This window comes from Nocardia sp. NBC_01009 (genome assembly GCF_045208035.1).
Classification (GTDB): domain Bacteria; phylum Actinomycetota; class Actinomycetes; order Mycobacteriales; family Mycobacteriaceae; genus Nocardia.
In genome coordinates this window covers 5,919,203-5,976,873 of the sequence record NZ_CP108695.1, presented here as the reverse complement: position 1 = coordinate 5,976,873, position 57,671 = coordinate 5,919,203, and the positions used below count along the sequence as shown (strand labels likewise).

Genomic DNA, 57,671 nt, shown 5'->3' with positions numbered 1-57,671 from the left:
TGTGACATGGCGCTTGCCGGTGCTGTGTCGATTCGGATACCGCATCACGTCGGATACTTCTATGAGCCGGGATCCATGATGTCGGCGAGCGGGCATTGCCGGCCGTTCGACGCCAAGGCCGACGGTACCGTATTCGGCAGTGGCGCCGGCATCGTTGTTTTGAAGCGGCTGGACGACGCCCTAGCGGCGAAGGATATTGTCCGGGGCGTGATTGTCGGGTCCACCATCAATAACGACGGGTCTCGGAAGATAGCGTTCTCCGCACCCAATGTCGCGGCCCAGGCGGACGTTATCGCCGAAGCACACGCTGTTGCCGGTGTCGACTCGGCCGATATCAGCTATATCGAAGCTCATGGCACCGGTACACCGCTGGGTGACCCCATCGAGTTGGAGGCACTGAAACGGGCTTTCGAGATATCGAGAAGGCAGCGTTCAGCGCCGTGCGCTATCGGCTCCGTCAAATCCAATATAGGACATCTCGAGGTGGCGTCGGGCGTAGTGGGCCTGATCAAGACGGTGTTGAGCCTCCAGCACCGCGAGATTCCGCCGACGCTGCATTACGAAAAGCCGAATCCCGAGCTGAACCTCGATCGCAGTCCTTTCAGGCCGCAGACCCAGTGTCTGCCCTGGGAATGGGATGGTCCGCGATACGCCGGCGTGAGTTCGTTCGGGGTCGGCGGCACCAACGCGCACATCGTGGTGAAAGAGGCGCCGGTTGTCACATCCCGGTCGACCAGGACAGGGCCGCAGGTACTGCTGTTGTCGGGTCAAACCCGTGACGCGGTCACGGAATCGAAGGGACGTCTGGCCGCGCATCTGAAGTCGAATCCGACACTCGACCTCGTCGATGTCGCGTACACGCTCGAGCAGGGGCGAAAGCCACACGGGGTACGAGTGGCCACCGTGGTGAACGACCGGGGCCGGGCTGCGCAGACCGTGGTCGGTCGTGGAAATGAACCCAAGGCCATGCTGACCCCGGAGCCGAAGGTCGCCTTCCTGTTCCCGGGGCAGGGTACGCAATATGTCGGGATGGCCCGCGAACTGCTTGCCGCGGAACCGGTATTCGCGGAGAACTTCGACCACTGTGTCGACAAATTTAAGAAGTTGTCCGATCGCGACATCCGCTCCGTTGTGTACGGATCGGACGCGACGCTGTTGAACCGGACCGATTACGTTCAGCCCGCCCTCTTCAGTGTCGAATATGCCCTGGCCAAGCTCCTGGAGTCGTACGGTGTGGTGCCTGCGGCCGTGGCCGGGCACAGCATCGGTGAGTATGTGGCGGCTACGATCGCCAGCGTCTTCGATCTCGACACCGCGATCCGCGCGGTGATCGCGCGGGCTGATCTGATGCACGCGGCGCCGACGGGCGCGATGCTCGCTGTTGCCGCCGCTGTCGGTGATATCGAGGATAGGCTCGGGTCCGGGTTGGATCTGGCCGCGATCAACGACTCTCAGCAGTGTGTGATTTCGGGTGACGTGCGGCGCATCGAGGAATTCGAACGCTGGTCGGCTGATCGAGGAATTCTCGTCCGCCGATTGGATGTATCGCATGCATTTCATTCGGCCCTTATGGATCCGGTCGTTCCGATGTTCCGGGATGTACTCCGGGACCTGCCGCTCGCCGCGCCGAAAATCCCGTTGCTGTCGAATAAATCCGGTGCGTGGATGTCCGATGCGGAGGCTACGGATCCGGCGATGTGGGCGGCGAGTGTTCGCGCCACGGTCCGGTTCAAGGACAATGTCGAGAATCTGCTGGATTCGGCCGGTTACGCGTTCGTCGAAGTCGGACCCGGCGGATCGCTGAGCGCGTCGGTGAAGCGGCACCAGAGCTGGGCCGACCACAGTCGCGCGGTACGTCTCATGCGTCGATCGTCCGAGACCCAGGACGATCATGAGATTTTCCTCGGCGGACTCGGTCAGCTCTGGGCGGCCGGAGTGTCCATCGATTGGTCGCCGCGCTATGCGGGAAGTTCGCCGCGGTGGACTCGCCTGCCGACCTACCCGTTCGCCCACGACCGCTATTGGATCGACGCGGTCCCCGCTGTCCCGCACGAGGCGGACGAGGCGGACGAGGCGGACGTGCCGGAGTCGAACCGGGCGCGGCCCTCCGGCCCGAGCGTGAATGTCGAAGGCGGACGCGGTCTCCGGGAGATCGAGCTCATGCTGAGCGAGATCGCGAACGAGGTACTCGGCGTGGAAGACCTCGACTTCGACACGAATTTCTTCGATCTCGGCGTCGATTCGCTGATGGCGGTCGGATTCGTCCGTCGAGCGTTGGAGGCCGGGGCGGACATCGAACCACAGGATCTGTTGGAGAATCAGACGATTCGATTGCTAGCGCGCGCGGTGCATGAGCGGTCGTTGTCGAGCTCGGAGGGTGAGAGCGCACCTGCCGATGCCGAGTATGAGGTGCGCACAGCGGTTACCAATACGGGAATCCTTTCGGAGATCACCGCCGACCAATTGACCGAAATCGCCGATCAGTTGAGCGAGCTGCCGCCTGGAATTCCCTCGGCCGATGCCGAGATAGAAGATATCTATCGGCTGTCCCCGGTGCAGCAGGATGTACTGCGGCACGTCCTCGCGGACGGCGGCGCCGGAATGTTCCTGGAACAGCTGGTGGCGACATTGGTCGGTCCACTCGAGGTCGAACTGTTCCGCCGTGCCACACAATTGGTGGTTGATCGGCACCCGGCGCTGAGAACATCCATAGTGTGGAGCGGGTCCGAGCCCTTGCAGGTGGTTCGCCGCCGCGCGACGATACCTTTCGTTGTCGAAGACGCGACCGCGCTGGACAGTGGCGCCGCGGCCGAGCGCGAGGCCGAGTTCATTGCGCAGGATCGCTGGCGGGGCTTCGACCTTTCCTCGGCTCCGCTCACCCGGATGACGGTCGTCAAAGTGGCCGAAGACAGACACCGGGTTGTGTGGACCCATCATCGAATGATCCTGGACGGCACCTCTTTCGCGATGGTCGTGGCGGAAACAGCCGCCCTGTACGAGGGCCTGAAATCGGGCAGGCAGCGTGTGCTGAAGCCCGCCCGGTCGTTCCGGGAATACATTTCCTGGGTTCACGAACTCGACCGTGGTCCTGCCGAAGCATTCTGGCGCGTCGAGCTGAACAGCGCGGTGCCCAATGGTTTGCACGCGATTCGCCCTGGGCAGCCGCCGGTGGCCGCCGAGGAGGATCACGGCCAGCCCGTCGTTGCCGTCGAGCTCACGGACGAGCAGACCACTGCCGTGATCGACAGTTTGCGCGCCGAGCGCGTCACCCTTGCGACGGTGGCGTACGGGGCGTGGGCTGGTGTCGTCGGCCGACACAGCGGGGAATCAGACGTCATGATCGGCGCGGCGCTGTCCGGGCGGTTCGGTCCCACTGCCGGTATGGAGCAGATCGCGGGCGCGTTCTCGAATGTGCTCCCGGTGCGCGTTCACCTCGATCCGTCGCTCTCCGCCGGAGAATGGCTGAGGCAACTCCAAGCAGGTGTCACCTCGATCCGGAGGTTCGAACACGTCGCGCCGATCGATCTGGCGGAGTGGTCGGACGTGGGCGGCGGGCGTCCGTTGTTCGAGTCCGCGGTGGCGGTGGCGGTCCATACTTTCGGCGGGATGGATATGGGTTTCGCCGACGTCTCGTTCGAGGATGTCGATGTTCACCTACGGTCGAATCTCCCGATCTGGGCGATGGTCATTCCAGGCGCCAAGCTCGCTTTCCGGCTGATCTATCAGCCCGCCCGAGTCGATGCGGCGGCCGCGGAAGCGCTGCTCGCGGATTGGGTGTCGCTTTTCCTGAAGTTGGCGCAGGCCCCGGATCGCCCGCTCTCCGCCTTCGAGACGTCGGGTCGGCACGGGCTCGATGACGCCGCGGACCGAAGCCGGGTTGCGGCGGCTGCCGATGCGGGCACCTCACGCTGACAATAGTTCTCGGGTGGGTCTTTCACGCTGGATGTAACCGGTTGTCGTGCCGCGCATCTGGACAGTATTAGTAGGAGAAGTTGTCGATGGCGAATACAGACGAGCTCGAGCAGATCTCTTCCGGGTTGCCTGGTGGGGCGTCGGCGGACGGCATTGTCGATGGTGCGGCGGGTTCGGTTGTGCCGTGGGTGATTTCGGCTAAGAGTGCGGGGGCGTTGGCTGGTCAGGCTGCGAAGCTGCTCGATCATCTGGTTCGGTGTCCTGGGTTGGATCCGGTTGATGTCGGTTTCTCGTTGGTGACGACGCGGTCGATGTTCGAGCATCGGGCGGTGGTGCTGGGCCGGGATATGGATGAGCTGGTCGCGGGGTTGACGGCGTTGGCGCGGGGTGCCGTGGCGTCGGGGTTGGTGACCGGTCGTGTCGCCGTCAGCGGGAAGACAGCGTTTCTGTTTCCGGGGCAGGGTAGTCAGTCGGCGGGTATGGGGTGGGGGCTGTATCGGGAGTATCCGGTGTACGCCGGGGTGTTCGACAGTATTTGCGCCGAGTTCGACGGGGTGTTCGAATTTCCGTTGCGGGAGGTGATTTTCGCTGGTCCCGGTTCCGGTGCTGCGGAGTTGTTGGACCAGACGATGTACACGCAGGCGGGGTTGTTCGCTGTCGAGGTGGCGTTGTTCCGGTTGCTCGAATCCTGGAGTGTGCGGCCGGATTATGTGCTGGGTCATTCGCTGGGCGAGATCACCGCGGCTCATATCGCCGGTGTTCTGTCGTTGACAGATGCCTGCGCACTCGTCGCCGCCCGCGGCCGGCTCATGCAATCCCTGCCGGCGGGCGGTTCCATGATGGCGGTATCGGCGACGGAGGATATCGTCGCCACCGCGCTGGCCGACTACGGTGACAGACTCGGCATTGCGGCGGTGAATGCGCCTGCCGCCGTGGTGGTCTCCGGCGACGAGGACGCAGTCGGAGAATTCGAGCAGGCACTGGCGACCGCCGGAACCAAGACTAGGCGGCTGCGGACCAGCCATGCTTTTCATTCCCGGCGGATGGACCCGATCCTGGCCGACTTCGCCGAGGTCTGCCGCGGTCTCGCCTATCGTGCGCCGGAGATCGAAGTCGTCTCCAATCTGACCGGAAGGCCCGCGGAATCCACCCGGCTCGGTTCACACGACTACTGGGTCCAGCAGCTACGCGACCCCGTTCGATTCCTGTCGGGTGTCGAGTACCTGGGGCAACCCGGAAACGCCGAATATTTCCTCGAAATCGGCCCCGGCGCTGCGCTTTCCGCGATGGTACGCGACAGCCTCGGGTCGCAGGCCGCGCCGCCGCAGGTGGTCGCGCCGCTGCTGCGGCTGAACCGTGACGCGGATATGGCCTTCGTCACCGGGGTTGCGGAGGCGTATGTGGTTGGCGCCGAGGTCGATTGGTCGGCTGCTTTCGCGGGGTCCGGCGCCCGGCGGGTGGGCTTGCCGACCTATGCGTTTCAGCGGAAGTCTTTCTGGCTGAATGAAAGTCCGACCACAAATGTCGGTGCGGCCGGTTTGACTGCGGCGGGGCATCCGTTCCTGGGCGCCGTGGTGAGTTTGGCCCAGGGCGGTGGGGTGTTGCTGTCGGGCCGGCTGTCGTTGCAGGTGCATCCATGGCTGGCCGGGCATCGGGTGGGCGGCGCGATTCTGTTGCCGGGAACGGCATTTGTGGAGTTGGCCTGGTACGCGGGTGGCATGGCTGCGGTTCCGGTGTTGCAGGAGCTGATCCTGCAAGCGCCGTTGGTGGTGCCGGACTCGAGCGCGGTGGAGTTGCAGGTCGTTGTCGACGATGTCGCGGGGTCAGGGCCACGGCCGGTATCGGTGTTCTCGCGGCCTCAGGTTTCCGGTGACGGCCCCGCTGAGGCGTGGGTGTGTCACGCGGTGGGGGTATTGCGCGCCGAGGATGCGGGTGCCGGCGTATCGGCCGCCGCGACGGTGTGGCCGCCGGTGGGTTCGATCGCGGTGCAGCTCGGTGATGTGTACGGCGACTTGGCCGAGGCCGGCTACGAGTACGGGTCGGTTTTCCGGGGGCTCGAATCGGTGTGGCGCCGCAGGGACGAGACGTTCGCCGAGGTGAGTTTGCCCGAGCATGACCAGATGGCGGTGGCAGGGTTCGGGATTCATCCGGCACTGCTCGACGCCGCGCTGCACGCGTTGGTGGTGACAGGCGCTCTCGATGCCGCGAGTGCCGCCGGCGCGATTCGCCTGCCCTTCTGCTGGGAGGATGTCTCGCTGACGGCGATCGGCGCAACCAGTGTGCGGGTGTGCCTGCGGCCCAAGGGTTCCGATCGTTTCGAGATCGAGCTGTCCGATCCGGCGGGGGGACCGGTCGCGCGAGTCGGTGCGCTGACGGTGCGAGAGGTTTCACCGGAGGTATTCGCAGGCGCGGCGCAGCGCTCCTCGGGCGACGAGGCACTCTTCACGACGAACTGGCTCGCGGTTCCGCATGCCGAAGATATTGTGCCGCAGGGTGAATGGACCGCCGCGGCCGACGATGCCCGGCTGCCGCTGGAACGGTGTGTGGTCGAGGGTCGGGAATTCCTGGTTGTGCGATGCTTCTTCGCTGATATCGGCGAGGACGGTGGCCGGCGGGTGCGGGCCGGCATCACCGATGTTCTCGGTCGGTTGCAGGGTCTCCTGCGGGAGCAGCCGGTATCGGTCGTGGTGGTGACCTCCGGGGCGGTCGCGACGCACGGCGTCGAGGATGTCGCGGATTTGGTGGGCGCCGCTGTGTGGGGTTTGGCGCGCAGCGCCCAGAGTGAATATCCCGGACAGATCCGGTTGGTCGATGTCGCGGATCGCGCGGACTATCGCAGCGGGGTCGTCGCCGCGATTACGCAGCGCGGCGAACATCAGGTCGCTATTCGGGGCAGGGTTGTGCTCGTGCCGCGCTTGGCGCAGGCCGGAGCGGATGTCCTGGGTGCTGCGGAATTGGTGACCACCGGCGGTGATTGGCAGCTGATCACGCGCGGGCGCGGGACGTTGCACGGCGACAATATGGTGGTCGCACCCCATGTTTCGGCGGACGGCCCGCTGGAGCCGGGGCAGGTCCGGGTCGGACTGCGTGCGGCGGGCCTGAACTTCCGCGATGTGCTGATCGTGCTGGAGATGTATCCGGTTCCGAATACCCCGGTCGGCAGCGAGGGCGCCGGCGTGGTGCTCGACGTGGCCGACGACGTGGTGGGCCTGATGCCCGGCGATCGGGTGATGGGAATCTTCACGGGCGTCGGTGCGACGGTGGTGGCGGATCAGCGGATGATGGTTCGCATTCCCGAGGGGTTGTCGTTCGACCAGGCGGCCGGGATACCCGTCGTGTTCGCGACGGCGGTCTACGCGCTGCGGGATCTGGCGGCGGTGTCCGCGGGTGAGTCGGTGCTGGTGCATTCGGCGACCGGCGGTGTCGGTATGGCCGCGGTGCAGTTGGCGCGACATTGGGGACTGGATCTGTATGTGACGGCGAGCGTCCCGAAATGGGATGCGCTGCGCGGCCTGGGTTTTGCCGACGACCGCATCGGTGACACCCGGAGTTCGGATTTCGCCGGCAAGTTCCTTCGGAACACCGGTGGCGCGGGAGTCGACGTCGTTCTCAATTCGCTGGCCGGCGACAAGATCGACGCTTCGCTCGAATTGTTGCCACGCGGTGGGCGATTCATCGAAATGGGTGTCACCGATATTCGGGACGCGGATCGGATCGCGGCTCGGCACCCGGGTGTCGAATACCGCCAATTCATGCTGACCGAGGCAGGACTCGACCGTATTCACGAGATCCTGGTCGAGTTGGCGGCACTGTTCGAGATCGGTGCGCTGCGTCCGGTGCCGGTAACGGCGTGGGACGTGCGCCAGGCGCCGGAGGCATTCCGGTATCTGAGTCAGGCGCGGCATATCGGGAAGAATGTGCTGTCGATGCCACGGGGTTTACACCCGGAGGGCACGGTGCTGGTGTCCGGTGGCACCGGCGGTCTGGGGGGCATTCTGGCCCGGCACCTGGTGGCCGAACATGGTGTGCGGCATATGGTGCTGACCTCACGCCGAGGGTCCGCTGCAGCGGGAGCCGTCGAATTGGCGTCGCGGTTGTCGGCGCTGGGAGCGCGGGTGGACGTGGTCGCCTGCGATATGGCGGATCGGTCCGCGGTGAATTCCCTGGTAGCGGGTATCGATCGGGCGCATCCGCTGACGGCGGTCGTTCATGTGGCGGGCGTTGTCGACGATGCGGTCTTCTCGTCGCAGACGCCGGACCATATCGATCGGGCTCTGCTGCCCAAGGTGGACGCGGCGTGGAATCTGCACGAGGCGACTCGCGATATGCCGCTGGACGCGTTCGTCATGTTCTCGTCGATAGCGGGTTTGCTCGGCAGTCCCGGCCAGGCGAATTACGCGGCGGCGAACGCCTTTCTGGATGGTCTGGCCCAACACCGGCAGCGACTGGGTCTCCCGGGGACGTCCATGGCGTGGGGCTTCTGGGAACGGGCCACCGGCATGACCGCGCATCTGAACGATGTGGACCGCGAGCGAATGCGGCGTAGTGGTTTCACTCCGATATCGGATGCCCGGGGTATGGCACTGTTCGACGCCGCGATGGCCGCAGGTTTGCCATCGACGGTGCCGACCCGCCTGGACCTGGCGGCGATCCGTCGGCAGGTCGTCGACGCGGACGACCTACCTCCGCTGTTGCGCGGATTGGTGCGAGTGACCAGACGCGCCTCCGACGGTGATTCGGGTCAGACCTCGAAACTGCAGGCCGGTTTGATCGGGCTCGACCGAGCTGGCCGGGAACAGCTGCTGCTCGACGTGATTCGAGCACACGCGGCCACAGTGCTCGGGCACAAATCCCCCGACGATATTCCCGCTGACTCCGCATTCGCCGATCTGGGATTCGACTCCCTGGGCGCCGTCGAGTTCCGCAACCGAGTACAGGCCGCTACCGGTGTGAAGCTGCCGGTGACAGTCGTCTTCGACTATCCGACACCCGCAGCGCTGGCGCGCTACCTCCGCGAAGTCATCATCCCCGATGAAAACCCGGCGACCCGGATCCTCAGCCAGCTCGACACACTTGCCGCCACCTCGTTGACCGAGGAGCTCGAGGATCGAGACCTCGCGAGTCTCGCGGACCGCATAGAGGAGATGGCCCGGAGAATTCGAGCGAAAATGCCGGACAATTCCATTGCGAGTCATGAGAGCTATCTGGATGAAGACCTGGATTTCGATGAAGACGACTCCCTGTTCGACTATCTGGACCGCTCCGATCCGGTGCTCGACTAGTTCTCTCGTGTCGGCCGAAACAATCAATATGCGTTCAAGAATGTCGATTGAAGTTGAGAGGTCTCACGGTGAAAGAGAATGAGCTCCGCGACTATCTGAAGAAGGCTGTCAAGGATCTGCAGAAGACTCGTCAGCGCCTGCGGGAGCTCGAGGCGAGGGTGCGCGAGCCGATCGCGATCATCGGCATGTCCTGCCGCTACCCGGGTGGCATCGACTCACCGCAGGATCTCGGGGACGCGGTGCTGAACGGCAGCGATCTCATCACCGACTGGCCGACCGACCGAGGATGGGATCAGCTGGTCCGAGAGGGTTTCGGCCCCATCGATTTCGACAATATCGGGAGCCGATCGGGCGGGTTTCTCAGTGCGCCCGGCGAGTTCGACGCGGACTTCTTCGGGATCGGTCCACACGAAGCGCTGGCCATGGACCCCCTGCACCGCCTCGCACTGGAAGTCGCATGGGAGGCAATCGAACGCGCCAGGATCGACCCACGGTCGCTGCACGGCAGCGATACCGGCGTCTACCTGGGCGCAGGCAACGATCAAGGGTATGGATCGCTGGACGCGTGGGGAGATTTCGCTGCCGACGCCGATTCGAAGTCCCACTATCTGACCGGAAATGTCTCGGCGCTGGCCTCGGGCCGCATCTCCTACCTCCTCGGCCTGAAAGGGCCTGCGATAAGCCTGGATACGGCGTGTTCGTCAGCCTTGGTGGCCGTGCATCTGGCAGTGCAGGCGCTGCGTTTGGGTGAGTGCTCGCTGGCCCTGGCCGGGGGCGGGTCGGTGATCGCGACTCCGAGCATCTTCGCATTGCTCGAAGGCGATGTCGGGCTGGCCGGTGACGGGCGGGTGAAGTCGTTCGCGGCCGGCGCCGACGGCACGACCTTCGCCGAGGGTGTGGGCATGTTGATGTTGGCGCGGTTGTCGGATGCGCGTCGTCTGGGCTACGAGGTGCTGGCGGTGGTGCGTGGTTCGGCGGTCAATCAGGATGGTGCGTCGAACGGGTTGATGGCGCCGAGCGGTCTGTCGCAGCAGCAGGTGATCCGCGCGGCGCTGGCCAACGCCGGGGTGCCGGCCGACGAGGTCGACGTGGTCGAGGGGCACGGGACCGGCACTGCGCTGGGGGACATGATCGAGGCGCAAGCGCTGTTGGCGACCTATGGGCAGCATCGGCGGCCAGAGCGGCCGCTCTTGCTGGGTTCGATCAAATCGAACATGGGCCACACACAGCTGGCTTCAGGGGTGGCGGGGGTGATCAAAATGGTGGAGGCGATGCGCTGTGGAACGGTGCCCGCGACCCTGCATATCGATGAACCCAGCTCCGAGGTGGATTGGTCGGCCGGGGATGTGCGGTTGGTGACCGAGGCGCTGCCCTGGCCGGCCGAGGATCGGCCGCGGCGTGCCGCGGTGTCGTCCTTCGGTATCAGTGGCACCAATGCACACGTGATCCTCGAGCAGTTCTCTTCCGAGCTGCCTGTGCAGGTGCCGGAGGCAAGCACCGTCGATGGTGCGGCGGGTTCGGTTGTGCCGTGGGTGATTTCGGCTAAGAGTGCGGGGGCGTTGGCTGGTCAGGCTGCGAAGCTGCTCGATCATCTGGTTCGGTGTCCTGGGTTGGATCCGGTTGATGTCGGTTTCTCGTTGGTGACGACGCGGTCGATGTTCGAGCATCGGGCGGTGGTGCTGGGCCGGGATATGGATGAGCTGGTCGCGGGGTTGACGGCGTTGGCGCGGGGTCGTTCGTCGGGTGAGGTCACTGCCGCTCATGTCGCGGGTGTTCTGTCGTTGAAGGATGCGTGCGCGCTCGTCGCCGAACGCGGCCGCCGAATGCACTCGGACTCGAGCCGGGGAAATGGACACGTCATTGTGTTCGACTCGTCGGAAATCGATGCCGCGAATGTATTTCTTCAAGTCGTCGCGAACGGCTGGATTCGAGGAACCCCGCTCGAAGGAGCGGAAAGGAGGCACGCGGTGGAATTGCCCACCTATGCCTTCCAGAGGAAGCGTTACTGGCTCGGCTCCGGTGACTCCGGCGAGTTGGTTGGTCAGGCTCTGGGAAATGACATTCATGAAGCTGTCGCAGAGGAGGAATCCAATTGAACAGCCATGTCTCGGGCGCCGGCTCCGGCTCACGGCCGGCAGATTCTCCTGGAGAGCAGGAGATCCGTTCGTGGTTCATCGAGACGGTCGCGGAGATGCTGGCGGTACCACGAGCGGAGGTCGACACCACTGTGCCGTTCGCGGAGCTGGGGCTGACCTCCCTGCAGGGAGTGCGGATGTCGGCCGATCTCGGCGAATGGCTGGGCATGCGAATTCGGAATGGAATGGTCTTCGACTATCCCACCATCGATTCGATGGCGCACTACCTTTCGAGCGAGGTCAGCCCGGTGGAGGAAGTTCCGTCGGAGGTGGACGAAGAGATGGATCTGCACGATCAGGATTTCGACGACAGCATGGAAGAGTTGCTCCGCCTGCTCGATGAGGATGTGCGGCGAAGCGCGGTCGATAACGATGGCTCCGATGTTCTGGAAGGCACAGGGGAGTCCGGGTAACCGCTGGTTCTTCGGCTTTCTCCGGTCAGGTCCGGTCAATTCTTCCGCGAGGTATTCCTCGCGGCGTGATGTGGATGGGTTCGCACATGTTCGGTTCATTTTTGGATCTTTTGGCGCTTCGGCAGGCGGAACAAGGGTCTGGTATCGCCTATCGATTCCTGGAAACAGGTGATGTCGGCGGTGCTGTCGATGAACTGACCTACGGTGAACTGGGATATCGGGCGACCGCGATCGGGGCGGTGTTGCAGGCCGAGGGGTTCGCGCAGCGGCGAGCGTTGTTGCTGTATCCGCCCGGGCTGGAGTTCGTTTCGGGGTTCTTCGGCTGCCTTGCCGGTGCCGTGGTGGCGGTGCCCGCACCGCTTCCGCAACTGCACGAAGTCGATCGCGCACTGCGCCGGTTGCGTCAGGTCATCGCGGACGCCGACATTCAGGTGGTGTTGACGACCCGATGGGTCATCGACGCCCTCGTCGCGGTGGTCGAGCAGGTGCCGGAGCTGGCGGCATTGCGGTGGATCGCGACCGACGAGATACCCGGCGATGCCGCGTCGAGCTGGGTCGACCCGGGGGTGGGCCCGGATACGGTCGCCTTTCTGCAGTACACGTCGGGCTCCACGAGCGCACCGAGGGGCGTCGTGGTCACGCACCGCAATCTGCTGCACAATCAGCGGGCGATCGCCGAAGCCATGGACCACAACCCCGAGCGGGTGGCGGCGTCGGACGGTTCGATGTTCGTCAGCTGGCTGCCGATGTATCACGATATGGGTCTGATCGGGCCGGTACTGCAGACGGTGTATGTCGGGACCGGCTCGGTTCTCTTCTCGCCGTTGCATTTTCTGCAGAAGCCGGAGCGATGGCTCCTCGCGGTATCGCACTTTCGGGCGCACAGCAGTGGCGGTCCCAACTTCGGCTACGAATTGTGCGCACGCCGGGTCACTGCGGAGCTGTCCGGGCAGCTGGATCTGAGCCGGTGGCGCGTAGCGTTCAACGGAGCGGAGCCGGTGCGCGCCGGCACACTGCGCCGATTCGCGGATGCGTTCGCGCCGTCGGGTTTTCGCCCGGAGGCATTCCAGCCGGTCTACGGCTTGGCCGAGGCGACATTGCTGGTGACGGGTACTCCGGTCCATCGGGCGCCGACGGTGCTGAATCGTCCCACCGATGCCGACCCGGCCGTTTCTCGTGAGGTGGTGGGGGTCGGGATCCCGCCCAGCGGTGTCACCTTCGCGATCGTCGACCCGGAGCGCCGCGTGGAACGCGGTGACGGTGAGGTCGGCGAAATCTGGGTGGCAGGCGACAGCGTGGCAGCAGGGTATCTGAACGACGAACGCAAGACAGCCGAGGTGTTCGGCGGTGTGCTCCGCGACGGCCGGGGTGGCTTCCTCCGGACCGGCGATCTCGGATTCGTCTCGCAGGGCGAACTATTCGTGGCGGGCCGGAGCCGGGATCTACTGATCATCGACGGCAAGAACCATTACCCGCAGGATATCGAGTTGACGGCCGAAGGTGCGCACGGCTCGGTGCGGCGGGGCTGTATCGCCGCGTTCTCGGTGGAGGTGAGCGATTTCGGCGAACGGCTGGTACTCCTGGCCGAAGTGACCGCGACCGAGTCGGACGAGCTGGACGAGATCCGGACTGCCATCCGGCATGCCGTCAGCGCCGAACACGCCATCGCCATTCACGACATCGTGCTGATTCGACCGCGGACCATCTTCAAGACGAGTAGTGGCAAGATTCAACGCCAGGCCTGTCGTACGGCGTATCTCGACGGGGAGCTGGATGCGCTCGGACTGCCGTCGGATGCGGTGGCCGTGGAGAGCCGGTCCGTTGCCGCGGCAGCGTCGGCGTCGGCGTCGGCGTCGGCGTCGGAGATTCAGGCATGGCTGGTGGCGACGGTGGCCGATGCGACCGGCCTGCACCCGGATCGGATAGCTGTCGACCGCCCGCTGGCCGAATTCGGTATGGGCTCCAGTGGTTTGGTCGGGCTGACGGCCAGGTTGGCTGAAATGATCGGCAGGGACGTCGATCCGAGTCTGATCTTCGAGCATCCGACGATCGCGGCGATCAGCGCCGAGCTCGGCGACAGGAGTCCGTTGCAGGCCGGCGAGCGGCCGAGCGTCAGCAGCGGCGACGCCGTGGCGATCGTGGGAATGGCATGCCGATTGCCCGGCGGTGCGGACGATCCGGAAGCGCTGTGGCAACTGCTGGCCGATGGCCGCGATGTCATCGGCGAGGTGCCGGCGGGCCGTTGGCACCTCGACGGGCTGTACCACCCGGACCCGGACGTGGCCGGTACGACATACACGCTGCGCGGCGGATTTCTCGACCAGATCGACGAATTCGATGCCGCCTTCTTCGGCATCACGCCGCGGGAAGCGGCGGCGATGGACCCCCAGCAGCGGCTGCTGCTGCAGACCAGCTGGGAGGCGATCGAACGTGCCGGACGTGATCCGCGCACCTTGAGTGGCACGTCTACCGGTGTATATCTCGGGTTGTACGGCAGCACCTACCTCGCCGGTGCGGAGCTGGCCCAGCTCGATGGCTATGTGGGCACCGGTTCGGCGACCAGTGTAGCGGCCGGTCGGATCGCCTATCAGCTGGGTTTGCACGGTCCGGCGGTGACCGTCGACACGGCCTGTTCGTCATCGCTGGTGGCGCTGCATCTCGCGGCGCAGGCATTGCGTGCGGGTGAATGCGATCAGGCCCTCGCGGGCGGGGCCACGGTGCTGGTGGGCCCACAGACACATGTGGAGTTCAGCAGGCTGCGGGTGATGTCGCCGTCCGGAGTGTGCAGACCGTTCTCCGCGGACGCCGATGGCATGGTGTGGGCCGAAGGTTGCGGCGTCGTCATGCTCAAGCGTCTCGATGATGCTGTGCGCGATGGTGATCCGGTGCTGGCGGTGCTGCGGGGCTCGGCCGTCAACTCCGATGGCCGCAGCCAGGGCCTTACCGCACCCAACGGCACAGCGCAGGAACGGGTGATTCGCGCGGCGCTGGCGGCGGCGGGGCTGGACCCGGCCGATATCGACTATGTCGAGGCGCACGGCACCGGAACGGCGCTCGGCGATCCGATCGAAATGCGAGCGCTGGCAAGGGTGTTCGGACCTGGTCGCGAGCCTGGACACACAGTCGGCGTGGGTTCGGTGAAGTCCAATCTCGGGCATGCACAGGCCGCGGCGGGGATCGTCGGTGTGATCAAGACGGTGCTCGCTTTGCGACATGAGACATTGCCGGCATCGCTGTATGCCGACCGCCCGATGAGGCGGATCGATTGGACGAGCAGTGGTGTCGCGCTGCAGAACCGGCCGGCGCGGTGGCTGCGCGGTGCTCGGCCTCGGCGAGCCGGCGTGAGCTCGTTCGGAATCAGCGGCACCAATGCGCATGTCGTCCTCGAGGAAGCGCCATCGGCTTTCGTCGAACCGCACAGCGCGGGCGCCGCGGCGTTGTTCCCGGTCTCGGCCCGCAGCGATGCCTCGCTCCGGGGTCAGCTCGCACGCCTGATCGGCCTGCTGGAGTCGGATCCGGACCTCGACCTGCCCGCGGTGGCGCGGTCACTTGCCCTGCACCGCACGCACTTCGAGCGCCGGACAGTAGTGATAGCCGCCGATCGTGCGGAATTGCTCGAGGGGCTTCGGATGGCCTCGCTCGGTGAGCAGACGCCGGACTCGGTGGGTCCCGAGGACACGGTGGTCTCGGGCAAGGTGGCGTTCGTATTCCCGGGGCAGGGATCGCAATGGATCCATATGGGTCGGGACCTGTGGTCGGAATCCCCGGTGTTCCGAGCCGAATTCACCCGGTGTGACGCGGCATTGCACCCGAGAACCGGCTGGTCAGCCGTGGGTGTGCTGTGTGGTGATGCGGCCGCGCCTCCGCTGCAGGGCGACGATGTCGTGCAGCCGATGCTGTTCGCGGTGATGGTGTCGTTGGCTGCGATGTGGCGGGCGGCCGGCGTGCTGCCGGACGCTGTCATCGGCCACAGCCAGGGTGAGATCGCCGCGGCGTATGTCGGTGGCGCCATCGGACTGGAGGCGGCGGCAGCCGTTGTCGCCCAACGCAGCTGCGCGCTCGCGACCGTCAGTGGCGGTGCGATGGCGGCGGTCGGTTTGCCCGTCGCGGCGCTGCAGCCCAGGCTGGGTAGCGGGGTGTCGGTGGCTGCGGTGAACAGTTCCGCGTCCACCGTGTTGACCGGTGACCGCGAGGCCTTGACGACCCTGCTGGCCGAACTGGAACAGGAGAATGTCTTCGGCCGTCTGCTGGCCGTGGATTACGCATCACACGGCCCTGACATGGATCCGCTGCGGGAGCGACTGGCTGCCGAGTTGGCCGGGATCGTCACCGGTCCGGCCGCGATCACGTGGTACTCGACGGTCACCGGTGAACCGCTGCCGGCCGAACCGCTCGCTGCGGACTACTGGTATCGCAATCTGCGAGAGCCGGTCCGTTTCGCCGACACGATCGAGCGGATGATTGCCGACGGCTACCGGTTCTTCGTCGAGTCGAGTCCGCATCCGACCTTGACCACGGCCATCGAAACCGTTGCCGCGGACTGCGATCGCGCCGTCGTCGCGGTCGGCACACTGCGCCGTGGCGAGAGCGCTCCGCGTTGTCGTGATCGTGCTCTGGCGCAGCTGCATGTCGGTGGTCTCGGGCTGGATTGGGCACGACTGCTGCCCGCGGCCGGCCGCGCGGATCTGCCCACGTATTCCTGGGATCCGCGTGCGTACTGGACCGAGCCGAGCGGGGTTGGCGGGAGCGGGTCGGGGCTGACCGCGCTCGGCCATCCCATACTGGGTGTGGCAGTGGCACAACCGGATTCCGGTGGCGTGGTGGTTACCGGCAGGTTGACCACGGCGTCGGCCGGTTGGCTTCGTGACCACACCGTGGGGGGCTCGGTGCTGGTGCCCGGTGCGGCTCTGGTCGAGCTGACCATGCGAGCGGGCGATGAAGTGGGCTGCCCGGTGGTGGCAGAACTCGTACTGCACGCGCCGTTGGTCGTGCCGCCTGCGGGCGGGGTGCAATTACGTGTCGTGGTCGGCGCCCCGGAGCCGGGTGGGGCACGCGCGGTGTCGGTGTACTCGCACGACGAAGCCGGGATCGCGGCCGGTGAGCAACAGTGGATATGCCATGCATCGGGTGAGTTGTCACCGGATACGGCGGCGGTGTCGATGCCCGAGTTGGCGGCCTGGCCGCCCGTTCATGCGGTCGCATCCGATATCGAGCACCTCTATGCCGACTTCGCCGAGCGGGGATACGAGTACGGGCCGGCGTTCCAGGGCGTGCGTGCGGCCTGGCGGCGCGGCGCGGACGAGGTGTTCGCCGAGGTGGCGTTGCCGGAGTCGCAGGACGCCGGCCGATACAGTCTGCACCCCGCGCTGTGGGACGCGGCGGTGCAGGTCATTGCGCTGGCAGGCTTCGAACCGGCCGACGGTCTGGTACTGCTGCCCTTCTCCTGGTCGGGGGTGCGGATACATGCGGTCGGCGCGACGGCGCTGCGGGTGCAGCTGGCTCGCATCGGCGACCGGCAGGTGCGGGTTCGGATGGCGGATCCCTCCGGCGCGCCGGTGGTTTCGATCGAGTCACTCGCTGTGCGTGATGTGCCGCTGTCGCGGTTCACCTCGACCGCACCGGCACCCAGAACGCAATTCGCGGTGGAGTGGGTGCCGCTGCTGTCGCAGGACGCCGCGTCCGGGCCGTGGGTGGACATCGACGATTCGGGCTGGGTCGAGACCGCGGGGCAGCCGGTCTTGGTGGTGCGTCCGATCGGCGAGTCAGACGCTGCCGCAACCGATCTGGCGGCCTCGGCTCGGGCTGCGGTCGCCACGGTGCTCGAACGGGTACAGCGGTGGCTGTCGACCGGTCCGGATATCCCGCTGCTGGTGGTGACCTGCCGAGCGGTATCGACGCGCGGCGAGGACATCGGCGATCTGTGCCATGCGCCGGTGTGGGGTCTGCTCCGTTCGGCTCAGACGGAGAACCCCGAGCGGATCGTGCTGGCCGATGTCGAGGACTGGACACAGGTCGATGCGGTGGTGGCGGCGGCGATATCGGCCGACGAGCCGCAGTTGGCATGGCGTGACGGTGCGGTACTGGTACCCCGGCTGATCAGGGATGACGGACAATCCGCCCTCACCGTTCCCGTCGAGGGCGACCACTGGGGTCTGGTCACCCTGGGCACCGGCACACTGGATACGGACAACCTCGCCCTGCGGCCATGGCCCGCAGCGAATCTGCCGCTCGGTCCGCGCGAGGTACGCATCGGCGTGCGGGCCACCGGTATGAACTTCCGCGACGTGCTCATCGCGCTCGGCACCTACCCCGATCCGGGGGCCGTGGTAGGCGGGGAAGGCGCGGGTGTGGTGCTCGAGGTGGGCGAGGACGTGGTCGACCTGGCTCCGGGCGACCAGGTGCTGGGGGTTTTCGCCGGTGCCGGTCCAGTGGTGGTGACCGATCGCCGCGCGTTGGCGCCGATTCCCGCCGGGCTGACCTTCGCTCAGGCCGCCGCGATTCCGGTGGCGTTCCTCACCGCCTACTACGCATTGCACGAACTCGGACAGGTCCGGGCGGGGATGCGCATTCTGGTGCACGCCGCGACCGGCGGTGTCGGCATGGCGGCGGTGGCACTGGCACGGCATTGGGGGTTGGAGGTCTTTGCCACCGCCGGCCCCGGCAAGTGGGCTGCGTTGCGCGCCATGGGGTTCGACGAGGCTCATATCGGCTCGTCGCGCACCGTCGAATTCGAGAGCCGGTGCCGTGCGCGGTTCGGTTCGGCCGGAGCGGATATCGTGCTCAATTCGCTCACGGGCGATTTGCTCGACGCCTCACTGCGGCTGATCGCGCCCGGCGGCACATTCATCGAGATGGGCAAGGCCGATCCCCGTGATCCCGAGCGTGTGGCGGCCGAATACGGCGGAGCCCGCTATCGTGCGTTCGATCTGGCCGCGGCCGATCCAAATCGGCTACAGCGGATGCTGTGTGAGGTCGTCGCGCTGTTCGACTCGGGCACGTTGCGCCCGTTGCCGATTCGCGCATGGGACCTGCGTGAGGCTCCCGCCGCCTACCGGTTCATGGCACAGGCGCGGCACGTCGGAAAACTCGTATTGACCGTGCCCCGGCCGATCGACCCGGCGGGAACGGTGTTGATCACCGGCGGAACCGGAATGCTCGGCGCCCTGCTGGCCAAACATATGGTCGCCGAATACGGCGTCCGGCATCTGCTGCTGATCAGCCGGCGAGGACCGGCGGCCGCCGACGCGGATGCCGTCACCAGGGAGCTGGAGGCGCTGGGCGCCAGTGTCACCCTGGCGGCGTGCGACGTCGCGGATCGGGACGCCCTGGCAACCGTCCTGGCGGGAATCCCGGCGCAGCACCGGTTGACGGCCGTGATCCATGCCGCCGGAGTCCTCGATGACGCGGTCTTCGAGGCGGCGACCCTGCAGGGGCTGGACGCGGTGATGCGGCCGAAGGTGGATGCGGCGTGGCATTTGCACGAGCTCACCCTGGACGCCGATCTGGCCGCGTTCGTTCTGTTCTCCTCAGTGGCGGGCGTGGTGGGCGCGCACGGTCAAGCGAACTATGCGGCTGCCAACGTATTTCTGGACGGGTTGGCGCAGCACCGAAGGCACCGGGGTCTGCCGGCGGTGTCGATGGCATGGGGTCGGTGGGCCCAGGCCAGTGCGATGACAGGTCACCTCGATGGCCGGGACCAGGCTCGATTGAGTCGGGGCGGCATTGTCGCGCTGTCCGCTCAGGAAGGACTGCGACTGTTCGACACGGCGGTGACGACCACCCGTGCGGTGGTGGTGCCCGCGCGGATCGATACGGCCGCCATCGCGGCATCGGATGACATCCCGGCTCTGGTGCGCCTGCTGGTGCCCGACCGCCGAGCTGTTCGTCCGGAGCGAGTGCCGGTCGGCGTGGCGTCCGCCGGTGACACCGCCGCCGAACGGGAGCAGCGGATGCTCGCGGCGATCGTTGAACACGCAAGTGCCGTGCTCGGTTCCACCGACCGGCAGCCGGTGCAGGTCGACCGCTCGTTCACCGAGCTCGGCTTCGATTCGCTCAGCGCGGTGGAGTTCCGCAATCGGCTGCAGCGGGCAACCGGCGTCCGAATGCGTGTGACGGCGGTGTTCGACTATCCGACGCCGGCGGCCCTGGCCCGGCACTTGACCGCCGACAGCGCGCAGTCGCCCTCGGCAACGCCGCCGGCGGGCGCGGTCGCCCGGCCGAGCGACCATGATCCGATCGTCATCGTGGGCAGCAGCTGCCGGTATCCCGGCGGGGTGGACTCCTCCGATGCGCTGTGGGACATCGTTACTCAGGGCCAGGACGTGCTGAGCGGATTCCCCGAAGACCGCGGGTGGAACCTGGCCGAGCTCTATCATCCGGACCCCGATCACACCGGTACGACCTACACCCGTACCGGCGGCTTCCTCAACGGCGTGGCCGAGTTCGACGCCGAGTTCTTCCGCATCAGCCCGCGTGAGGCGCTGGCGATGGATCCGCAGCAGCGTTTGTTGCTCGAGGCGTCGTGGGAAGCGCTGGAACGCAGCGGGATCGACCCGGCGTCCTTGCAGGGCAGCGCGACCGGCGTGTACGCGGGCATCACGTACGCGGACTACGCGGCCCGGCTGCTGAATCAGGCGCCACCCGAAGCCGAGGCGTACTTGAGCGAAAGCTCCACGCTCAGTGTGGGATCCGGTCGGATCGCCTACTTCTTGGGTTTGCAGGGGCCAGCGCTGACCGTGGATACGGCGTGCTCGTCCTCGCTGGTCGCGCTCCATCTGGCGGTACAGGCCCTGCGGTCGGGTGAATGCTCGATGGCGTTGGCCTGCGGCGCGACGATCATGGCTTCGCCGGGGGTGTTCGTCGGGTTCGCGCGCAAGCGCGGGCTTGCGCCGGATGGCCGATGCAAGGCCTTCGCGGACGCGGCTGACGGCACCGGGTTCTCCGAGGGCGTGGGCGTTGTTGTGCTGGAACGTCTTTCGGACGCCGTGCGGTTAGGTCATCCCGTGTTGGCGGTGGTGGCCGGCTCTGCGGTCAACCAGGACGGGGCCAGCAATGGCCTCACGGCGCCCAATGGTCCGGCGCAGCAGGGGGTCATCCGTGCAGCCCTGGCGGATGCCGGCCTGGCATCGAACGAGATCGACGCGGTGGAGGCGCACGGCACCGGCACCACGCTGGGCGATCCGATCGAGGCGCAGGCGCTGCTGGCCACCTACGGGCAGGATCGTCCGGCCGATCGACCGTTGTGGCTGGGTTCGGTGAAGTCGAATATCGGCCATACCCAGGCTGCTTCGGGTCTGGCGGGTGTCATCAAGATGGTGGAAGCCCTCCAGCGTGGTGTGCTGCCCGCGACATTGCATGTGGACCGGCCCAGTCGGCACGTCGATTGGGACGCCGGTGTGGTCAGCCTGCTCACCGAGGCGCGGGAGTGGCCGGCCGTGGGGCGTCCTCGTCGTGCCGGCGTGTCGTCTTTCGGGCTCAGCGGTACCAACGCGCACGTAATTCTGGAGCAAGCGCCCACTGAAGACTTATGAGGCCGACACAAGCAGCTGCCCCGCAGTGGAGACGCGGGCGTGCTCGATGAGTGCCTCCACCGCCGATCAGATCGAGCTGAAGGAGGTCGTCACCATCCCCTGAACCAATCCGCTACAGGTCGGACACCACCACGGTTCCCGACCTTTCTGCTAACTGCCGGCCCGGCCGAAATATGCGTCGAGGACTGCCGTGCGAGCGACCCACACACCTTCGACCAGATCGCCTCCGACAACCGTTCTCCGATGCGCTCGTCGACGTCGTGTACACCGTGCGCGTCCGCGAGCCGATCCCCGAGGACTGGCCGTTGATGGTCGGTGACGTGCTGACGAACCTGCGTGCAGCCCTGGACCATTCGGTGTACGGGCACGCCGAGAGCCGCAACCAGCTCACCGATAAGCAGCGGAAGGCGCTGTGCTTCCCAATCATCGAGAAGGTCGAGACGTGGGACAACCGAAGTCCGGGTCGCCGGTCACCCTCGCGCGGCTGCTCGACCCCAAAGTGTTCGGCGTGATCGAGAAGCGCCAGCCGATCCGCATCGGCGCCTCGACCAACCCGCTAGCCATCCTCAACGAGCTGGTCAACGGCGATAAGCACCGCGAACTCCGAGCTATCACCTACTACCATCGCACCTTCCGCGTCGTGGACACCGTCGCCGAGGCCGTCGCGGTTACCCCGATGGTCTGCGAGATGACCGACGGTGCGGCCCTGGCCCGTGTCACCGCCAAACGTCCTCTGCAGCGGAGGCCCATTTCTCGTTTGCACAAAGGTGCACGCGAACGTCGAGTTCGGATTCGCAGAAGAGATGCACATCCCCTCCCAGCAGATGGGGTTCACCCTGCTCGACCCCCTCGAAAACCTTACGGCTGCGGTCGACGTCATCCTCCGCGAACTGCAACACGTCGGCTGCTGATCCGTCCTCCTGGCCTGCCCCAGACGAGAGGTGTTGCGCCACAGTGGGTTGTCTCGTATGTTGGCAGCCGGCCATATGCCTTCGAGCAATAGCAATGTGGGTGCGCGGAATGCATTGTCGGGCTGTGTGTGTCGCCGCTCGGTGCTCGGGCGTCCGCGTTATCGCGGCCTCGACGCGACTTCTTGGATGAGGTGCAGCAGGGCGCGAGCAGCAGTCGGCGTGAGGCCAGGTGGATCCTTCGGGACGATGACTTTGAGTTCCATTGAGCTCGCGCTGCCATGCGATCGGTGTGTGGGAGTCGACCGGGCGGTCTGGACCGAGGAGTCGACCGGGCGAACGTTCTGCATACGGCCACCTTATGATCGGTGTGGCGAGTGGGGCCGCATCTCAAGGGAGGGCCTCGACCGATATCTGGAGAGCTGGAAAGACATCCGCGATATGACTGTCCATGATCCGCCGGGTCGACGCGCCCGCTTCTTTGGATTTTCTCAGCCGAACCCGAATTGAACCCCCACAGGGCCTCTGACTGGAGCCCTTTGCGCAGGTCCAGGTGGACCTGCCATCGGGGCCCAGTCACCAGCTCGGGGCGCGTGGTTTCGGGTGCGATGTGCATGACCAGGCTGGATTCGACCATCCCGGCGTGGTGGTCGTCGCTGCGGGCGACGCCGGTGTCGCGGGCCAGGGTATTGCGGAAGTCTTCTCCGACAACGTCCCACCAGTTCACGACCATGATCCGGGCATCGGGGACCGCGGCGATGACTTCCCGGGCCGCTTCACTGAGGAAGCTGATGTTGTCGATCGCCGAGTTCACGATCACGATCCGCCGAGCGCCCTCGCTTGCCAGCGAGAGCAGTACTTCGGTGAGCGAGCATTGAGCACTACCCGCTCGGACACGAATTTTCTGGCGCTGCAAACCAGACTGATCGAACTCGGACGCCACGAGGCTGCCGACATCGCTCCATACAGCTGGGAGGCGCCTCCCAGTGCGTAAGTCAACACCCTTCAGGAATTGGAGTGCCCACCTCAAGTTGTCTTGCTGTTGGCTGGAGCCCGCTGAGCAGGTGAAAGTTCTGATGCACAAGAATTAGGTCGCAGTGACGCTCTAGGGAGTGTGTAACTGACATCTCACCCCCGCGAGTTGTGCGACCTCTTCGCGTCGTAGTCCGGGGACTCGGCGTTCACCGCCGAAAACCGTCACACCGGCTTGCTCGGGAGTCAGGCGGGCACGCATTCCGGTGAGGAACTGCTGTACTGCCGAGGTCCATGCGATTGAGGTAGCTCTCGAAAGCCCCTGGTGGGAGTGTCTGCCAGTATCCCTTTGGCGGAAGCGACACACCCGGGGGTAACGCTGGTGACTCTCACCGCGTACCGAATGAGTCATAGCGATGGGGCATGACCGAGAATGTGATCACTCTGAACAACGGTGTGAACATGCCTGCCGTCGGGCTCGGCGTGTTCCAGACCCCGCCCGAGGTCACGACCGCCGCCGCGTACCTCAATGAACGCGAGGTCGGTACGGGTATCCGTCATTCGGGTATCGCCCGTGACGAGGTGTTCATCGAGACGAAAGTGTGGATCAGCGATTACGGGTATGACGCCACGACACACGCGTTCGACAAGGCCGTGGGCAAGCTCGGCGTGAATCAGCTCGATCTGTTGATCCTGCATCAGCCGCTGCCGAGCCGTTTCGACCTCACCCTCGACGCCTACCGGGCGTTGGAGAAACTCCTGGCGGACGGCAAGGTGACCCTGAACGCCCGCGTCTCGCGCATCACCCTGATCCGCGAACTCGGCAACTCGCTGGATATGGCTGCCGCGCATGCAATCCGGGAAGCCGCCGAACGGACTACCCGATGGGCCGCCGACGGCACCATCCGGGTCGCCGTGATCGCGGCACGCGGCTCCACCTTCTGCGTCGGCGGCGACCTGATCTGTTGGAGAGCGGTGGACCGGACGGGACGTCCGCTTACGATGGTCCGCGGCACTTCGATTGCAAGCCCTCGCGCACCGAGGATATTGCGGGCGTGTGGGATTCGGCCGCTACGAAACATGCGGACCTACCTGCGATTGAAAGAGCGCGCACAGGCCTTCCGTGCCGATCCCGAAGTGCGGCAGGCTCTTTCGGAATCGGGTGTCGCCGACCTGCGCACCCCGGCCCTCGCGCCCGGCGAAAACTACGTCGATCTGCTGGCCGATCCGGCGCTGGCCGAATTCGATGCCGACAAGTCTGCTCAGCGTGGGTACGGGTTCGTCCGGCTGAACCAGCTGGCGCTGGAACAGCTGCTGGGCGCACCGCACCGGATCGGTCCCGGTGGCCTCGTTCGCGGTCACCAAATTGCGCTGGCTGGCCGAGCGTGAGCCCGTCAACCTGGCCCGTACCGCTCGCCGTCGATGTACGGAACCAGCACGACACCGCCCGCCCAGGGTTGGGCGTCACAGGATGCGCTGAGCCATAGCGGATTCGCCTCGATCTGGCTCGGAAGACCCGCGAGCCCGACCCGCGGTCGTGTCCCTCGAGCGTCATTGGCCACAGTTGTCGCGCCAAGCGTCCCGAGTGCGATCCTCCCGCGCACGTCCACCAGCGGTAATGGTCCGGTCCAGGCACTCGGAATGCGCGTACCACTTGACACCACCATAGTGTCGTGGGTAACAATGTGCGCGTTAACATAGCTGGGAGTAATACATGGCTCACAAGTCCAACGGCATCAATCGGCGCAGTTTTCTCGCGGTAGCAGGCGGATCCCTCGTTCTGCTGGCGGCAGCCTGTTCCGTCGACACCGGCTCGGATTCCTCGGGCGGCACGGGTGCTCGGATCGGAATTTCCATGCCCACCAAATCCTCCGAACGATGGGTTGCCGATGGGAACAACATCGTCGGTCAGTTCAAAGCGTTGGGTTACACCACTGATCTGCAGTACGCCGAGGACGTCATCGAGACGCAGGTGTCGCAGTTGGAGAACATGCTGACCCAGGGCGCGAAGGCGCTGGTGATCGCTGCGATCGACAACAAGTCGCTGACCGGGGTGCTGGCCAAGGCCAAGCAGCAGAAGGTCGCCGTCATCGCCTACGACCGACTCATCCGCGACACCGCGAATCTCGACTACTACGCTACCTTCGACAACTCCAAAGTCGGTGCGCTGCAGGCGAGTTACATCGTTGACCACCTCGGCATCCCGGAGGGCAAGGGGCCGTTCAATATCGAACTGTTCGCCGGCTCGCCGGACGACAACAACACCTACTACTTCTTCAACGGCGCCATGTCGGTGCTGAAGCCGCATATCGACAGCGGCAAGCTGGTAGTCCGGTCCGGCCAGACCAAGATCGACCAGGTGACCACGCTGCGCTGGGACGGCGCCACCGCCCAGTCCCGCATGGAGAACCTGCTCTCGGCCCACTATGCCGGGGCCAATATCGATGCCGTGCTCTCGCCCTATGACGGCCTGTCCATCGGCATCCTCTCCGCGCTGAAGTCCGTCGGCTACGGTGGCGCCAAGAAGATGCCGATCGTCTCCGGCCAGGATGCGGAGAAGGCCTCGGTCAAGTCGATCATCGCGGGCGAGCAGTCGCAGACCGTCTTCAAGGACACCCGCGATCTCGCCAAACGTGCCGTGCAGATGACCAATGCGATCCTTACTGGCGGCACCCCGGAAACCAACGACACCAGCACCTACGACAACGGCGCGAAGAAGGTGCCGTCGTATCTGCTGCAGCCGGTATCGGTGGACAAGGACAACTACAAGCAGACGCTCATAGACACCGGTTACTACACCGAAAAGGACCTGCAGTAGGTCGGGCGGAAAGGCAGGTACCGCCCATGACCGGGCACATTCTCGAAATGCGCGCCATCACCATGGAATTCCCGGGTGTCAAGGCCCTCGACGAGGTCGACTTCGCGGTCGCTCGCGGCGAGATACACGCGCTGGTGGGGGAGAACGGCGCTGGAAAGTCCACGCTGATGAAGGTGTTGTCGGGTGTCTATCCCCATGGCGCCTACTCGGGCCGAATCGTCATGGACGGCGACGAGATGGCCTTCAAGGACATCCGGCACAGCGAGGACGCGGGTATCGCGATCATCCATCAGGAACTGGCGTTGGTGCCGCAGCTGTCGATCGCGGAGAACATCTTTCTCGGCAACGAACGGTCCCAGGTTGGTTTCGTCGACTGGCAGGAGACCAATCGGCAGGCCATGCTGCTGATGGAGCGGGTCGGGCTGATAGAGGATCCCGAAACTCTGGTCGCCACACTGGGTGTCGGCAAGCAGCAGCTGGTGGAGATCGCCAAGGCGATGGCCAAGCAGGTGCGGTTGCTGCTGCTCGACGAGCCGACCGCGGCGCTGAACGAGACCGACAGCGCCAGCCTGCTCGCGTTGCTGAAAGAGCTTCGCGAGCAGGGGATTACCTCGATCCTCATCTCGCACAAGCTGAACGAGGTGCTGGAGGTCGCCGATACCATCACCGTGCTGCGGGATGGGCACACCATCGAAACCCTTACTGCCGGTGTGGAAATCACCGAGGACAGGATCATCAAGGGCATGGTGGGCCGCGATCTGGACCACCGTTTTCCGCCGCGCCCGGCGCCGGAGATCGGCGAGGTATTCTTCGAAATCGAGGATTGGACCGTCGATCATCCGACCGCCGCCGGACGGGAAGTGGTACGGAAGGCGAATCTTAAGGTGCGCCGCGGCGAGATCGTCGGCCTGGCCGGGCTGATGGGCGCCGGACGCACCGAGCTGGCGATGAGCGTCTTCGGCCGCTCCTACGGTCGCAATATTCGCGGCACTGTCCGCAAAGACGGTGCGCCCATCCGCGTTTCGACGGTGCAGGACGCGATCGCCGCCGGGTTGGCCTATGTGTCCGAGGATCGCAAGCAGTATGGGCTGATCCTCGACGAGGACATCAGGCGCAACCTTACGCTGGCCAATCTCGGTGCGGTGTCGAAATATTCGGTGATCGACATGCACGCCGAGGTGGCGGCCGCCGAGGCGCTGCGCACCCAGCTGACGGTGAAGGCGCCGTCGGTGTTCGGCAAGGTCGGCACGCTCTCGGGCGGCAACCAGCAGAAGGTGGTGCTCGGCAAGTGGATCTTCACCGAACCTGACCTGCTGATTCTCGACGAGCCCACCCGCGGCATCGACGTCGGCGCCAAATACGAGATCTATCTGATAATCCAGCGCCTTGCCGCGGAAGGCAAAGGCGTGCTGGTCATTTCGTCGGAGCTACCAGAACTGCTCGGCCTGTGTGATCGCGTCTACGCGATGAGCCAGGGCCGCATCACCGGCGAGCTACCGGCGGCCGAAGCTACCCAGGAGACAATTATGCGACTGATGACCCGCGGCGCCGCCGGATCGGAGGAGCCGGCGGCATGACCCTGATCGACAAACTCGAGGACAGCGAGCAGGCCGAGGATATCGTCGCCAAGGCGGCCGCCGCCAAACCGGCAGGGGCGCTGAAGACAGTACGAAACAGCTTGCGCGGCAACGTCCGTCAATACGGCATGATCGTGGCGCTGGTGGCGATCACGCTGCTGTTCCAGATCCTGACCACGCTGCAACTCTCGGACGGCGTCAGCCTGCTGACCCCGCTCAACGTCACCAATGTGATCCTGCAGAACGGCTACATCCTGGTGCTGGCCATCGGCATGATGCTGGTGATCATCAACGGGCACATCGACCTTTCGGTGGGATCCGTGTGCGCGCTGGTCGGCGCGCTCACCGGTATCGCCATCGTGCAGTGGCATGTGCCGTGGCCGCTGGTGGTGCCCGCCGGGCTGGTGCTGGGCGCGATAATCGGTGCCTGGCAAGGGTATTGGATCGCCTACGTGAAGATCCCGTCGTTCATCGTCACCCTGGGCGGCATGCTGCTGTTCCGCGGTCTGGCGCAGCTGTTCCTGAAAGGACAGTCGATCGGGCCGTTCCCGCAAGGGTTCATCAAGATCGCGGGCGGCTACCTGCCCAACTGGCTGCCGATCCAGGCGCTGGTGTTCGACGGGTTCTCCCACGGCATCGTGGTGCGCCTGAAAACCGGTGAGCTGCACGGACCTACGTTGCTGCTGGGCTTCGCGGCCATCGCGGCACTGGTGTGGTCGCAGCTGCGGGTGCGCCAGCGGCGCCGGTCCTACGGGATGCCCGCCGGTCCTCGATCGCTGTTCATCGCCCGGATGGTGGCGCTCGGCGTGTTGATCGGGGCATTCAGCTTCGTGCTCGCCTCCTACAGCGGGCTGCCGGTGATCGGGCTGATCCTGGTGGTACTGATCGTCGCCTACTCCTTCGTCATGAACCGCGCCGTCATCGGCCGGCGCATCTACGCGGTCGGCGGCAACGAGAAGGCCGCGGCGCTGTCCGGCGTGAACACCAAGCGCAATACCTTCTGGGTGTTCGTGAACATGGGCGTGCTTGCTGCGCTGGCGGGCATCATCTTCGCGGCCCGGCTCGGCGCGGCCACCCCCAAGGCCGGCCAGAACTTCGAATTGGACGCCATCGCAGCGGCTTTCGTGGGCGGCGCGTCAGCGAGCGGCGGCATCGGCACGGTGGTCGGCGCGATCGTCGGTGCGCTGGTCATGGGTGTGATGAACAATGGCATGTCGATGCTCGGGGTGGGCAGCGACTGGCAGTTGGTGATCAAGGGCCTGGTCCTGCTCGCCGCGGTCGCCTTCGACGTCTATAACAAGAAGCGCGCCACCGGATGAGTGCCGAAGTCACTGCTGCGCAACAGAGTTCAGCGGAGCGGGGGCACACGGATGCCGCGTTCGGCGTACGCACGCAACAGGCCGAGCGCCATATGGTCGTTGGCGGCGAAGACCGCGGTGACGTCGGGGTGGTCGGCCAGCACCTGGTCAGCCTCGTAACCCGAACGGGCGCTCCAGTCGCCGCCGATCATCGACGGGACCTTCCGCCCGGCGTCGGTGAGCGTGTTGCGTCAGCCATCGACGCGATCCCAGGTCTTGAGCCAGCCGTCGGGACCCGAGAGGTGCCAGACGGTTTCGTGGCCGAGGTCGAGCAGGTGCCGCACGGCCAGCTGGGCGCCCTCGTACTGGTCTACCGATGCCGAGGGCAGGCCGGCGTCTGGTCCGGCTTCCACCGCGGCGACCGGCAGCCCGGCGGGCAGGTCGTGCAGCGCGCCCACGGTGGCCAGCAGTGGGGCGATCACGATCACGCCGTCGACGCCCTGGTCGGCGAGAGTGTTCACCGCGTCCAGCAACTCGGCCGGGCTGATCCGTTCCGGTGTGACGATGCTGACGCCGGAATGGGCGGCGCGGGCGGCCCGTTCGCTGCTGAGCAGCATGCTGGCCGGGCCGTAGAGCACTGTGTCGAAAGTGACCACGCCCAGCACTTTCGAGCACCCGCCGACCAGCCCGCGCGCCATGGCGTTGGGCCGGTAACCCAATTCCTCGATCGCGGCCAGGACCCGTTCCCGGGTTTCCGGGCGCACCTGGGCGCTGTCGTTGAGCACCCGGGAGACGGTCTGGTGGGAGACGCCCGCGAGGCGGGCGACATCGACCATGACGGCTCCCTGTTATTCATCCCCCGGCCTTCACGGCGAAACCCCGCTCGTCGACGTTTTCAAATGTGAGCGCTAACATCATCGGACGAACACATCAGACCAACGAAAGGAGTCCCGCGAATGCCTGATCTGACGGTATGGAGTGTGGACCCCCGAACGGACACGCGCCGCACACGGGTCGGGACCGAAGCCGATGCTGCACAGGTCGACCGGGTGGTGCGCGCGGCCCACGCGACGCGCGACGCGCTCGCCGACCGCGACCGCCGCGCCTGGTTCCTGCGCGCTGCCGCCGATGTCCTCGACGCCGACATCGACCGTCTCGCCGCGGAGGGCGACGCCGAAACAGCGTTGGGTCTGCCCCGCATGCGATCCGAAATCGGGCGCACCACAGGGCAATTGCGCGCCTTCGCCGACGTCGTCGAAGCTGGCGGATACCTCGGCATCATCATCGACCACGCGGACGGAGCCAAGCCTGATCTACGGCGGTACCAGGTGCCGCTCGGCGTGGTGGCGGTCTATTCGGCATCGAATTTCCCCTTTGCCTTCTCGGTCGCTGGCGGCGATACCGCGAGTGCTTTGGCGGCAGGCTGCCCGGTCGTGGTGAAAGCGCATCCCGATCACCCGGCCACCTCCGAGCTGACCTTGTCCGCGCTGCGCGGGGCGGCGACCGAGGTCGGGCTGCCCCCCGAGGTGGTCGGACTCGTGCACGGTTTCGAGGCGGGCGTACGACTGGTCCAGCATCCGCTGGTCACCGCAGCGGGATTCACCGGATCGGTGCGCGGTGGACGTGCACTGCATGATGCGGCGGCGGCGCGTCCGACGCCGATTCCCTTCCACGGTGAACTCGGATCGCTCAACCCGGTGGTCGTCACCGCGGCCGCGGCCGCCGAGCGCGCCGAAGCCATCGGCGCCGGACTCGCCGGAGCGATGACCCTCGGCGTCGGACAGTTCTGCGTCAAACCCGGTCTGGTACTTGCTCCTTCCGGCCCGCACGGCGATCGGCTGGTCGGTGCGCTCACGGGCGCATTGGACACAGTCGAACTGGGCGTTCTGCTCGATCACCGCATCCGGGACAACTTCCTGCGGGGCGTCACCGAACGCGCCGAACTGAAGGGCGTCGAGGCCGCGCCCGCACCCGGCGCGGCCGGTGAGCACGCGGTGCGCGGGGGAGCGTTCACGATTGCCGCGAGCGAACTCGCCGACGGCGAGCACGAACCGCTGTTCGAAGAGTGCTTCGGCCCGGTCACCGTCGTGGTGCGATACGACACGGACGAGGAGATCCTCGCGACGCTGGACCGAGTCCCCGGCAGCCTCACCGCCACCGTCCACATCGCCGAAAATGAGAGCACCGGAACCGAATCCACTGCCCGCCTGCTGGCGCGTCTCCCGGAAATCGCCGGGCGCATCGTCATCGACGACTGGCCGACCGGCGTGGCGGTGACCGCGGCCCAGCATCACGGGGGCCCCTACCCGGCCTCCACCTCCACCTCGACCTCGGTTGGAGCCACCGCGATCGAACGGTGGCTGCGCCCGGTGGCCTACCAGAACACTCCGGAACGGCTGCTGCCCCCGGAACTACGCGACGACAACCCGCTCGGCCTGCCCCGACGCGTCGGCGGGCCGAAGAAGATGGATGGATAGCTATGCGGATCAGCAAGATCGAGACTCACGTCGTCGGGACGCCATGGCGCAACCTCACTTACGTGCTGGTGCACACCGATGAGGGGATCACCGGTGTCGGCGAGGCCCGCATGCTCGGCCACACCGACGCACTGCTGGGGTATCTCCAGGAGGCGCAGCACAATCACGTCCTCGGCTCGGATCCGTTCGCGGTCGAGGATCTGGTGCGGCGCATGAAGTACGGCGATTACGGACGGGCCGGGGAGATCGTCATGTCCGGCATCGCCGCTATCGAGATGGCCTGCTGGGATATCAAAGGCAAGGCGCTGGGAGTGCCGGTCTGGCAGTTGCTCGGTGGCGCGGTCACCCATCGGGTCAAGGCTTACGCCAATGGCTGGTACACCACCGAACGCACCCCGCAGGCGTATGCCGCGGCGGCCCGGGGCGTTATCGAAAAGGGTTATCGCGCACTGAAAATCGATCCGTTCGGCGCCGGGCACTTCGAACTGTCGCACGCCGAGACCATGACCGCGGTCGCCTTGATCGAGGCGGTGCGTGACGCGATCGGTCCGGAGACCGAGCTGATGCTGGAGATGCACGGTCGGTTCAGCCCCGCCACAGCGGTGCGCCTGGCCCGGGAACTGGCACCGTTCCGGCCCGCCTGGCTGGAGGAGCCGATTCCACCGGAAAACCTCGCGGCACTGTTAAAAGTGGCCGCCAAGACCGATATTCCGATCGCCACCGGTGAGCGCATCCACGACCGCATCGAATTCCGGGAACTGTTCGACACCCAGGCTGTGGACATCATCCAACCCGATCTGGGCCACATCGGCGGTATCTCCGAGACTCGGAAACTCGCCGCCACCGCCGAGACGCACTACATGCTGGTGGCGCCGCACAATGTCGGCGGCTCCGTGCTCACGGCCGCGTCGCTGCAAATCGGTTTCAGCACACCGAATTTCAAGATCCTCGAACACTTCAACGATTTCGCCGACGCCGAGATCAAGAAGGTGGTCACCGGTGCGCCCGAGGTGATCGACGGCTACTTCCACCGCCACGACCGACCCGGGCTGGGAGTCGAATTCGACGCCGACGCGGCGGCCGAATTCCCGCAACAGCGCGCACATTTCGATCTGTGGGCCGACGGCTGGGAGAAACGTGCTCCGGCAGGGGCGCGGTGAGGGGCGGACAGGCGCTGGTGGTCGACGGGCCGGACACCTTCGAGCTGGTCCCGCATCTGCCACGTCCGCCCGCGCACGGTGAGGCGCTGGTGCACGTGCACGCAGTCGGCATCTGCGGCAGCGACCGTGAAATCGTGCGCGGCACCCGACCGGCGGGATATGTGCGGTATCCGGTGATTCCCGGCCACGAGTGGTCCGGCACGGTCGCTGCGGTCGGCGCCGAGGTGCCCGTGGACCTGGTCGGCCGCAAAGTGGTGGGCGAAGGGTTCCGCAATTGCCAGCGCTGCGACCGTTGCCGTGGCGGCGAAACCTCCTTGTGCACAGCGGGATACGAGGAAACCGGGTTCACCCAGCCGGGCGCGATGGCGGCGACACTGACCCTGCCCGCGCGGTTGCTGCACGTGCTGGACTCCGACGCCGACCTGACCGCGGCCACGCTGATGGAGCCTGCGGCGTGTGCGGCGGCGGCGGCCATGTGCGCCGGGGTCAGGCCTGGTGAGCGGGTCGCCGTCGTCGGCACCGGTACGCTCGGCTTGCTGACGGCCCAACTGCTCGCGGCAACCTCACCGGCAGCGCTGCTTGCGGTCGGACGTCACCCCCAGCATGCCGGTCGAGCGTTCGCGTTCGGCGCGACCGAGTTCCGTTTGGCCGAGAATCTGTCCGATCAAGGCGAATTCGATGTCGTCGTGGAGGCGGCTGGAGCCCCGGGCAGTGCCGCCGCGGCCGCGGCACTGCTGCGCCGCGGCGGACGTCTGGTGCTCACCGGGATTCCGGCAGCGGGCGCGATCGGTCTCGATCCCACTGACCTGGTTGTGCGACAGGTGCAGGTGCGCACGGTATTCGGCGCACCACCGGCGGCCTGGACCCATGCGGTCCGCGCGTTCAGCGCCGGGATTCTCGACTCGCGGCCGCTGATCACGCATCGAATGTCGTTGCTGGACTTCCCTATGGCCATGAAGCTGCTCGACTCCGGCGACCCGGCGGTCGGCAAGGTGCTGCTCTTTCCCGACCCCGCCGAACTGTGACGGAATTCCCCGTCGGTTCACCCGATCTCCGCCGATCCGAAGGACTCTCGATGACAGATACCCGAATTCCCCGACTGCCTGGGCACTCTCAGCTGAACTTGCTCGGACTAGCTGTGCCCCAGCCACGTTTGGAGGACGCCTCGCCGCATTGCTTTCCCGATGGCGGGCAGTGGCGCACCGAAATTCCCTCCGTGGAGGGACCCGAGGCACTGGCGGCGGTGCTCGCCGAGTCCCACCGGCTCGACGTACCGATCCATCGGATCAGCCAGGGCAGCGGCATCTGGATGCTCACCGACGCCGAGATCACCGAGATGGTCGACGCCTGCGCAACCCGCTATATCGAGCTCTGCCTGTTCACCGGACCGCGCGCGACCTGGGACATCGGCGCGGGGACCCGGACACCGGCCGGTGGCACCGGCCCACGGGCTCTGGGGCACAGCGGGTTGGCGGGCTGCGTCGAGGATGCCGTGCGCGCCATCGAACTCGGTGTGCGCTGCATCCTGGTCGCCGACGAAGGCGTGCTGTGGGTGCTGCATCAGCTGCGCGCGGCCGGAAATCTGCCCGCCGACACGACATTCAAACTGTCGGCTCTGATCGGGCCGGTGAACCCCGCCGCCGTCGCAGTCTACGAACGGCTGGGCGCGGATTCGATCAACGTGCCCTCGGATCTCACCGCCGCGCACTTCACCGAAATCCGGCGCACCAGCCGGGTCCCGCTCGATCTCTACGTCGAAACCCCCGACGATCTGGGCGGCTACGTGCGCATGTACGAAGCGGCGGAGCTGATTCGGCGGGCCGCGCCGATCTACCTGAAGTTCGGCCTGTCCAAGGCTCCCGGCATCTATCCCTCTGGTGCGCATCTGCGCGAGACCGTGGTCGCGACCGCGCGGGAAAGGGTGCGGCGCGGGCGGCTGGTCCTGGATCTGCTGCGGCGGCTCGACTCCGACGGCGGGATGTCGCCGCTCGGCGCCCGGCTGCCCGGTGAACTCGAGCGCTTCCCGGTGCCGGAATCGGCTGTGGCGCTGAGCTGATGGAGATCCTTACCTCGGTGCTGGCCGAGCTCGGTGAGGGGCCGACCTGGGATAGCGCCACGCGCCGACTGCTGTGGATGGACATCCTGGACTGCCGAGTCCACTGCCTGGATCCCGAATCCGGTGCGGTCGAATCCATTACTGTCCCACAGCATGTCGGTGCGGCTAAGCCGCGCAGCGGTGGCGGACTGGTGCTGAACCTGCGTGATGGCATCGGCCTGCGTGGCCCGGACGGTTCGTTCGACTGGCTGTTTCACGATCCGGTCGCCGGACGACGCGGCAACGACGCCGCCGTCGCTCCGGACGGCGCGCTGTGGGCAGGCACCATGCGCTACGACGAGACGCGCGGCGGCGGTACGCTCGCCCGGATCGCACCCAGCGGCACGGCCGAGACGGTCCTCGGCAATGTCGCGGTGAGCAACGGCATCGGCTGGAGTCCAGACGGCCGGCGCATGTATTACATCGATTCCTCGACCGGACGCATCGATACTTTCGATTTCATCGACGGCCATGCCCATAACAGAAAGCCTTGGGTCACCATCGAATCCGGTGCCGGCTGGCCCGATGGACTCACCGTGGATGCCGCCGGGGCGATCTGGGTGGCGCTGTGGGACGGCGGCGCGGTTCGCCGCTACACTCCGCACGGCCGCCTCGATCGGGTCGTGGAGCTGCCGGTACCGCGGACCACCGCGTGCGCTTTCGGCGGTGCCGAATTGACCGACCTCTATGTCACCACTGCCCGAATAGGGTCGTCCCCAGACAATTCGGCGGCAGGGCGTCTGTTCGTTCTTCCCGGAGTGGGACAGGGCCTGACTCAGCCTGCATTCCAGGGCTGACTCCCACCGGCACATGGAGCCCGACGCCGTCCGCGTCGAGCCGCAATCGGGGCGCCCAATGGAGCGAACATGACGCCGTGGTTGGTCTCCGCACAGTCGCCGCTCATCGTCGAGTCGAGCTGGACCTGGGATCGCCTCTGAGGCGGTCTCGTCGAGATCGTCGACGGCGCACCGAGATTCGGATCAATGTGCGCGCGGCGCGGTGGTGCTGTCGCGCGCGATGAGTATGGGCACGACCTGCGGGGATTCGGGTGGCGCCCCGTCAGATTCGATGAGCCTCAACAACATTCGCATGCTGCAGCGGCCGACCTCGTCGAAGTCCTGGCGCACCGTGGTCAATGGCGGCGACAGGTAGGCCGCTTCGGGGATGTCGTCGAACCCGACGACAGAGATGTCCTCCGGCACCCGCAGCCCGCCTTCGGCGAGGGCCCGCAACAACCCAAGTGCCATCTGATCATTGGCGGCGAAGACCGCGGTCACCCCGGGTTGTGCGGCCAGCACCGGGCCTGCCTCGTACCCGGATCGCGCGCTCCAGTCTCCGGCGATGATCGGCGGCACCACCGCGCCCGCGGCCTGCAGAGTCTGCCGCCACCCGTCCACGCGGTCACGGGACTCGAGCCAGCCATTGGGACCCGAGATGTGCCAGACGGTTTCGTGTCCCAGGTCCAGCAGGTGCTGCACGGCCAGCCGTGCGCCCTCGACCTGGTCCACGGACGCGGACGGCAGACCGGCGTCCTGCCCGGCCTCCACGGCGACGGCAGGCAGCGTGGCGGGCAAGCTGTGCAGCGCCGCCGCCGCGACCACGAGCGGCGCGATGATGATGACGCCGTCCACTCCCTGGTCGGCCAATGTCTCGACTGCGTCGAGGACTTCGGCGCGGTCGGCGCGCTGCAAGGTCGCGATGCTGACGCCGTAGTGCGCTGCCCGTGCCGCGCGCTCGATGCCGAGCAGCATAGACGCCGGGCCGTAGAGGACGGTGTCGAAAGTGACCACTCCCAGCACTTTCGAGCGGCGGCTCGCCAGGCCGCGGGCCATGGCATTGGGCCGGTAGCCGAGTTCCTCGACCGCGCGCAGCACCCGCTCGCGGGTCTCCGGGCGCACCCGCGGGCTGTCGTTGAGCACTCGGGAGACGGTCTGATGGGAGACCCCTGCCCGCTTGGCCACGTCGATCATGACCGCGGGCCGGTTACGCTGCGTGGCAGCGCCATCGGCAACTCTCTCGTTGTCCCTCACATGCGCGCCCTTTCGGCTGTCTCGTCCGGATTGAACCAGAGTACGGGTTCGATCTGACTCTTGACGAAATTAATGTGAGCGTTAACACTATCAGGACCTTTCCCATCGTCAATTGTTCGCCGCAAGGGAGACACCTCGTGTTCAAGAGGCTCGTCATCGCCGTCAGCGCTCTCACTCTCACCACCGCCGCGGTGGCCGGCTGCGGAAGCAGTTCGGGAGGTGGTGGAACCACCCTCGGATTCTCCCAGGTCGGAGCCGAGAGCGGCTGGCGCACCGCCAATACCCAATCCATCCAGGACTCCGCCAAGGATGCCGGGATCAATCTGAAATTCGCTGACGCGCAACAGAAGCAAGAAAACCAGATCAAGGCGATCCGGTCGTTCATCCAGCAGCACGTCGACGTCATCGCCTTCTCGCCGGTGGTCGAATCCGGGTGGGACACCGTGCTGAAGGAGGCCAAGGACGCCAAGATCCCGGTCATCCTCACTGATCGCGCCGTCGATTCCAAGGATTCCTCGCTGTATGCCACCTTCCTCGGCTCGGACTTCGTCGAGGAGGGCAAGAAGGCCGCGCAGTGGGTGGTCGACACCTACAGGGGCTCGAATGGGACCGTTAACATCGCCGAGTTGCAGGGCACCACGGGTTCCGCCCCTGCCATCGATCGCAAGAAGGGCTTCGCCGACCTGATTTCGGCGGATCCCAAATTCAAGATCGTCGCCTCGCAGACCGGCGATTTCACCCGCGCTAAGGGCAAGGAGGTCATGCAGGCGTTCCTGGCCTCGCACCAGAAGATCGATCTGCTGTTCGCCCACAACGACGATATGGCCCTGGGCGCGATCCAAGCCATCGAGGAGGCCGGTCTGAAACCCGGTAAGGACATCAAGATCGTATCCATCGATGGTGTGCACGACGCGCTACAGGCTCTTGTCGACGGCAAGGAAAGCTATGTCGTGGAATGCAATCCGCTGCTCGGCCCGCAACTGATGGACCTGTTCAAGAAGGTCAAGGCGGGGCAGTCGGTGGAGCATCGCATCGTCACCACCGAAACCACCTTTACTCCCGAACAGGCCGCCGCGGCATTGCCAAGCCGCAAGTACTGATCGAAGCTGCGGATTGCTCGAAGATACTGAGGTGCAAGCGATGTCGGACTCCACGACCGCGCCGCTGCTGTCGATGACCGGGATCGGCAAGCGATTCGGCGCGGTGACCGCGCTGACGGCGGTGAACCTGCGACTGTTCCCCGGGGAGATCCACGCCTTGGTCGGGGAGAACGGCGCGGGCAAATCCACTCTCATCAAGGTGCTCACCGGGATTCACCCCGCCGAAGCCGGAACCATTCTGTTCGACGGGCAGCTGGTGCGCTTCACCGGGCCGCAGCAGGCCCAGCGCGCTGGGGTGAGCACCGTCTACCAGGAGGTGAACCTGTGCCCGAATCTCTCGGTCGCGGAGAACATCTACATCGGCAGGGAACCGCGTCGGGCCGGACTGGTGCGCTTCCGTGCCATGCGGCGGGCGGCAGCGGCGCTGGTGACCCGGATGGGGCTGGAGGTGGATGTCGCCGCGCCGCTCGGCTCGTATTCGCTTGCGGTGCAACAGCTCATCGCCATCGTGCGGGCCGTCGACCTGAACGCGCGTGTGCTGGTGCTGGACGAACCCACCTCGTCATTGGACGCCGGTGAGGCGGGGCAGCTGTTCGCGCTCATGCGCCGCCTGGCCACCGATGGGGTCGCGATCCTGTTCGTCACCCATTTCCTAGATCAGATCTTCGCCCTGTGCGATCGGGCGACGGTGCTGCGCAACGGAACCCTGGTGGGGGAGTACGCGGTAGCCGAGCTGACCCACAAGACCCTCGTCGCCCGCATGCTCGGCAGCGCGGCTGGAACCCTCGAAGAAATAAAAAGGGAGAGCGCACAACACGACGGGCCGCGCACTCGCACCGGCGACCCCGAGCCGCTGCTCACCGCCACCGGGGTGAGCGGGCGGCGGAACGCGGTCGCGCCCTTCGACCTGACGGTGCACGCGGGCGAGGTGGTCGGCCTGGCAGGGCTGCTCGGGTCCGGGCGCACCGAGACGGTTCGGCTGCTGTTCGGGGCCGATCGCGCGGCAACGGGCAGCGTCGCGATGACCGGCGCGAACGCCCCGCTGCGATCACCGCGCACCGCGGTCGCCCACGGCGTGGCCTTCTGCCCCGAAGATCGCAAGACTCAAGGGTTGATCCTCGAGTTGTCGGTGGCGGAGAACATCCTGCTTGCCGCACAGGCCGCGCGCGGCTGGGCCAGGCCGATCCCGGCCCGCAAGCGGGCGGAATGGGTATCGAAATACATTGCGGCCCTGCGTATCACCCCCGCCGATCCGACCCTTCCGGTCAAGGCCCTCTCGGGCGGGAATCAGCAGAAAGTCCTGCTGGCGCGATGGCTGGTGACGCAGCCGCGGCTGCTGATCCTTGATGAGCCCACCCGCGGCATCGATATCGGCGCCAAGACCGAGATTCAGCGCCTGGTGCTGTCGTTATCCGCGGAAGGAATGGCCGTGGTGTTCATTTCCGCCGAATTGGAGGAGGTGCTACGTCTGTCCAACAAGGTCGAAGTGCTGCGCGACCGCCGACTGGTCGCTGAGCTGCCCAACGACGCGGCACTGACCATGAATCGGCTCATGGAAACCATTGCAAGCGGGGCGATCTCATGAGCGCCCGGGCATCCGCACTGATCCGCCACCGCCTGGTGTGGCCCGTGGCCGCGCTGCTGGTGCTGCTGGCCGTGGATGTCGTGCACACCCCCGGTTTCCTGGCCGTGCGTATGCAGGATGGTCATCTCTACGGCGGTCCGATCGACATCCTGCGCTATGGCGCCCCGCTGGTACTGATCTCGGTGGGTATGACCCTGGTCATCGCCACCCGGGGAATCGATCTGTCGGTGGGCGCGGTGGTCGCCATCGCCGGGGCACTGGCCTGCCTGCGCATCGAGAAGCTGTCGGATCCGGGATCGGTGGGCGGCGTGCTCGCGGCTGTCGGGGTGGCCGTTGTCGTGGCCGCGGCATTGGGACTGTGGAATGGCATCCTGGTGGCGCGCTTCCGGATTCAACCGATCGTGGCCACACTGATTCTGATGGTGGCCGGGCGCGGTCTGGCCCAGCTGATCACCCAGGGGCAGATCATCACCGTCAATAGCGGTCCGTACCACGTGATCGGCGCGGGCTTCCTGCTCGCCGTGCCGGTGCCCGTGCTGATCGCGGCCGCGGTCACGGTGCTGGTCGCGTTGCTGCTGCGGCGCACCGCCCTTGGCCTGCTGCTGGAATCGGTCGGCGGCAATGCCGAGGCCTCGCGGCTGGTGGGAATCCGGGCGGCCGGGCTGATCGCGGGGGTGTACGTGGTGTGCGCCTGCTGCGCGGCGGTGGCCGGTCTCATGATCAGCTCCAATGTCTCGGCCGCCGACAGCAACAACGCCGGTTTGTGGATCGAGCTCGACGCCATCCTCGCTGTCGTGCTCGGGGGCACGGCGCTCACCGGAGGCCGGTTCCATCTCGGCGGAACAGTATTGGGCGCGTTGGTGATTCAGACACTGACCACCACCATCTACACCATCGGCGTGCCGCCGGAGACCACGCTGCTGTTCAAGGCGCTGGTCGTGATCGCGGTCTGCCTGGTCCAATCACCGGTGTTCCGGGCCAAGGTGTTCCCCGCCCGCCCGGACCGGCAGCGTGCGGCACCGACCGCACCCGACACCGAAGACGGCGTGGTAGCCGCCGCGCCCAGCGAACCGGAAGCGGTCCACCGATGAACACACACGTCGTCGACGAGGCCGAACGGCCGGTCTCGGAGCTGAAAAGCCTTGTGCTGCAGGGTCAGCGCTATACGCCCGTGCTGGTAACCGCGGCGCTGTTCGTGATCATGTACGGCGTCGGCGTCGCGCGCTACCCGGCGTTCGGCTACCCGCAGGTCTTCGTGAACCTGTTCATCGACAACGCCTTTCTGCTGGTGCTGGCCGTCGGCATGACTTTCGTGATCCTCACCGGCGGCATTGACCTGTCCGTCGGTGCGGTCCTGGCCGTGAGCACCGTGATCTCGGCGTGGTTGGTCACGGTGTACCACTGGCCGGCCCCGGTGGTGATGGCACTGATCCTGGTGGGCGGCACCGTGTTCGGCGCGGGCATGGGCGCGGTGATCCACTACTTCGAGATCCAGCCGTTCATCGTCACCCTGGCGGGCATGTTCCTCGCCCGCGGGCTGTCCTATGTGATCAGCACCGACTCGATCACCATCACCGACCCCACCTACACCCACCTGGCCCAGCAGCGCATCCATCTGGGCTCCACCGTCTTCGTCTCGGTGGGCATGCTGGTGGCGCTCGCCGTAGTGGCAGCTGCCTTCGTGGTGCTGCACTACACCCGTCTCGGTCGCACCGTCTATGCCCTCGGCGGCAACGAGCAGTCCGCGGTGATGATGGGACTTCCCTTGGCGCGCACCAAGATTGCCGCCTATGCCATCAGCGGTGGCTGCTCGGCCCTTGGTGGTATCTTGTTCACCTTCTACACCCTCTCCGGGTGGAGTCTGCACGCGGTCGGCATGGAATTGGATGCCATCGCTGCGGTGGTCATCGGCGGCACGTTGCTCTCTGGCGGCACCGGATTCGTCCTGGGTACCGTGCTCGGCGCCCTGACCCTCGGCGTCATCCAGACCATCATCAGCTTCCAGGGCACCCTGAGCTCCTGGTGGACTAAGATCGTCATCGGCACCCTGCTGCTGGTATTCATCCTGCTGCAGCGTGTCCTTGGCAGCCGCGGCCGCGGGCAAGGCTGAGTCCCTACGGGTAAATGGATTTGCCCGCCTCGCGCGCTCTCCACCGGCAGGTCGGCATATCCACCATCGAATTCGTGCTGGGCATCCGCACTCGCGGCGGCGTGTCTCGCACCGGGATCGGGCAGAATGTCGGGTGTTGCGGCTGGAGTGAGGTCCGGATGGATGGCGGTCACCGCCTCGGGCGAGGATCTTGTCGTTCAATAACTTGTACGACTTGATGGGATGCGCTTATGGCCAAAGCCCTACCCATATCTACCGCCTACGACCTCGCCGCAGCACACGGTGCCGAAGACGGGGACTAGGACAGCAGCAGCCGGGCCGCACACGGCCAGTGACGCCACGGAAGTCGCCTTCTGGCAGCGCATGCGGGCTCACAGGGGCTCATCGCGTTCACCCAGTCGCCATCCGACGCAGCTGTTCATGCCTGTAGGAGACGGGCTGTCAGCTCGCGCGTCGATCAGTGCCTGGCCTCGCCGAAGTTGTCGGCAGCCGCATGACATGAAAACCACTGTAGGGCAACATGTCTCAGCATCAATTAGGGGAGAGTGCAAGCGAATGGACGCGGGGAGTGTCGTTGGACGTGCCCGATGTGGTGGTCGTCGACGGATATGTGCAAGCGAACTGGCCGTTTCTGCAGCAGCGGCTGTCGACGCAGACTCCGTTGTGCACGGCCGCATTCCGCCGAACACCAGCGCCGTCGGTATCCCTGTGCACGTCACGGGCCGCCACCCTGGACCGTTGTATCCGACCGAGCCGCGTCCTACCGTGCGTGTCGCCTGGTTCGGCACGAGCCTGATGGAACACCTTGAAGCCCATAACCCGCAGCTGGTGAACCAGGCTGATCTGCCTGCGGTCGGTTCCATGATCGAGGTGCTGTCCTGGCGGAACCGAGGCTACGTCCACGCGATGATGACCAGTCTGAGGGCTCGGTTCCCGTGGGTCGAGTTCGATTCGAGCAACTACGGGGAAGGCGGCGCGAATTCCACTCAGGTCCTCGACAACATCAACGCAGTCGAGGTGGCGCAGACCTGGGATTTGGCGATGTTCGGATGTGGCATCAACGACGTCTGGCGCGAATTCCAGGGCCGGCTGACTGAGGCCGTGGACTTCGAAAGCTACGACAAGAACATTCGCGCTGCCCTGGATATCCTGCGCGCGTTCCCAGCAGTCGTCGTGATCGGGGAGCCCCCGATCGGATGGGATCCTCAGATCGACGCTGCCGCGGCCAACCGCGAACTCGCCCGCTACAACCAACGAGCTCAGCGCGCCGCTACAGACGCCGACGTGCCATTCATCAGCTTGTGGGAGCGGTTCATCTACGCCGGAGCCTGCATGGGCTGGTCCGTCGCGAACCCGGCCGCGCCGGCCCTGGGAAAGGACACGCTATGGAGCGACGGAGTCCATCTGTCCGAACTCGGCGACCAGCTGGTGCGCGACGAAATCGAGCACCACCTGACCGAGCGCAGGTCGATCTCTCGACTGCTTACCTGACCTTGGACCGCCGCGCTAGGCCACAACCCGCTGACGGTTGCCACTCACCAGGCCCGGCACAGCTACGTCGCACCGCGATATCCGCTGTGTCCCAGGGGATTCGAATCACCTTCTGTGCTCCGTGCGATGGAGCGGGAGGCTACGGACTATGTAAGGGGTGTGTGCGTCGAAGTCGGTCGGGCGGCTGAAGCTCCGAGGATCAGTTCGTAGACCGCCCTCGTCTTGCCGGGGCCTTTGAAATCGGTGATGACGGAGACGCCGTCGAAGATGCGGTCGCCATGCACATTGGCGAATCCGAGTGTCTCCCAGGTCTTGTGGGCGGCGCTGTTGCCGGGTTCCGAGGTGAGATACAGCCTCCGGCACCCCATCAGCCACGCTTGCTTCTGCAGCTCGTCGACGAGCTCGCGAGTAACGCCGCGCCGCCGATGGTCGGGATGTGTCATGACGTCTTGGATGTAGAGGTCATCCGGGGCGTCTTGGCTGCGGAATCCGAGCGCGACACCGACGACGCGACTCTCATCGAGAGCAACTCGGCAGGTTGAGGAGAACAACTCGGCATACAGCCAGTAATCGGAATAGGTGCGTGCTGTGATGTAGCGCGCACCCAGCTCCATCAGGGCGATCACTTCGGGGATCAGTGGCACACGCAATGGTTCGATGATCACGGCATACCTCATCCAGATCGTAGGAGCGAGCGGCCGCGGGTAGGCGACGGCCACTGAGAGAGAGCGTACGGTCGGACGGGTCACGATTCGCAACCGAAACCAGCACGTGGGGAGAGGATTTCCCGTGATCGAGTCCACGGCCAGCGAGATCATGCGCGAACTCGGCATCGTTCAGGTAGGCGCCGCGATCCTCGGCCAGTCCACAAAACCGTTGGATCTGCCCAACGAGCGCGACGTAGCGACCTGGATCATCGATCAGTTGTTCGCGGCGATGGACAAGGTCAGTCGTGTTCACACGTTCGCCAAGGGCGTGGGCATCGCTGCGCCGCAGCTGGCCATTGACCGGCGGGTAGCCGCGGTCCGGCCCGCTGAACCAGGCGCCGCGGCCATCATCCTTCTCAATCCGCGCATCGTCGCTTGTTCTGACGAGGTGGACACGCAGTTCGAGGGATGTCTGAGCTTCTTCGATGTGCGAGGTTTGGTTCCGCGGCCGTTGCGCATCACGATCGAAACGACGAACCTCGATGGCGAAACCAGCACCGCTGAGTACGCAAACGGGATGGCGCGGCTGATCAGCCATGAGATCGATCACCTCGATGGTGTCTTATATACCGCGCTCATGGACTGCGGCGTCGCGCCGATCCGGGTCGAGGAATATCGGCAGACCGGCCGCAACTGGAATTATGGTCCGTAAACGCCGAACTGGATGCTGGGTTGCCGCGTGGGTGTGACCGGACGATCTCACATTGTTGCTCAACGATGTTCGGTGAAAGTTGTATGAGTACCCCTGTGTCCCAGGGCGATTCGGTCGAGAGATTGGTCCGCGATCGGCTGAGCGCATCCAGATCCGTGGTCGCGTCGCCGCGCACGGCGATCAGGTCGGTGGACTGTCCTGCGGTGAGAGTACTTTGTGGTAGCGAAACTTTCGCTCCTCCGTGGCTCCATCGAGCAGCTACGATCGCGCAGAGCCAGCATCGCCGAGTCGGCACAACATATCTAAGCACTTGCGGATTGTGTTCCGCCTGCTGACGGTCTGACTGTGGCAGACGGTGTCGAGGGGCCTGGTTGCGGTCCGACGAATACTCTCGCTGTGTCCCTGCCGATCCTTTCCGCCAACCATATGGGCAGTTCTTCCTTTGGGACGGTGTGGATTTCCCCTGACCTGTCGCGGACCCTGAAATCTGCCGACCGGACTTCGTCCTGGCCGATTAGCACGGACAGTGGGATGTTGAGGTCGGCGAGGTTGCGAAGGTATCGACGTATCGGCATCACGACGGTGCTGTCCCACACTGCAATTCCCTGCTCGCGTAGCGATGAAGTCAACTGATCGGCGTGTTCGGCGGAGCGAGAGTCAGGGAAGGCGAGAACGGCGATGTCAGCGGCAGAGGTGACGTAGTCGGACTTGCCAGCAATGTCAGCGACTCTCTCAAGTCCTATTACTGCCGCGTGCGCTGACACTGGGGTTCCGAGGAAGTCTGTGGCAAAGCGGCTGTAGCTTCCGCCATCTCCGAGCAGAACACTTCCGTGCCGCACCAGGCAGGCCAACCCATCATGGAATTCGCTTGCGTGTAGTTCGTTGAGGTTGGGGATTGCCTGAATCCCTTGTCGATTGAGGGCATCGACCAGGGCGCGGGTGTTGCGGATTCTCGTGAGGACGTAGGCGGGGACAGCCCTCGTCGCGGTGTCTGGTTTGTCTTCGTCTGCCAGCAGATCCACTGTTGCGGTAACCGCGTCAGGGGCGCCGTCGGCACGAAGCATGGAGAGGCGGTCCCCGATGGGAGTTCGACGCAGCCGGTCCAAGTAGCTGCTTACATTCTCGGGAGGTACGAACTGCGATACCAGTTCGTGCCAGATTCCTGGGTCGGTGACGGTGAATTCCGCCGCAAGGTATGGACGCAGGAAGGCTGCGATCGTTTCGATGAGGCGGCGGATCGATCGGAGCTGGCTTGCCGAATCGCCAGGCACCCGAGAGACCTCCATGAGCCCCAAATGGTGGAAGTGGCGTCGAGGCTTGCGCTCGTATCGGAACACCGGGCAGGCGTAGCTGAGCCGCTGATCCGGTAGGCCACGGCTGCCGGCCAGCCTCAATAGCGCAGGCAGGCTGTCGGAGACAAGGGCAAGATCACGTCCGCGGCGATCAGGAAACCGGTAGATGCGTTCTCCGGAGGCGTGGTGACCGGTGACGAACGTGTCCGTGAACCCGACTGCAGGGACCTGCACCGGCTGAAACCCGGCCAGCGCACACTGTTCGAACCACCGCTGTTCTACTCGCTGAAGCGTCGCCATACGGTTGGGTTCCACGTCGCTGAAGCCGCGCGGAAGGTCCATACGACGGGAGGTACCTGTCATCATGCTGCGTCCCTAATCCGTTTCGGGACAATGCATCTGAACAGCTGTTGCCTAATGCTCCAGGAGGGGGCGCTCGATGAGCAAGAAGGTCGTCGTGGTTTTCGGTGGGGCCACGCCAGAGCATGAGGTGAGTCTGGGTGGCGCACGGGCAGTGCTCAGCAACGCCGAGAAGCTCGGATGGGAAGTGCTACCGGTCGGCGTGACGAAGTCCGGGCAATGGTTGGTCGGAGATGGCGCATTGGAGCAGCTATGGCGGAAGGCCGATGCAGAACGCCTCGCAAAAGGCGTTACGCCTGTCGATGACGTTCCCGGCAGCGGCCGCAGCTTCCGGGTGTTCGACGGTCCTCCAGGAGCGGAGGTATTCACTGGCTACCAGCTGGGATTCCCGATGTCTCATGGCCGTTGGGGAGAGGACGGAACACTCCAAGGTTTGCTATCAGCGTATGGGTTGGTCGTGGTGGGATGCGATATCACCTCGTCCGCGCTGTGTTACGACAAGAGGCTAACGAAGATCATGCTGGCAGATGCGGGCTTGCCCACAGCCAAAGGCACGCATGTGGAACAGAGTCGCTACGCCCGGTCACCTCACTCGGTTACTGATCAGATACGCGAGGTCGTCGGACCGTTGCCGTGGTTTGTGAAGCCGAACCGTGGAGGCTCGAGCCTGGGGATCGGCAGAGTCGAGTCCTCTGACGATCTGGACAAGGCTCTCGAGGAAGCATTCCGTTGGGATTCCGCGGCCTTGGTCGAGGAGGCGGTTCCGCATCGAGAGTTCGTTCTGGGCGTCGTCGGGAAGACAGCGGAGTCACTCGTGGTGTCGCCGGCCGGTGAGTGTGTTCCGGTCGGCGACCTGTACACCTATGAAGAGAAGGTTCGCCTCGGCAACCCGCTGTTTGTTTGTCCCGCTCCGATCGATCGCAACCTGGCCGACCGGGCCAGAGAATTGGCGATCGAGGCCTTCACCGTTCTGGGATGCTCGGTGTTCGCTCGGGTCGATCTGTTCCTGGACAAGCGAACCGGCCAGCTTCTCATCAACGAAGTGAATACGATCCCTGGTCTGACAGAAGTCAGCGTCTTTCCCAAGGTCATGCGGGCTGCAGGGTTGGATTACCCTGAGCTACTGACCGAGTTCACGCGTCTCGCGACTAGCGACTGTGTCGAAGTCGCACACCTCCAAAGGGCATGGTCGGCGTGCGTGACTCGAAGAACCCTACCGGCCCGGCGCTCATCTTCACCCCCGCCGAATGGGACGCCATCACCGCTAGCGTCCAGAACAGCGAGTTCAACCGGCCCTACTAGCGGCCACCTTCTGAAATACGGTCCAGCAGCCTCGGTCCGACACAACGCACCACGGCTGCACCGTTAGCAGGCGTCGAGGCAACAGACGAATCTGGTTGCAGCACAAGCCATTTGCTTTCCAACCATCGATGCCGCGGTCTGCGTCCCGACTTGCTCACCAACGGTGGGAATCTGATGACGTCGGTTATATGACGTTTCATGACATTGTCGACGCGAAAAATTCACGGCCTCCGACGGGGGCCAACCGTCGATGAGGTTTCAGCATGGATTTGCGCGTGTCGGTATTGCGAGGACGTCGGGGGTACCGGCGAATGGCGTCGGTCGCCGCGGCCGTAGCGGTCGCGGTCGCGCCGCTGTTCGTTGTCGCTCCGCAAGCGCACGCGGAGGCCACCGTCGAGCGGATCGAGCGCACCTCCCCGCAGCAATGGCAGATGTACGTGCACTCCCCCGCGATGAAGCGAACCATTCACCTCGACGTGCTGGTACCCGCGAACCAGTCGGCATCCCGGCCGACCTTGCTGTTACTGGACGGAAACGGGGCGTCTGAATCTCAGTCGGCAAGCACCTGGACGCTGCGCGGCGGCGCCAAAGAGTTCTTCGCCGACAAGCCGGTCAACGTGGTGATGCCGGTCGGCGGCGGGGGAACCTACTACACCGACTGGTTGCAGGATGATCCCAAAATCGGACACCAGAAGTGGGAAACCTTTCTCACCTCGGAGCTGCCCCCGCTGATCGACCGTGAGTTGAAGGGCAACGGGATCTACGCCGTCGGCGGACTCTCGATGGGAGCGGGAGCGGCGGCCATTCTGGCCGTGCGCCACCCCGATATGTTCCGAGCCCTGGCAGCCTTCAGCGGTTGCTACTCCACCGACGGTGTCGGCCAACTCTCGGTGCGCCCGGTGGTCGAATCGAAGGGCGGCAACCCGGACAACATGTGGGGCACCGCGGGCAACCCGGAGTGGGCGGCGCATGATCCGAGCAAACACCTCAACGCGCTGCGCGGCAAACCGGTCCACCTGTACATGGGCACCGGCGTGCCCGGCCCCGACGATGCTCCGTTCGACGATAGCTGGTCGTGGCCCAACGACCCGATCCGGTCGAACGAGATCGAACAGGTTTCGCACGACTGCACCCTCGCCCTCTCGCCCGCTATGAAACTCTTCGGCGCCAACCTTTCCATCGACTACGCCGCCGTCGGCGTCCACTCGTGGCCGTACTGGAAGGCCGCACTGCCTAAATCCTGGCCGAGTCTGAAAGCAGGCCTCGGCGTCTAGATGTACCCGGCCACGACGTTGGTCGCATCGCAGCGATAGGACCGGATTCATGGACTCGGCTTGACCTTCACGTTGCGTGAGGGTGGATGGTGCAATGCATGAGTGAATTCTTCAACGCGTTCGAGATGAGCCCCATATCCGAGCGAGGTCCGGAGGCGGTTGCGCCAGAGGTGTTTCGCGGCATCTACGCGATGCCGACGTTCGTGACGATTCCGACATCCGACCTGGCGGCGTCAACGGACTTCTGGGTGCGAGGGCTCGGCTTCATCGAGCTGTTCAGCGTTCCCGGACAGGTGGTCCACCTGCGCCGGTGGGCGTTCCAGGACGTACTGCTCGTCCCCGCGGCGGCGGGCCCCGAAGAGACCGAGGTGCCGGCGATGAGCGTGAGCTTCGCGTGCGTGCTGAACGAGATCGATCGCCTCGTCGAGGCGTGTACGGAACTCGTGCCCGACAGCGTGACCGGACCGCGTGATACTCCGTGGATGACTCGCGACGTCGAAGTGATCACCCCCGAACGGGCGCGGGTCGTGTTCACCGCGGCGAAGCAGTTTGATCCTGACAGCCAGGAGGCACGCGACCTTGCATCGGTCGGGATCGTCCCCCCTGAAACAGCGGGTGAAAGTCACACTGGCGTTCATGGCTGATCGCGAGCTCGACGACGGTGTCACGGTGGGCGCGGCCGCCGAGCTCGTGGGGGTGACCGTCCGCACGTTGCATTACTGGGACGAGATCGGCTTGGCGTCGCCTTCGGTCCGCACCACGGCGGGGTATCGCCGCTACACCGACGCAGACCTGCAACGTCTGCACCGAATCGTCGCCTATCGGGAGACCGGGCTCGGGTTGGATGCGATCCGCGAAGTGCTCGATGACGCGACCGCAAAGATCGGCGCCACCTTGCGTGAGCAGCGTTCCCAGCTCGCCGAGCGGATCCATGACCTGCAACAGCTCGACGAACGCCTGGAACGGATGACCGAGGCGCACGAGCGCGGCATCCTCCTGAGCGACGAAGAACAGTCGGCAACGTTCGGGGCGGACTGGGACCCACGCGGGCCCGGGCAGGCCCGCGTTGTCTGGGGAGATTCCCCGCAGTGGGCGCAGTTCGCCGAACGCTCCGCTTCCCGCACGCGGGAACAGTGGCAGTCGCTCTCTCACGCGATGTCCACGCTCCAGCGTGATCTGGGCGATGCCCTGGACCAGGGCATCGCCCCGGGCAGTCCAGAGGCGAACACGCTCGTCGAGCGCCACCGCGAGGTCTTCTCCAACTTCTTCCCGCTCACACGACAGATGCAGGTGTGTCTGGGCCGGATGTTCGATTCCGACCCGGGCTTCTCCGCCCACTACGACGGCATCCGGGTCGGGCTGGCCTCCTGGTTCCGGCAGATCATCGACGAGTCCGCTCGTACCCACGGGATCGACCCCGACACGGCCACCTGGCAGTAACCCGTAACCACATCAGTTCCCCAACGCCCGGTCGCACTGCGCTCGCGGCCGGCGTTCGTCGGGCATGCACCGTTTTCGGGCATGCCCGACTTCTCTCGAAGCACGCGGAGGTGCTCGTGACCCACGGCAACGCTCGTCTGACTGTCCACGGCAGGCGATTGATCATCCAACGCTCCCGCGCAGGCTGGAAACAGGCGCACATCGCCGCAGCAATGGGGATCTCTCGTCGCTGCGTGAAGCGGTGGATCGACCGTTACCGCGCCGAGGGCGACGCCGGACTGCGGGACCGGTCGTCGAGACCGCACTCCATGCCCACGCGCACAAGCAGCGATGTCGAGCAAGCGCTGATCAGAATGCGCGGCCGAGAACGGATCGGAAGGGACGAGATCGCGCGCCGACTCGGAGTCTCCGCCCGCACAGTCTCACGCATCCTCGCCCGCCATCACATTCCCCACCTGTCGAGGCTGGATCCGATCACCGGGAACATCATCCGCGCGTCCAAGACAACTGCCGTCCGCAACGAGCGAGACAGACCCGGCCAACTCGTCCACATGGACGTGAAGAAGCTCGGCCGGATCCCCACCGGCGGCGGCTGGAAGGCTCACGGCCGCGCAAGCACGTCGATCCGGCGCGATCGAAACACGATGGTCGGATACGACTACGTTCACTCCCTCGTCGACGACCACTCCCGCCTCGCATACTCCGAAGTCCTCGGAGACGAGAAGGGCACCACCTGCGCCGCTTTCCTGGAACGAGCCATCGCATACTTCGCCGAACACGGCATCCCCCGCATTGAACGGCTCATTACCGACAATGCCTGGGCCTACCGGTTCTCACTCCGGCAAGTCTGCACGGCTCACGGCATCCGGCAGAAGTTCATCAAGCCGCACTGCCCGTGGCAGAACGGCAAAGTCTGTGAGTATTTCTGGGACGCCCGCATCGGGCGGTCTGACCCTGGCCAAGGTATGACCGCGGTGTCCTTCGTTCGATTTGTCGACCGCCTCGATGCGGGCGTCCACGCGTGTGCCGGTCAGACGATCGTGACCTGATAGGAGCTTGGACAGAAGCCCCGTCACAGACTTGTCCGCATCGCCTGACCGGCCGCTCACCGCCCATCGGACGAACGGAGGGCAGTCCCAGAATGCCAAGCACAACAGAGCATGTCATCGGCGGCATCGACACCCACAAGGAAACTCGCCACGCCACGGTGCTGACAGTCTTCGGCCGCTTCCTCGCGGACCGGCAGTTTCCGGCTACTGCCTCCGGGCATCGGGATCTGCTCGACTGGCTGCGTTCTTTCGGGACAGTCGACGCGATCGGAGTGGAAGGAACGGGTAGTTACGGTGCGCTGCTGACACGTTTGCTCACCAGCGAAGGCGAACGGGTCATCGGCATTCGCGACCTTGCCGCGCTTCACCTTCGATAACGCCGAGCCCCGAGGTCCTGTCGCATTTCCTGGGCCTCGCATTCCGAGGATGGCAAGACCGCTGCCTCCTACGAGGTAGCGGTCTTGCGTTCGTCCCTTCCTGCTCTGAGTGGGATTGCTTTGGCACTGGGTTTTATGGGCGGGTCACCTCGGTGGCGTGGAGGTTACGCAGGATGCCGTCACCGGCCTCGTGCTGGGATGGGTAGAGCAGTTGCAGGGCCACCGGCAGGGGCGTGCCTGGCTCGATGGTGTGGGTGTCGTCCGGTGTAGCGATGACGACGGATCCGTCGGTGCCGTCCTTGATCACCTTGTACCACTGAGTCTGCTGGGGATTGATGCGGGTTCGTGCCGGTACGTCGAAGCGGATCTCCCACCAGACCACCCGCTGCTCGTGGGCGGCCAGAGTGAGTTCGTAGCTGATGACCCACCCCTTCGCGTCCTCGGGCCATGTCTGGGGCCACTGCCCGACGATCACGGGGGTGACCGTGACCGGCGGCCGGTCGACGTCGGTGGTGACCGAGCCGGAGTGCCGCTCGGCGGTGTTGGCGCGCGAGGGTGAGGTGATCATGCTGGTGCAGGTGAGCCGGCCTCGTACTGCGGGTCGATGGTGCCGGCCAGGTTGATGGTCGCCTTGCTGCCCTTGGGCAGGTCGATCGGCATGTGCAAGCCATCCCGGACCGAACCAGTGCCGCAGACGGCCCCGTTCTCGGCCTGGCAAGTCAGCTCCAGGTCGGTCAGCCCCGTCGGAACCGTGCCATCCAGCACGGCGTCAGGGGCGTCGTTGGGGCCGAGATTCTGCACGCTGATGGTGTAAGTGATCCGATGTCCCGACTGCGCCGTCTGCGGGCCGCTCATCTCCAGCGGAATCTCTGCGGGCAAGCTCACCTTGAGATTCCTGATCCGGTGGTAGGCAGTCGCGGCGCCCGTTCCGGCCGCGAAGCCAGTTTGAAGGTCTCGGGCACCGGTGAAGGCCGCCTTGACCCGTCCGACGGAGTAGGTCCTCGAAATAGGGGCTCAGGGTAAGTCGGTCGTGTTGCGGCGCGATGCAGTGGATGATGCGGATTTCGGCGAACTCGCTCAGCTCGAGTAGGTTCGGGCGCCAGAGTTTGTCCTGGAACGCGGCTTCGGCGACCGCGCTGACACCGCTGCGGGCGAGCAGGGTCAGCACGTCGAAGAAGGTGTGCAGGACGGGGATGTTGAGGTCTTCGTACCCGGTGTTGCTGGTTGGTGCGGTGCCCGCGACCATGCCCTGCTTGATCTCGTCGCGAATGATCGCGGGGACGCCGATGTCGGTGGCAAGCGCGTGAGCCAGGGTCGACTTCCCTGAGCCTGGAGGGCCGGAAACGATGCCGATCACGGGATGCCGACGAGCGTTGACCATGTCGAATTCTGGCACGTCAGGCATCATCGTCGTTCGCGCTCGACGGCGGCCACCGCACTGGACCCCGGCCCACAGGTCTACGGCGCGCAGTAGCGTTGAATCTGCGGCCGATGCGCGGTCGGCCCGAGATCAGGGCTGAGCCTGATCCACAGGGCCGTCATTGCCGCCGAAACCGCCGGATGGAACGCCACCTCGGCGGGGTCGCGGTAGGCGAGTTCGGTTGCCTTGTCAGGTTCTTGCAGCGCAGGCTGACCGGCGACACACTGCGCCCGGTAGAAGTAACCGGTCCAGGAAACGCCGTCGAACTCGTATTCATCGTGATGGACTTCCTCGATCTCCACGATCGTCAGGCCCGTCTCCTCCCGTATCTCTCGGACAGCGGCTGCTGCGGGCATCTCACCTGGCTCGACTTTGCCGCCAGGTAGATTCCAGTACCCGAAGTGGTCACGGACCAGCAAGACCTGACCCACGGGGTTCACGACAAATACTCGGGCGAACGCGATCTGATGCGCACTCACGGCAGAACTCCTTTGTTGATCAGTCGCACGCGCTGCGCGGGTTCAGACGCCGTGGCCAGGGCGGCGGCCAACAGGTCCAGTACTGGCAGGGTGGCTTTCACTCGGCGGTGATCCAGTGGATCTCATGGATTACGCCGTTCTCGATCAGGTAGCGGTCCATCTCGAGGTCGAAGATCGTCTGCGGATCGTTGTGATCTACTCGGTACTCGCGTGCCTGCACGCGCCCGTCCTCGAGGGTCCGCACGTTGGTGTAGCGGCGGATCCCCAGCGGTGTTTCGAACTCCTGGTACATCTTCCACCCGGCCTCGGAGGTTTCGCCTCGCATCTCGGCTGCTCCGAGCTCGAACAGACGCTGTTTCTCACCCGGCTCGAGGTCGTCGAACGGGTCTGTCTCGTCCATGGTCGGATCCCTTCGATCTAATTTCTACTCAGCAGTTCCGGGGGAGCGCTGGGACACTGGGGTGGTTTCGGGTTTCAGTGCGATCAGATGGGCGAAGCGGGCCGTTTCGAGGTAGGGGTGTCGGTCGGCGAGCAGGTTCTCCAACCGCAGCAGTTCGCCGAAAAACTGAGGGTCGTGTTTGGCCTCGTCGTCGCTGATCAGATCGCATACCGCGCGCACCCCGTAGCGGACCGGTCGGCCCAGGCCTGCGGTGATCATGTCGGCGGCCAGCTCGGTCGCGGTGATCGCGTCGACCTCGACGTTGTAGGTGAGTGCGGGCCGGGTTGGGGCGTCCAGCAGCCGTATCGCCTCGGCGAGCTCCCCGCGCCGCACGGCGGCGATCAACGGGTCGCTGGCGGGGTTGGGCACGAGCACCGACAGCAAGCCCCCGGGCGCCAGGACCGACACCATCGCCGCGAGCACTTCGGCCCGGCCGGGCACGTATTGGAGCACGTTGTGAGCCAGGACCACATCGAACGAACCTTCTGCCGCGACGCCGGCCAGGGCTTCGATGTCGGCGAGGCGTGTCTCGAGCAGTTCCGTGCAACCGTTGCTTCCGGCCAGCGTTATGGCCTCGTCGAGCGATGCCTGGGAGGTGTCGACGATCGTGACGTGGTGGCCCAGGGCTGCCAGGTGCAGCGCGTCCAGGCCGCCGCCGCCGACGTCGAGGCCCCTCAGCGGCCGGTGCGGTAGGTGGCGAGCGAGGTTGGTTGCGACCTGCTCGTAGCGCAATCGGCCCCACGGGGTCTCCTGGTAGCGACGGAATGCATCCAAGTGCCGATCGAATTCCGAGACCATAAGGCCCTTTCTACGCGAAAGTCGCTGGTGGTGAACACGAATCGGCGGGCCCGTCAACGGAGATCGGCAGCGCCGAGCACGTCGATCGTTTCCGACCAGGGCCGGGTGGGGGTGCGGGGATCGTCTCGGTACAGGGTGGCGATCCAGCCATCGGAGAAGCCGCCGTCAGGGCGCAGGCATAGCCCGCGCACGCGACCCTCGAATCGGAATCCGTTGCGCCACGCTGTTTTTGCCGAGGCCCAGTTGCTGACAGCGGCCTGCCAAGCCATCAGGTGCTGCCCGTCGTGCTCGAAGGCATGGTCGAGGACCAGGCCCAGCGCGATCGACATGAGGCCGGCACCGCGAAAGGCGGGGTGTAGCCCGTATCCGACTTCGGCGGTGCCGTGGCCGGTGGGCCGGTAGTCGATTGTCCCGGCGAACGCGTACTTGCCTTCCTCGCAGCGGGTGGTGATCGCCCAGAATCGCGGCGAAACGGCGTGGGGCTGGGCCCAGCTGCTGCGGGCGAGGTCGAGTAGCTGATGGGCGTGCTCGAGGTTGTAGGGGCGGGGGATGCGGGTGTATTCGAGCATTGCCCGGTCGTGGCACTGCTCGACGATCGCCGGAATGTCCTCGGCTCGGTGACCGCGCAGCACGACCATGCGGTGTGCGTCGGTGAGGATCGGGGCCGCCGCGGGTGTGCTGGCAGTCCAGGATGCGAGCGCGTCGGCGAGTTGGCCGGCGGCCTGCGGTGCGCTGATCGAGGTGGTGTCGATCACGAGATCGGCTGCGGAGGCGAGCCATTCGCGGCGGGCGTCGGCGAAGGCGGGGATGTGCTGTCGACGCCACTCAGCCGCGGCGGGCAGGTCGCGGTCTGCGGTGATGCGCTCGTCCAACGCGTCGGGGTGGACGTCGAGCAGCACGTGGTGCAGCGAATACCCTTGTCCGCGAATGCTGTCGGCGATCTCGCGCCAGTACCGCTGGTTCAGTACGGTCTGGACGATCAGCAGAGGCTGGCCGGTCTCCTCGGCGAGCTCGTGGGCGACGATCGGCACAAGGCGCCGCCATGAGCGAAGATCCTGGAAGTCGGCGATCTCGCACTCGGGGAACTGCGGGGCGAGCATGAATCCGACGTACTCGGGATCGAAGATCCGCCATCGCTGATCTGCGGCGACCAGCGCATTGGCCAGAGTCGACTTTCCGGAGCCGAAACTGCCGTTCAACCAGACAGCTACGCGCGAGCGTTCGGACAATGCGATACCCCAATGATGTTGGTGAACGGGAGAAACGGGTGTCTACGAGGCACCGTCAGGGCCGAAGGTTGAGGTGGAGACGGTGTCCGGTGGCGATCTGTTGCTTAGCGGACGACGCGCCGAAAAATGCATTGTGTGCGCAGGCAGAGCAGTCGAGAACGCGTTCGCGACTTGACAGCTGCCTCGGCGTGTCACTTGTCGGCTGCCAGGGGGACCACCACGTTGCCAGTCGTGGGACCATCGACAGCAGTATGAAGTGGAACAAGTTATCGCACTGTCGATCGGCGAACGCCGCGTTTCCGAACGACCGATATGCGGCATTATCGCTCACTCGCGCTGACTGAAGTCAGCACGGATCGTTCTCATCACGACACGTCGAGTCCCGGATTCAGGGCGATCTCCTCGAGCAGCGCTAACGGCAGAAGCTCGGCGGGGGCGTCGGCGAAGGAGATTTCGATCTGTGTCCCGGACGGGCGGGTGACGGTGACCGTACGGTCAGTTCGCGGCGTGGACGCCAGCGCCGCACTTCGCTCTTCGTGGGTCTCGACCACAGTCCCGTCCGGCAGCCGCCGCGTCGCGCCGCCGTAAGAGGAAGTATCGGGCTCCTGCGGGAGGGGTTGCTCGGTGCTGATCACGATGGCCAACCGCGATTGCCGGCCGGGCGTGGTTACTTGAACCGCCTGGCACACGCCGCCGTCCCTCTCTCCTTGCAGCAGCGTCCCCAATGGCCGGTCCAGGGTCACACCGTCGAGCGGGATCTGGGCCAGCACCGCATCCCATCGACGTGCCTGGGCTTGATCGATCACCGCGCCGGATTTCGAGAAGGGCAGGCAGACCTCGGGCGGGCTCGATGTTCCGGGCGGAACCGGCGCGCTGATGCGTAGTTCGGGATCGGTCACCAGCGCGACGAGTTCATCGATGGCCAAGGGGACGGCTCGGGGACGGCCGCTGCCCTCAGCGGGTTGATCGGTGGCGTTCGCGTGGGCGACGGATCCGTCGGGCAGGTAAGCGGTGGCGTCGCGCGTAAGGGTGCGAACCCCGTTGATCTCATACCAGGTGTCATCGGTATCGACGATCGTGCCATCGGGAAGGTGGCGCCGTTCGTCGAGTTCGCCGGCGACGCACGGTGGAATCGGCTTGGTGGCTTGGCGCACGGTCACCGACAGCGCGCCCTCTCGGTCACCGCGCAGCAGCGTGGCGTTCGCACTGGTCCAACCGCCGAATCCCTTGTTCTGCGTGGCATCGCCGAGGATCGGCTGGAACACCAGCGAGCGCGTTACCGGGGCGAAGGCGATCTCGACATCACCGGGCAGCCCATCCTGCAGCGCCTGCGTCATCGCGCCCGCCTTGGGAGCGGAGAACCACGGATAGGACGGATTGTCGTATTCGTATGTGACGGAGTGAACTATCCCGAACGTTTGCCCTTCCCGCGGAGGTTCCACGACATCGCAGCCTGGGATCTGCACCGGAAACGTGACCGGCGGTGTGACATAGGAGTTTTCGGCCCGAGTCGTGGGCTCCGACGGCTCCGGCTCGTGCACCAGCCAGGCGATAAGGTAGCCGGTCGCGACGATCGCGGCGCAGGTGAGACCCACCGTCCATCTGTTCACGGCCGGGGAGGGCTGGGCCGCGTCGTTGTCATCACCGTTTTCCATGTCCGCCATTGTGTCTGCCGGTACCGACATGCTGCACACTCGTCGGCGGACGCCATGCACGCACGCTCTTCGGCAGTTGCGGACGTTCGCCGGACGCGCGCTACGCGGCAGATGCGGACGTCCACGAAGACGCGGGTCAGCCCCGAGCAGGTGCGGATGGCGATCTGTCGGCGCTTGCCGGTGGACACGACGGGTAGGAGATGGCTGATCGGCAAAGCCGACCCCGGGTCAGTACTCGTTCTTGATGACGAAGTAGGAGCCGCGGATAGTTCCGGCAAGCTTCGACTTCTGGCGAGCGAACTTGA

The 57,671-nt window shown here is 65.5% G+C and carries 38 protein-coding genes and 7 pseudogenes (2 of these 45 running past the window's edge); 30 read left to right on the top strand and 15 right to left on the bottom strand.

What is annotated here, in order from left to right:
* The 8 genes and pseudogenes from OHA42_RS26785 to OHA42_RS26750 form a co-directional block, all read left to right on the top strand.
* On the top strand, window positions 1-3,912 hold the 3' portion of the coding sequence (locus OHA42_RS26785) for a type I polyketide synthase (protein WP_406230580.1). It extends 615 nt beyond the left edge of the window; only the last 3,912 of its 4,527 coding nucleotides appear in the window; the start codon falls outside the window, past its left edge; it ends in the stop codon at window positions 3,910-3,912.
* A gap of 86 nt (window positions 3,913-3,998) precedes the next feature.
* Window positions 3,999-9,194: an SDR family NAD(P)-dependent oxidoreductase gene (locus tag OHA42_RS26780; RefSeq protein WP_406230579.1), complete on the top strand. Its 5,196-nt coding sequence runs from the start codon at window positions 3,999-4,001 to the stop codon at window positions 9,192-9,194.
* A gap of 68 nt (window positions 9,195-9,262) precedes the next feature.
* Window positions 9,263-10,945 (top strand): annotated as a pseudogene (locus tag OHA42_RS26775) (type I polyketide synthase); the annotation flags it as partial.
* Between the two features lie 440 nt (window positions 10,946-11,385).
* Window positions 11,386-11,742 (top strand): acyl carrier protein, encoded by a 357-nt coding sequence (locus tag OHA42_RS26770; protein ID WP_406239626.1) that lies wholly within the window; start codon window positions 11,386-11,388, stop codon window positions 11,740-11,742.
* A gap of 68 nt (window positions 11,743-11,810) precedes the next feature.
* Window positions 11,811-18,089, top strand: a pseudogene (locus OHA42_RS26765) (beta-ketoacyl synthase N-terminal-like domain-containing protein); the annotation flags it as partial.
* A gap of 273 nt (window positions 18,090-18,362) precedes the next feature.
* Window positions 18,363-21,257, top strand: a pseudogene (locus OHA42_RS26760) (SDR family NAD(P)-dependent oxidoreductase); the annotation flags it as partial.
* A 275-nt stretch (window positions 21,258-21,532) separates the two neighbouring features.
* Complete coding sequence (locus OHA42_RS26755; protein ID WP_406230578.1) at window positions 21,533-21,784, top strand: hypothetical protein; 252 nt, start codon at window positions 21,533-21,535, stop codon at window positions 21,782-21,784.
* Between the two features lie 255 nt (window positions 21,785-22,039).
* Window positions 22,040-22,183, top strand: coding sequence for a hypothetical protein (locus OHA42_RS26750; RefSeq protein WP_406239919.1), 144 nt, complete (start codon window positions 22,040-22,042; stop codon window positions 22,181-22,183).
* Here the strand turns inward: OHA42_RS26750 and OHA42_RS26745 are convergent.
* On the bottom strand, window positions 22,149-23,123 hold the full coding sequence (locus OHA42_RS26745) for a creatininase family protein (protein ID WP_406230577.1): 975 nt from the start codon (window positions 23,121-23,123) through the stop codon (window positions 22,149-22,151). The genes OHA42_RS26750 and OHA42_RS26745 overlap by 35 nt on opposite strands.
* A 186-nt stretch (window positions 23,124-23,309) precedes the next feature.
* A pseudogene (locus tag OHA42_RS26740) lies at window positions 23,310-23,414 on the bottom strand (transcriptional regulator); the annotation flags it as partial.
* A gap of 161 nt (window positions 23,415-23,575) precedes the next feature.
* Between OHA42_RS26740 and OHA42_RS26735 the strand changes: the two are divergent.
* The 4 genes from OHA42_RS26735 to mmsB all read left to right on the top strand — a co-directional run bounded on the left by OHA42_RS26735 (window position 23,576) and on the right by mmsB (window position 28,866).
* Complete coding sequence (locus tag OHA42_RS26735) at window positions 23,576-24,541, top strand: aldo/keto reductase (RefSeq protein ID WP_406230576.1); 966 nt, start codon at window positions 23,576-23,578, stop codon at window positions 24,539-24,541.
* 325 nt (window positions 24,542-24,866) lie between these two features.
* Complete coding sequence (gene chvE, locus OHA42_RS26730) at window positions 24,867-25,970, top strand: multiple monosaccharide ABC transporter substrate-binding protein (RefSeq protein WP_406230575.1); 1,104 nt, start codon at window positions 24,867-24,869, stop codon at window positions 25,968-25,970.
* Window positions 25,971-25,996: 26 nt separating this feature from the next.
* On the top strand, window positions 25,997-27,547 hold the full coding sequence (gene mmsA, locus OHA42_RS26725; protein ID WP_406230574.1) for a multiple monosaccharide ABC transporter ATP-binding protein: 1,551 nt from the start codon (window positions 25,997-25,999) through the stop codon (window positions 27,545-27,547).
* A complete protein-coding gene (mmsB, locus tag OHA42_RS26720) occupies window positions 27,544-28,866 on the top strand; it encodes a multiple monosaccharide ABC transporter permease (RefSeq protein ID WP_406230573.1) in 1,323 nt (440 codons plus the stop codon). Before mmsA ends, mmsB begins: the two co-directional genes overlap by 4 nt.
* A gap of 29 nt (window positions 28,867-28,895) precedes the next feature.
* On the opposite strand, the pseudogene OHA42_RS26715 reads toward mmsB, so the two are convergent.
* Window positions 28,896-29,681: pseudogene (locus tag OHA42_RS26715) on the bottom strand (LacI family DNA-binding transcriptional regulator).
* A gap of 120 nt (window positions 29,682-29,801) precedes the next feature.
* Here OHA42_RS26715 and OHA42_RS26710 point away from each other — a divergent pair.
* The 5 genes from OHA42_RS26710 to OHA42_RS26690 are packed head-to-tail and all read left to right on the top strand — an operon-like array spanning window position 29,802 to window position 35,374.
* Window positions 29,802-31,322: an aldehyde dehydrogenase (NADP(+)) gene (locus tag OHA42_RS26710; RefSeq protein ID WP_406230572.1), complete on the top strand. Its 1,521-nt coding sequence runs from the start codon at window positions 29,802-29,804 to the stop codon at window positions 31,320-31,322.
* Window positions 31,323-31,324: 2 nt separating this feature from the next.
* The gene (locus OHA42_RS26705) at window positions 31,325-32,482 is read left to right on the top strand and encodes a mandelate racemase/muconate lactonizing enzyme family protein (protein WP_406230571.1); all 1,158 of its coding nucleotides are present in this window, start codon (window positions 31,325-31,327) and stop codon (window positions 32,480-32,482) included.
* Window positions 32,479-33,507, top strand: a complete 1,029-nt coding sequence (locus tag OHA42_RS26700) for a zinc-binding dehydrogenase (protein ID WP_406230570.1) — start codon at window positions 32,479-32,481, stop codon at window positions 33,505-33,507. Before OHA42_RS26705 ends, OHA42_RS26700 begins: the two co-directional genes overlap by 4 nt.
* A 50-nt stretch (window positions 33,508-33,557) precedes the next feature.
* On the top strand, window positions 33,558-34,538 hold the full coding sequence (locus OHA42_RS26695; RefSeq protein ID WP_406230569.1) for a hypothetical protein: 981 nt from the start codon (window positions 33,558-33,560) through the stop codon (window positions 34,536-34,538).
* Window positions 34,538-35,374 (top strand): SMP-30/gluconolactonase/LRE family protein, encoded by an 837-nt coding sequence (locus OHA42_RS26690; RefSeq protein WP_406230568.1) that lies wholly within the window; start codon window positions 34,538-34,540, stop codon window positions 35,372-35,374. Before OHA42_RS26695 ends, OHA42_RS26690 begins: the two co-directional genes overlap by 1 nt.
* A gap of 183 nt (window positions 35,375-35,557) precedes the next feature.
* Here the strand turns inward: OHA42_RS26690 and OHA42_RS26685 are convergent, their stop codons facing one another.
* Window positions 35,558-36,607: a LacI family DNA-binding transcriptional regulator gene (locus tag OHA42_RS26685; protein ID WP_406230567.1), complete on the bottom strand. Its 1,050-nt coding sequence runs from the start codon at window positions 36,605-36,607 to the stop codon at window positions 35,558-35,560.
* Window positions 36,608-36,744: 137 nt separating this feature from the next.
* Here OHA42_RS26685 and OHA42_RS26680 point away from each other — a divergent pair, with 137 nt between their 5' ends.
* The 5 genes from OHA42_RS26680 (at window position 36,745) to OHA42_RS26660 (ending at window position 42,893) form a co-directional block, all read left to right on the top strand.
* Window positions 36,745-37,707 carry an ABC transporter substrate-binding protein gene (locus OHA42_RS26680; RefSeq protein ID WP_406230566.1) on the top strand — a complete coding sequence of 321 codons (963 nt, stop codon included), beginning with the start codon at window positions 36,745-36,747 and terminating at the stop codon, window positions 37,705-37,707.
* A 40-nt stretch (window positions 37,708-37,747) separates the two neighbouring features.
* Window positions 37,748-39,292 (top strand): sugar ABC transporter ATP-binding protein, encoded by a 1,545-nt coding sequence (locus OHA42_RS26675; RefSeq protein WP_406230565.1) that lies wholly within the window; start codon window positions 37,748-37,750, stop codon window positions 39,290-39,292.
* On the top strand, window positions 39,289-40,383 hold the full coding sequence (locus tag OHA42_RS26670; protein WP_406230564.1) for an ABC transporter permease: 1,095 nt from the start codon (window positions 39,289-39,291) through the stop codon (window positions 40,381-40,383). Before OHA42_RS26675 ends, OHA42_RS26670 begins: the two co-directional genes overlap by 4 nt.
* The gene (gene yjfF, locus OHA42_RS26665; protein ID WP_406230563.1) at window positions 40,380-41,402 is read left to right on the top strand and encodes a galactofuranose ABC transporter, permease protein YjfF; all 1,023 of its coding nucleotides are present in this window, start codon (window positions 40,380-40,382) and stop codon (window positions 41,400-41,402) included. The genes OHA42_RS26670 and yjfF overlap by 4 nt, the downstream gene beginning before the upstream one ends.
* A 795-nt stretch (window positions 41,403-42,197) precedes the next feature.
* Window positions 42,198-42,893 (top strand): SGNH/GDSL hydrolase family protein, encoded by a 696-nt coding sequence (locus OHA42_RS26660; protein WP_406230562.1) that lies wholly within the window; start codon window positions 42,198-42,200, stop codon window positions 42,891-42,893.
* 146 nt (window positions 42,894-43,039) lie between these two features.
* Here OHA42_RS26660 and OHA42_RS26655 read toward each other — a convergent pair whose 3' ends face one another.
* Window positions 43,040-43,570, bottom strand: coding sequence for a GNAT family N-acetyltransferase (locus OHA42_RS26655; RefSeq protein WP_406230561.1), 531 nt, complete (start codon window positions 43,568-43,570; stop codon window positions 43,040-43,042).
* 112 nt (window positions 43,571-43,682) lie between these two features.
* Between OHA42_RS26655 and OHA42_RS26650 the strand changes: the two genes are divergently transcribed.
* Window positions 43,683-44,252 (top strand): peptide deformylase, encoded by a 570-nt coding sequence (locus tag OHA42_RS26650; RefSeq protein ID WP_406230560.1) that lies wholly within the window; start codon window positions 43,683-43,685, stop codon window positions 44,250-44,252.
* Between the two features lie 302 nt (window positions 44,253-44,554).
* Here the strand turns inward: OHA42_RS26650 and OHA42_RS26645 are convergent, their stop codons facing one another.
* Window positions 44,555-45,910 (bottom strand): ATP phosphoribosyltransferase regulatory subunit, encoded by a 1,356-nt coding sequence (locus OHA42_RS26645; RefSeq protein ID WP_406230559.1) that lies wholly within the window; start codon window positions 45,908-45,910, stop codon window positions 44,555-44,557.
* 73 nt (window positions 45,911-45,983) lie between these two features.
* On the opposite strand from OHA42_RS26645, the pseudogene OHA42_RS26640 reads away from it, so the two are divergent.
* The 7 genes and pseudogenes from OHA42_RS26640 to OHA42_RS26610 form a co-directional block, all read left to right on the top strand.
* Window positions 45,984-46,997: pseudogene (locus OHA42_RS26640) on the top strand (D-alanine--D-alanine ligase); the annotation flags it as partial.
* A gap of 92 nt (window positions 46,998-47,089) precedes the next feature.
* A complete protein-coding gene (locus tag OHA42_RS26635; RefSeq protein WP_406239624.1) occupies window positions 47,090-47,206 on the top strand; it encodes a DUF397 domain-containing protein in 117 nt (38 codons plus the stop codon).
* Between the two features lie 263 nt (window positions 47,207-47,469).
* On the top strand, window positions 47,470-48,480 hold the full coding sequence (locus tag OHA42_RS26630) for an alpha/beta hydrolase (RefSeq protein ID WP_406230558.1): 1,011 nt from the start codon (window positions 47,470-47,472) through the stop codon (window positions 48,478-48,480).
* Window positions 48,481-48,650: 170 nt separating this feature from the next.
* Window positions 48,651-49,124 (top strand): VOC family protein, encoded by a 474-nt coding sequence (locus OHA42_RS26625; RefSeq protein ID WP_406230557.1) that lies wholly within the window; start codon window positions 48,651-48,653, stop codon window positions 49,122-49,124.
* Window positions 49,117-49,920: a MerR family transcriptional regulator gene (locus OHA42_RS26620; protein WP_406230556.1), complete on the top strand. Its 804-nt coding sequence runs from the start codon at window positions 49,117-49,119 to the stop codon at window positions 49,918-49,920. The genes OHA42_RS26625 and OHA42_RS26620 overlap by 8 nt, the downstream gene beginning before the upstream one ends.
* Window positions 49,921-50,036: 116 nt before the next feature.
* Window positions 50,037-50,834, top strand: a pseudogene (locus OHA42_RS26615) (IS481 family transposase); the annotation flags it as partial.
* 227 nt (window positions 50,835-51,061) lie between these two features.
* The gene (locus OHA42_RS26610; RefSeq protein ID WP_406230555.1) at window positions 51,062-51,346 is read left to right on the top strand and encodes a transposase; all 285 of its coding nucleotides are present in this window, start codon (window positions 51,062-51,064) and stop codon (window positions 51,344-51,346) included.
* Window positions 51,347-51,479: 133 nt separating this feature from the next.
* On the opposite strand, the gene OHA42_RS26605 is transcribed toward OHA42_RS26610, so the two are convergent.
* The 9 genes from OHA42_RS26605 to OHA42_RS26565 form a co-directional block, all read right to left on the bottom strand.
* Window positions 51,480-51,914 (bottom strand): hypothetical protein, encoded by a 435-nt coding sequence (locus OHA42_RS26605; RefSeq protein WP_406230554.1) that lies wholly within the window; start codon window positions 51,912-51,914, stop codon window positions 51,480-51,482.
* Window positions 51,911-52,231 (bottom strand): hypothetical protein, encoded by a 321-nt coding sequence (locus tag OHA42_RS26600; RefSeq protein ID WP_406230553.1) that lies wholly within the window; start codon window positions 52,229-52,231, stop codon window positions 51,911-51,913. The genes OHA42_RS26605 and OHA42_RS26600 overlap by 4 nt, the downstream gene beginning before the upstream one ends.
* Window positions 52,116-52,727, bottom strand: a complete 612-nt coding sequence (locus OHA42_RS26595) for an AAA family ATPase (protein WP_406239622.1) — start codon at window positions 52,725-52,727, stop codon at window positions 52,116-52,118. Before OHA42_RS26595 ends, OHA42_RS26600 begins: the two co-directional genes overlap by 116 nt.
* A gap of 77 nt (window positions 52,728-52,804) precedes the next feature.
* Window positions 52,805-53,245: an NUDIX hydrolase gene (locus OHA42_RS26590; protein WP_364779011.1), complete on the bottom strand. Its 441-nt coding sequence runs from the start codon at window positions 53,243-53,245 to the stop codon at window positions 52,805-52,807.
* A gap of 97 nt (window positions 53,246-53,342) precedes the next feature.
* Complete coding sequence (locus OHA42_RS26585; RefSeq protein ID WP_406230552.1) at window positions 53,343-53,645, bottom strand: hypothetical protein; 303 nt, start codon at window positions 53,643-53,645, stop codon at window positions 53,343-53,345.
* A 24-nt stretch (window positions 53,646-53,669) separates the two neighbouring features.
* A complete protein-coding gene (locus OHA42_RS26580; RefSeq protein ID WP_406230551.1) occupies window positions 53,670-54,482 on the bottom strand; it encodes a class I SAM-dependent methyltransferase in 813 nt (270 codons plus the stop codon).
* Between the two features lie 53 nt (window positions 54,483-54,535).
* Entirely contained in the window at window positions 54,536-55,681 is a 1,146-nt protein-coding gene (locus tag OHA42_RS26575) for a GNAT family N-acetyltransferase (protein WP_406230550.1), read from the bottom strand.
* Between the two features lie 395 nt (window positions 55,682-56,076).
* Window positions 56,077-57,366 carry a hypothetical protein gene (locus tag OHA42_RS26570; protein ID WP_406230549.1) on the bottom strand — a complete coding sequence of 430 codons (1,290 nt, stop codon included), beginning with the start codon at window positions 57,364-57,366 and terminating at the stop codon, window positions 56,077-56,079.
* 228 nt (window positions 57,367-57,594) lie between these two features.
* Window positions 57,595-57,671: the 3' end of a phage tail protein gene (locus tag OHA42_RS26565; protein WP_406230548.1), read on the bottom strand. Its footprint extends 385 nt past the window's final position; only the last 77 of its 462 coding nucleotides appear in the window; its start codon lies off the right edge, out of view; its stop codon occupies window positions 57,595-57,597.

What these genes read in the sequence shown, in the direction of transcription:
- OHA42_RS26780 (WP_406230579.1), top strand. Translation starts at nt 3,999, where the DNA reads ATGGCGAATACAGACGAGCTCGAGCAGATCTCTTCCGGGTTGCCTGGT.
- OHA42_RS26770 (WP_406239626.1), top strand. Translation starts at nt 11,386, where the DNA reads ATGCTGGCGGTACCACGAGCGGAGGTCGACACCACTGTGCCGTTCGCG.
- OHA42_RS26735 (WP_406230576.1), top strand. Translation starts at nt 23,576, where the DNA reads ATGACCGAGAATGTGATCACTCTGAACAACGGTGTGAACATGCCTGCC.
- chvE (WP_406230575.1), top strand. Translation starts at nt 24,867, where the DNA reads ATGGCTCACAAGTCCAACGGCATCAATCGGCGCAGTTTTCTCGCGGTA.
- mmsA (WP_406230574.1), top strand. Translation starts at nt 25,997, where the DNA reads ATGACCGGGCACATTCTCGAAATGCGCGCCATCACCATGGAATTCCCG.
- mmsB (WP_406230573.1), top strand. Translation starts at nt 27,544, where the DNA reads ATGACCCTGATCGACAAACTCGAGGACAGCGAGCAGGCCGAGGATATC.
- OHA42_RS26710 (WP_406230572.1), top strand. Translation starts at nt 29,802, where the DNA reads ATGCCTGATCTGACGGTATGGAGTGTGGACCCCCGAACGGACACGCGC.
- OHA42_RS26705 (WP_406230571.1), top strand. Translation starts at nt 31,325, where the DNA reads ATGCGGATCAGCAAGATCGAGACTCACGTCGTCGGGACGCCATGGCGC.
- OHA42_RS26695 (WP_406230569.1), top strand. Translation starts at nt 33,558, where the DNA reads ATGACAGATACCCGAATTCCCCGACTGCCTGGGCACTCTCAGCTGAAC.
- OHA42_RS26690 (WP_406230568.1), top strand. Translation starts at nt 34,538, where the DNA reads ATGGAGATCCTTACCTCGGTGCTGGCCGAGCTCGGTGAGGGGCCGACC.
- OHA42_RS26675 (WP_406230565.1), top strand. Translation starts at nt 37,748, where the DNA reads ATGTCGGACTCCACGACCGCGCCGCTGCTGTCGATGACCGGGATCGGC.
- OHA42_RS26670 (WP_406230564.1), top strand. Translation starts at nt 39,289, where the DNA reads ATGAGCGCCCGGGCATCCGCACTGATCCGCCACCGCCTGGTGTGGCCC.
- yjfF (WP_406230563.1), top strand. Translation starts at nt 40,380, where the DNA reads ATGAACACACACGTCGTCGACGAGGCCGAACGGCCGGTCTCGGAGCTG.
- OHA42_RS26660 (WP_406230562.1), top strand. Translation starts at nt 42,198, where the DNA reads ATGGAACACCTTGAAGCCCATAACCCGCAGCTGGTGAACCAGGCTGAT.
- OHA42_RS26655 (WP_406230561.1), bottom strand. Translation starts at nt 43,570, where the DNA reads ATGAGGTATGCCGTGATCATCGAACCATTGCGTGTGCCACTGATCCCC.
- OHA42_RS26645 (WP_406230559.1), bottom strand. Translation starts at nt 45,910, where the DNA reads ATGATGACAGGTACCTCCCGTCGTATGGACCTTCCGCGCGGCTTCAGC.
- OHA42_RS26635 (WP_406239624.1), top strand. Translation starts at nt 47,090, where the DNA reads ATGGTCGGCGTGCGTGACTCGAAGAACCCTACCGGCCCGGCGCTCATC.
- OHA42_RS26630 (WP_406230558.1), top strand. Translation starts at nt 47,470, where the DNA reads ATGGATTTGCGCGTGTCGGTATTGCGAGGACGTCGGGGGTACCGGCGA.
- OHA42_RS26620 (WP_406230556.1), top strand. Translation starts at nt 49,117, where the DNA reads ATGGCTGATCGCGAGCTCGACGACGGTGTCACGGTGGGCGCGGCCGCC.
- OHA42_RS26610 (WP_406230555.1), top strand. Translation starts at nt 51,062, where the DNA reads ATGCCAAGCACAACAGAGCATGTCATCGGCGGCATCGACACCCACAAG.
- OHA42_RS26605 (WP_406230554.1), bottom strand. Translation starts at nt 51,914, where the DNA reads ATGATCACCTCACCCTCGCGCGCCAACACCGCCGAGCGGCACTCCGGC.
- OHA42_RS26595 (WP_406239622.1), bottom strand. Translation starts at nt 52,727, where the DNA reads ATGGTCAACGCTCGTCGGCATCCCGTGATCGGCATCGTTTCCGGCCCT.
- OHA42_RS26585 (WP_406230552.1), bottom strand. Translation starts at nt 53,645, where the DNA reads ATGGACGAGACAGACCCGTTCGACGACCTCGAGCCGGGTGAGAAACAG.
- OHA42_RS26580 (WP_406230551.1), bottom strand. Translation starts at nt 54,482, where the DNA reads ATGGTCTCGGAATTCGATCGGCACTTGGATGCATTCCGTCGCTACCAG.
- OHA42_RS26570 (WP_406230549.1), bottom strand. Translation starts at nt 57,366, where the DNA reads ATGGAAAACGGTGATGACAACGACGCGGCCCAGCCCTCCCCGGCCGTG.